The following is a 56812-nucleotide window of genomic DNA, read 5'->3' as shown; positions in this document are numbered from 1 at the left end:
AGGTCGTCCGCCCCCAGGTGTATGCGGCCACCATGGCGGGCAGCACTTTCAGGACGGAGATGGTGGGCTCGACGCGCGAGTACGAGTACCACATCACGGGCGATCAACTGCGTACTGTGACCGTGCCCCCAGCCATGGCGTTCGCGGCGGCGGCTGCGGCCCAGCGGGTGGAAACCGAAGCGGCAAGGGCGCCGTGCCCGTGAACCCGGCGGCCAACCACTGGGCGTAGGTTCGCAGAGGGGTTGAGAGTTTGCTATTAATCTAATAGCTATTGGCGCTTGCTGAATAGGCGCTGGCGGTCAAAATCATCCAGCAATCATCGGGGCCACAACGCCCACAGACGCAGGTTCTGCTTCAGGCGCCCGGCGATGTCGCCCGCTTCCGCGCCCCAGCCAGTGAAGAAGTCTGCACGCACCGCCCCCAGGATGGCGCTGCCCGTGTCCTGCGCCAGCACCATGCGATTGAGCTGCACCTGCGGGCCGCTGGAGGCCAGCCAGACGGGTGTGCCGTACGGGATGCTCTGGCGGTCCACGGCGATGGAGCGGCCGGGGGTGAGCGGTACACCCTGGGCGCCGCGCGGGCCGAAGCCTGCGTCCAGCGGGTTCAGAGGCTCCTCGCGAAAGAACACATAGCGCGGGTTGGTCCACATCAGCTCGTTGGTGCGCTGGGGGTTGGCGGCCAGCCAGGCCCGGATGCCGGGCCAGGTGGCGTCGCGGGTGTAGCCCTGGTCCAGCAGCCAGCGGCCGATGCTCTGGTAGGGCTGGTCGTTGGTGCCCGCGTAAGCCACGCGCACCAGCGACACCGCGCCGTCTGCCTCGGCGATGCGCAGGCGGCCCGAGCCCTGGATGTGCAGCACCATCGATTCCACCGGGTCGCGCAGCCAGGCGATGGCGCGGCCCGCGAGCGCGGCCTGCGCTTCCGGCAGGGTCTCGATCTGCTGGCGCGTGTACCAGGGCTTGCGGGCCCCAAGGCTGGTTGGTACGCGGTAGATGGGCACGGTAAACCCATTGCCTGGCTGGCGGGTGGCCTCCATCATCGGCTCGTAGTACGCGGTGAGCAGGCCTTCGGGGTTGCCGTCGGTTGCTTCAACGCGGTAGGGCTGCAGGCGGGCGATGAGCCACGCGCGTTGCTCGTCGGCGGTGGCAATGCTGAGCTGGCGCACTTCGCTGCACAGCGCGGTGAAGGGGGGCTGGGGGCGTTCGCAGCTCTTGATCCAGGCGTTCCAGGCCTCGTGCAACGCATCGTCGGCAAAGCCCGGCAGCTCGGCCCAGCGCACGGGAATCCAGCGGCTTTTGGGCTGAGACATCGGTGGCGGCAGCGGGCCGGTGTCGCCGGGCAGCACCACGGTGCTGGGCGGTGGTGGCGCGGGGATGGCCCCGGGGCGGGAGGGGCTTGGGGCAGGGGGCGTGGAGCAGGCGGCCAGCGTTCCTACAATCAGCGCCGTCAAAGCAACGCGCAGGAGTGTCAATTTCATGGGGCTGATTTTGCTTGAAGCGCTGCTGGCGCTGGTGTTGCTGGTGGCCATCGTCTGGTGGACGATGTTCTCGGGCCGCAAGGGTGGCGAGCTGCAGCCGCCGCCGCAGGAGCCTTTGCCTCCACCGCCAGCGGCATCCCCCGAGGCTGCTCCCCCACCACCTCCGGCGCAATGACCTTGCTCGCGTGCGGGCAGCGGGCCCAGGCGGCTTCGTCCTACAGCCAGGGTGCCGCTGTGCCGATGGTGCCCCGGCCCGGCTGCAGCCACGATGGCGATGAGCTGGGCGCACCCGATGCCTAGGCCCACCACAGGCCATGCGGCACGCGATCGGAAGTCCCGAAGCGCCCAGCTCCGTTGAATCTTTCAAGGAGCACCACCATGCGCAAACACATTCTTCTCGGCGCCACCGCCGTCATCGTTCTGGCCACTGGCTGTGCCAGCATGGACGACACCCAGCGCCGTACCGCCACCGGAGCCGGCGTGGGCGCGCTGGCAGGCGCCGTCATCGGCTCGGCCACCGGCGGCAGCGCTGGCACCGGGGCAGTGGTAGGTGCCGGTGTGGGGGCCCTGGGCACCTACATCTGGTCGCAGAACATGGAGCGCCAGAAGCGCGAGATGGAGCAGGCCACGCGAGGCACCGGCATCGGCGTGACGCAGACAGCCGACAACCAGCTCATGCTCAACATCCCCAGCGACATTTCGTTTGCCGTGGGCCGTTCGGACATCCAGCCCAATTTCGCGCCCGTGCTCGACCAGTTCGCTGCCGGGCTGCGCAACAACCCCAACACCGATGTCCGCATCGTCGGCCACACCGACAACACGGGCAGCGACGCCATCAACAACCCGCTCTCGATGGACCGCGCTGCCAGCACGCGCAGCTATCTCACGGGGCGGGGCGTGGATGGGCGCCGCATCGCCATCGATGGAATGGGGGAGCGGTATCCCATCGCCACGAACGAGTCGGCCGACGGCCGGGCGCGCAATCGGCGCGTGGAGATCTTTGTGGGCGAGCGCCCACGCGGGTAAGCAACCACGCCCGAGAGGGCGTGGGGAGGGCGCGCAGAGCCCTACTTCTCTGTGCGCAGCAGGTTGGCCAACTCCACGGCCGACTTGACCTGCATCTTGTCGAACACGCGTGAGCGGTGCACCTCCACCGTGCGCACGCTGATATCGAGCTGGTCAGCAATCAGCTTGTTGGGCAGGCCCGCCACCACGAGGTCCATCACATCGCGCTCGCGGTCCGTCAGATCGCGCAGGCGCACCCGAAGGTCGCTGCGCTCACGCAGTTGCGCCAGGCGCTCGGCCGACTTGGCCAGCGCCTGCTCCACACGGTCTACCAGCGCGTTGTCGGAAAACGGCTTTTCGCAGAAATCAAACGCGCCCCGCTTGACGGTGTCCACGGCAGTGGGCACGTCCGCGTGGCCGGTCAGGAAGATCACCGGCATGGTGGCCAGGTCACCGCGCACCGCCAGCAGGTCGAACAGCGCCAGGCCGCTCATGCCGGGCATGCGCACGTCCAGCAGCAGGCAGCAGGGCTGGCGCTGCGCGGGCCGGCTTGAGAGCATGGCGTCAAAGGCCTCGGCACTCTCAAAGGACTCGCTGAATAGCCTGCGCGAACGCAACAGCCACGCCAGCGCTTCGCGCACGCTGGCGTCGTCGTCCACGATGTACACGGTGGCGTTGGTGGTGGGCTCCATGGTTCAACTCGGTTATCTGGTGGATTGTCGGTTACGCGCAGTCGCGGCAACTGGCGCGGCCGGGGCGAAGCCGCCGCGCAAGGGCCGCCCCGCCGCGCTGGTGGCGACCCCCTTCCCGCGCGCAGCGCGAGAGAAGGGGGAAGTGACGCAGTCGCTCAGGGGGTTGCCGCTGGCAACGTGAAGGTAAACACCGTACCACGCGGTTCATGGGGCGCAAATCCGAGAAAACCGCCATGCTGCTCGATCACCGTGCGGCACATGCTCAGCCCCAGACCCATGCCCTCGGGGCGGGTGGTGAAAAACGGGGTGAAAAGCCTTTCGGCTACGTCCTGGGGAATGCCCGATCCCAGGTCGGTCACCGCAAACTCGATCCAGCCGCTGTGCTGGTTCGACGCCGCACGCCGCACCCGAATGTCCAGAATGCGCGTGGGTAGGGCGGGGTCGTCCATGGCCTGCATGGCATTGCGCGCCAGGTTGAGCAGCACCTGCTCGACCATGGTGCGGTCGCACAACACGGGGGGCAGGTGGGGCTCCAGCGAGGTGTTCACGCGCACCCCCAGCTTGCGTGCCTGCAGGCTCACCAGCGGCAGGATGGCATCGAGCAACTGCTGCGCGTACACCGCTTCGCGCGCCTGGTCGCGGCGGCGCACAAAGTCGTGGACGCTCTTGATCACTTTGCCTGCGCGTTCGGCTTGCCGCGCAATATGTTGCATGGCCATGCGCACATCCTGCAGCTGCTCGGCATGGGCAGCGGCGCCTGCGCCCTGCTCTGCCGGTGTGGGCGCCTCCAGCAGGTTGATGGAGCCGGTGGCATAGCTGGAAATGGCGGCCAGGGGCTGATTGAGTTCGTGGCTCAGCAGCGAGGCCATTTCGCCGACGGTGGCCAGGCGGGCGGTGGCCTGCAGCCGCTCTTGTGACGCCCGCGACAGCTCTTCCACCCGCCGCTGCTCGCTGATGTCGAGGAACGCGCTCATCCAGCCCGTGTGCAGGCCCTGGGCGTTGATGAGCGGGGCCTCGATGATCAGCACAGGGAAGCGGGTGCCGTCCTTGCGCATGAATTCGGACTCGAAACCCTCGCGCGGCGGCATGGTGCCCGCAAAGCGGATGGCCTGGCGCTGGCGATACTCCTCCACCCGCTCGGGGGGCCAGTAGGGCGCGGTCACGCTTTGGCCCAGCAGCTCCGGCGCGCTGAACCCCACCATGGCGCAGAAGGCCGGGTTGACATAGGTGATGCGGCCTTCCAGATCGCGGGCGCGCAGGCCTGTGACCAGCGAGTCCTCCATGGCCTTGCGAAACGCCAGCGCGTCGGCCAGGTCGCGCTCGGCGCGCAGGCGCCTGCGGTTGTCGCGCACCAGCACCACCATCACGGTGACCAGCGCAATCGACATGGCGGTGACCAGCGCGGTCAGCACGTTGGGGAACAGGCTGGGCGCGCTGTGCCAGGTGTCCATGCGCAGCACCAGGGTGCTGCCAGGTAGATCGAGCAGGTGCGTGGCCGTGAACATGCGCGAGCCGCGGCGCGCGGCGCCCAGCACGGCCAGCCGGGTGCCGTCGGCCTCGGTGAACGAGGCCTCCTGGCTGCGGGTGAGGTTGTGCGCCACCAGGTTGATCAGCACGTCCTGCAGCGAATACGTGACCACCAGGAAACCCGTGCTGCGCCCGCCCGAGGTGAGCGGCAGGCACAGCTCCATCATCTCCGAGCCCAGCCCGTCGCCGTGGGGCTGAAAGTAGCTGCTTGAATAGGCTGGGCTGCTCAGGCGGCGTGCGTTGGCGCAGGCAATGGCGGCGTCGGACTGGTTACCCTCGCGCAGCCGTGCGTCCCAGGCCACGGGTCGGTAGGGCGACTGGGCATGGGTGCGTACCCGTAGGTCGGCATCGCGCCACTCGATGCGCACGAGCTCCCGCCGGTTGCGCAGCAGCTCGGCTGCATCGACCTCCCAGGCCAGCTGGCCCGGGTCGCCCGCGTGCAGGGCCTGCAGGCTTTGCAGGTTGCGCGTAAGCGCCACGCGGATGTCGGACACCGCGTCGGCCGTGTCACGCTCCAGGCGCGACTGCACCTGACTGGCCTCGTAGCGCCCCGCAAGCCACACCATGGTGGCGAGCATGGAGATCACCAGGGCTACCAGCAGGGTCCACAGCGACCAGCGCCGCCATGCGCCGCGCCAGCGTCTGAAGAGTGTGCGCTGCTGCGGGATCTTCACAGGACGCGGTGCGACAAGGCGGGCAACTGCAGGCGAACGTCGCGCAGGCGCTGCGGGTCCACCACACCCGACACCACGCCCGCGAGCTGGTCCTGCTGGGCGAGCACGGTGCCCCAGGGGTCCACCAGCATGCTGTGGCCCCAGGTGTGCCGCCCGTTTTCGTGCACACCGCCCTGTGCGGGCGCCAGCACATACGCCAGGTTTTCTACGGCGCGGGCGCGCAGCAGCAGCTCCCAGTGCGCCTGGCCGGTGGTGTGGGTGAACGCGCTGGGCACGAGCAGCAGGTCTGCGCCTGCGCTGGCGTGGGCGCGGTACAGCTCGGGAAAGCGCAGGTCATAGCACACCGAGAGGCCCACGCGCCAGCAGTGGCCGTCGCGCGATGGCAGCTCGAACTGCACGGGGGTGTTGCCCGCTTCGATGACCCGGCCTTCGTGGAACTGCTCGCGCCCGTTGTCAAAGTAGAAAAGGTGAATCTTGTCGTAGCGTGCCACGCAGTCGCCAGCGGGGTTGAACACCAGGGTGGTGTTGCGCACCCGGTCGGGTGTGTTGGCCACCAGCGGCAAGGTGCCCCCCACAATCCACATCTGCAGCTCGCGTGCCGCGCTGGCCAGAAAGTGCTGGATACGGCCCTCGCCCGGTGCTTCGCGCAGGGCGATCTTGTCGGTGTCCTTGTGGCCCATCACGCAGAAGTATTCGGGCAGCACGGCCAGCTCGGCACCTGCGCTGGCGGCCTGCTCCAGCAGGGCGCGTGCAGCGCGCAGATTGTCGTCGAGCCGGGTGCAGGACACCATCTGGATCGCAGCAACTTTCATCATGACGGTTCTCCGGTGCGGGGTGCGCTGGGGCGTGTGGGCGTGCCGGTTGCAGGGCCTGCCTCGCGGTTGCGGCGGGCCACGCGCACCACGCGGGGGTCCGTCCAGGTGCCATCGATGCGGAACTCCTGCGTGGCCGCCTCGATCAGCGGGCCGCGCAGAAATACCTGGGCCAGGAAGCTGCCCAGCCCAATGACCGGGTTGATGGCTGTGGCCACCAGGGACGCGGTCATGGCGTTGATCTCGGGCACCACCACCACGCGCAGGTCCTGGGTTTCCTGGTCGATGTTGGCGCTGCCCTCCATCAGCACGGCGGCGTTGACGCCCTTCATCTGCAGATTGTTCGTGGTGGCCACGCCCTGCTCGATGCGCACATCGCCCCGGACAAAGTCGAACGCAAAACCCTCGCTGAACACGTCGCGGAAGTCGAGCGTCAGGCGGCGTGGCAGCGATTGCAGGCTCAGCACGCCCAGCAGCTTGGCCAGGCCCGGGTCGGCCTTGAGGAACTGGCCGGACTCCACGTTCAGGTTGATCTGCCCGGTCATGCTGCGGTAGTCAGGGCTGAACGGCGCGCCGATCCAGGCCACCTGCCCTTCCATGCGGCCCTTGCCACGCCGGACCACATTGGCCATGCCCATGCGGCCCAGCAGGTCGCCCGAGTCGCGGATGTCCAGCTTGAAGTTGAGCACCGTGCGCCGCTCCGGTGTGCGAGGCCCCACCCCTGCAGTGTTCAGCACCGCCCAGTTGCCGTTGGCAGTGAAGTTCGCCTCGGGCGCCAGGATATTGAATTTGGAGAGGCGCCATTCGCGCTGCGTGCCATCTCCGCCCCGGTTCTGCGCTTCTATCTCCACACGCCCGAGGCGTTTGCCGCGCAGTTCAAAGTCATCCACCACGATGTCCAGCGCGGGCAGGGCGCCGGGCTGCTCGTCCAGCAGGGCCTCGACCTGGGTGACGTCGCTCTGGGGCATGTTCACGCGCGAGAGCCGCGCAAACAGGCGCCCGTTGGGGTGTTCGGCGCCGCCTGGCTGGCGGTATTCCAGATAGCCGTTGAGTTCTGTGGCGTCGAGGTTGGCACGCCAGGTGGTGCCGTCCCGCAGCGCGCCGGCCACGATGTTGTGCAGGGTGCGACCCTGCAACGTGAGTTCGCGGGCGCGCAAGGCCAGTGTGGTGGGCAGGTAGTCCTGCGCCGTGCTGGGCGTTCCCGTTGAGCCTGGCGATCCGGGTGCGGTCGCGGGGCGTGCAGCGGGTTCGCTGCCGGTTGCCTGGGTCAGCACGTCTTCCCAGGCATCCACATCGAGCTTGCCCTGGCTGATGTTGGCCGCCACACCCTGCGCGGGCACCGGGGCGGATTCCCCGCCCGACAGGCCGATGCCGATGGCACCGCGCAGCACCCGGGCCTGGGGCCCGCCCAGATCCCGAATGTAAGTGGCCGAGCCCAGTGCGCCCAGGTCCAGCGTGATCTGATCGCGCAAAGGCGGGGCTTCGGAGCCATTTCCAGCCTGCGTAAGGCCCACCAGCGATTCGCGGGCCACCTGGGTTTCAAACCGCATTGGCAGGCTGCCTTCGGCCGTCTTGCCCAGCGGGGCGGGCAGCGCCAGCGCCAGCCCCTGTAGGCTGGTGGTCACCTGCACCTCCGGCACGCCACGGCGAAACGCAAGCGCCATGGAATACGCGGTGCTGCCCGTGGCGCGGCGCGCCAGCTGCGAGAGCATGCCCAGTTGTGATGCCTGCTGCAGCCCTTCGGCCGTGGCGGTGCCCTGTGCGCGAAGCTGCACGGCCGATTCGGTGGCCGGGGCATTGGAGGGCAGAGCGCGCATGCCGCCCTCCAGCCGGACAGCGCCGCCCAGTGCCTGGGCCTGCACGGTATTGAGCGAAAAACCGCCTTCGGTGAACTGTACCACGCCCCGCACCCGGCTCAGCGTCGGGGTGTCGGGGGTAATGCGCAGTTCGTTGCCCGCCAGCGTGACGCTGCCCTGGACCTTGGATTTTTCGATGTCGCTGATCGGCAAGGTCAGGCGCAACTTGAAATCTGCGTTGCCGGTGCCGCTGGCCTGCTCCAGTGCATTGCCGGTCATCCGGCCCAAAGGCGACGTGTTCATGAGCGTGAGCAGCTCGGTCAGCGGCCCCCGGGCATCGGCACTGACACCCACCACGGTATGGGAGAGGTCTGGAATCTTGGCGTCCACCTTCGACAGGCGCAGGCCCAGGCGTCCCGCAAAACTGCCACTGGCGCCGCGCACCTGCATGGAGGAGCGTTCAAAGATCAGCTCCCCCGCGAGCTCCGTCAATGCAGGCCACGGCAACGTATTGGCCGGTTGCAGCTGCGTAGGGACGTAGGCGTAGGTGACATCCTTCACGCGGGCTGCGATGCGAAATTCGCCTTGTTTGGGGTCGTCGAAAGGCAGGTGGTGCAGATCCCCTTTGACGCGGAACTGCACGTTGCTCGCGCTGCCCGCCACCACGGCGTCGCGCACATAGTGGCGCGACTCCTGGGGGATGGACAGCGGCAGGTAGCGGTGCACACGGGTCCCGTCCGCCCGGTTCAGGGTGCCTGTGAGGTCCAGCACCCCCGGAAAGCGAGAGCGGTGTGCCACCTTGCCCGCATCGCTGGTATGCCAGGTGGCCCGGGCCTCGCCCTGGGCGTCGGCATTGGCAAACTGCACGTCGGTGGCCTGCACGGCGATGCGGTCGCCATCGAGTTGCCAGCGCACATCGGCGCTGAGCCGGTCCAGCGGCAGCACCGGGTCTTCGAACACGCCGGGCAGCACCAGCGCGCCGGAGGCAATGGTCAGCGCCGCCTTGCCGCCCGCCTGGGTCATGTCGATGTCTACCGTGGCACCCCGCAGGCCCAGTTGGGTGGACGCGCTGGCGGGAGCGTCGCCTGCCAGCGCCAATCCGCGAATGCGCCCGCGTACTTGATACTGCTGCAGGTTTTCGAGAGGGCCTTTCCAGGTGGCCTGGATCTCGTCCACGAGCCCGTGGGGTGAATAGGTGCGCACGGCCTCATGTGCCGTGGCGCCCAGGGGCAGGCGGCTGGCGACCTGCGCCAGGGCAGCCAGGTCCAGGCGGTCGGCGCGGAACTCGCCTTGCGCGGGAGCCTTGCCGGCCGCTGCCGTGTGCACAAGCCGGACGTTGCCTCCGGGCCAGGTGAGACCATCGTCCGTCTTGAATTGCAGCGCCTGGGTCGAGAATTCGAACCCCCCGTTCAGTCGGCGTCCACCCAGCCGCCCCTGAATGGACGGCAGCACCAGCGCCTGTAAGCCTGCACCCAGTGTGGCATTGACATCGGCCAGCGCCAGGTCGGCTGTGCCGCCCACAATCTGCCCGCGCTGCACATCGGCCCAGGCTCGCAGCGCGCCCCGGCCCTGTGCGATATCCACGCCCACATCGGCATGGTGGCGCAGCCGCGAGACGTCCACCCGGGAAAAGTCGGCGAAGACCTGCCCATTCCAGTGTTTCCAGTTGCCGTCGCGCGCGCGCAGCAAGGGGGCGCGGAACAGCCCCGTCACCGTGAAGCGGTCTCCCCAGGCTTCGGGCGGCGTGGCATCCAGCCGCATGTGATGGTGCCAGTTGCCGTTGCGCAAGAGCAGGTCCACCTTCTCCAGCGCAAGCTCCGGGGCGCCGCGCTGCTCATCCGTCCAGCGCACCGTGCCACCCCGGATGAACACCTCGCCCTGTGAAAACAGCCAATCGGCGGCGGCGTTGTCCTCGCCCTGCTGCTGGGAGAAATCCAGACCCGCCACCTGGATGCGGCCGTCCGCAGTGCGGCGCACATCCAGCTCGGGCTCTTCGATGTACAGCTGCTCGAATCCGCCCTTGAGCAGGGAGCGCGGCGACAGCGCCACCACCACCCGTGGAAGGCGCAGGGCAGAGCGGCGGGCAGCGTCCAGCAGGGTGACATCCGAGAGTTCAATGGAAGGGATCAGGCCTTCGGTGTGCGCCGCGATGGCACCGATCTGGACAGGAACCCCCAGCGCCCGTGCGGCATGCGCCTCCAGCTGTGGGCGGAAATCACCGATTCGCGGCACAATCCAGCCATGAAGGGCCCCCCACGCGATGGTCAGCAGCAGCCAGAAGGCCAGCAGCAAGCCCAGCGACCACCGCGCGAGACCTGCCACAATTTTCAGCAGGCGGGTGGGGTGCGTGGTGGGATCGATCATGGTGGGATTGAATGTGGCAGGAATTATGACCCGCAGGCTTAGCGCGGGTTCACTACAAACCAGTGTTCTTATGTACGCAGCGTTGCGCTGCGGCTGCCATGTCGATCCCGTATCCTGAATCCCCCTGCAATCCCTCCGCGACCTTTGTTCACGGGGCCGCGCACTCGCGTTTCTATCAGCGCCTGCATCGCCGCTACGAGGCTGACCTGCTGCTCCTGCCGCCCGGTGTTCCCCGGTGGCCCAGCATGGAGCAGGCCTACGACGCGCTGCGCGCACGCGGTTGTGACACGGGCACCGCGCTCCGGGTGCTGCGCCAGCTGGTCATGGAGCGGCTGATCCAGATGGATTGCGAGGCGCAGGCTCCGCTGGCGGACATTACCAGCGCGGTCACCGAGCTGGCCGAACTGGCGCTGGACAGGGCCTGCCGGCATGCCCGCCAGGAGCTGGACGAGCGCCACGGCGCGCCGCGCGGGCCGGACGGCCAGCCCGTGCAGCTGTGGATCATCGGCATGGGCAAGCTCGGTGCCCGCGAACTGAACGTCTCCAGCGACATCGACCTGATCTACGTGTACGAGCACGATGGCGAAACGGCGGGCACGGCTGATGGCCGGGGGCGCATCTCGAACCACGAATACTTTGCACGTGCGGTCAAGGCCATCTACAGCCTGGTGGGCGACACCACCGAACACGGATTTGTGTTCCGCGTGGACCTGGCGCTGCGCCCCAATGGCAACTCCGGCCCGCCTTCGGTCTCGTTGTCGGCGCTGGAGGAATACCTGCAGCTGCATGGGCGCGAGTGGGAGCGTTTTGCCTGGCTCAAGAGCCGGGTGGTGGCACCGCGTGATTGCATTGCCAGCCCTGAGGTTCAGGCGCTGCGCGGTGTGGTGCTGCCCTTTGTGTTCCGCCGCTACCTGGACTACAGCGTGTTCGATGCGCTGCGGGTGCTGCACCGCCAGATCCGGGACCATGCCGCCAAGCGCAGCGCGGGCCACCCGGAGCGCGCCAACGACGTCAAGCTCTCGCGGGGCGGCATTCGTGAGATCGAGTTCACGGTTCAGCTGCTGCAGGTGGTGCGGGGCGGCCAGTTCCCCGAGTTGCGCCGCCGCCCCACGCTTGATGCGCTCACCCGCCTGTCCCAGGCGGGTCTGATGCCGCAGGAAACGGCTGATGCGCTCGCGCGGGCCTACGTCTTCTTGCGCCGTGTGGAGCACCGCATCCAGTACCTGGATGACCAGCAGACCCATGTGCTGCCCACGCGCGATGACGATCTTGCGTGGATCGCGCACACCCTGGGGTATCCCGATTGCTGCGCCTTCCTGCACGAGCTGGACGCGCACCGTGAACTGGTGGCCCAGGAATTCGACACCCTGCTGGGCGGGGCGGGCAAGAAGCAGTGCAATGGCGGAGGCTGTGGCGGCCCCCGCGCTGCGGCAGCAGCCCCCCCCGAATTCGACACGCTGCTGGAGCAGTTGCCGCCCGGATTTCGCGAGCGCGTTGCCGAGTGGCGCAACCACCCGCGCGTGGCGGGGCTGCGCGACGAAGCCCGTGCCCGCCTGTTCCGGCTGGTGCAGCGCACCGCACAGTGGCTCAAGGAAGGCCGCGTCACCGAGGAGGCCGCCCTGCGCCTTGCCAACTGGCTGGAGCCGCTGCTGCGCCGCGAGAGCTATCTGGCGCTGCTGCTGGAGCGCCCGTCCGTGCACGAGCAATTGCTGCACCTGCTGGGTGCGGCCAAATGGCCCGCCCGCTACCTGCTGCAGCACCCCGGCGTCATCGATGAACTGGTGGGGGATTCGCTGCTCGCCGAACGTTTTGTGGTGGCCGACTTCGAGCGCGAACTGGCAGTGCGGCTCGCGTCGCTGCAGTCCACGGGCGAGGACGATGACGAAACCTTGCTCAACCTGCTGCGCCGTGCCCAGCACGCGGAAACCTTCCGCACCCTCGCGCGCGACGTGGAGCGGCGCATCACCGTCGAGCAGGTGGCGGATGACCTGTCCGCCCTGGCTGACAGCGTGCTGCGCATCACGGCCCAATGGTGCTGGAGCCGGCTCAAGACGCGCCACCGCGAGAGCCCGCAGTTCGCCATCATTGGCTACGGCAAGCTGGGCGGCAAGGAACTGGGCTACGGCAGCGATCTGGACATCGTCTTTGTGTTCGATGACGACGACGAACGCGCCCCCGAGGTCTACGCGGCCTTTGTGCGCAAGCTCATCAACTGGCTCACCGTGAAGACGGGTGAAGGCGATCTGTACGAGATCGACACTGCGTTGCGGCCCAATGGCAGCTCAGGTCTGCTGGTCACGAGCTTCGAGGCCTACGCCAACTACCAGCAGCGCCGGGGCAGCAACACCGCGTGGACCTGGGAGCACCAGGCCATGACACGCGCGCGTTTTGTGATGGGCAGCGAGGCCTTGCAGGCGCGCTTCGATGCCGTGCGGGAGGCCGTTATCACCTCCGAACGCGACCCTGCCGCCCTGCGTGAGGAAATCGTGGCCATGCGCGAGCGTGTGCGCGCAGCGCACCCCACGCGCGACGGGCAGTTCGATGTGAAACACAGTCCGGGCGGCATGGTGGATGCGGAGTTTGCCGTTCAATACCTGGTGCTCTCGCAGTCTGCAAACCACCCGGAGCTGGTGGGCAATGTGGGCAACATCGCGCTGCTGCAGCGCGCCGAGCAGGTGCGGCTGTTGCCCCCTGGCGTGGGTGTGGCGGCTGCGGATGCGTACCGCGAACTGCGGCGCGTGCAACACGTGGCGCGCCTGGACGAGGCGCCCACCCAGGTTGCCCCCCCCGCACTGCAGGCCGAGCGCGATGCGGTGCTGGCCCTGTGGAGGTCCGTGTTCGGTTGAGTCGCACCAAGGTGTGACGTTTTGTTGCATTTTTGCGGGCTGAATTTTCCGCGTGGCATCGCTAATTCAAACGGTTGTTTGAATTCTGGTGTGTAATCCGGTGCCATGAGTTTCGGCGCCCATTTCATTCCCGCAGCCCAGCGCACCGCCCGCAGTGATGGAGAAGACACGCGCGTGCGCCTGCTGCGCGCCGCGCTGCAGCTGTTTTCCGAGCGGGGCTTTGCACAGACCTCGGTGCGTGCCATTGCCGAAGCCGCCGGCACCAACGTGGCAGCGATCGCCTACCATTTTGGCGACAAGGCGCGCCTCTACACAGCCACGTTCTACGAGCCCTTCGGCAGCGGCAGCGACCTCATCCCGGTGTTTGCCGACCCTGCGCTGACCTTGCAGCAGGCGCTGGCCGCCTACTTCGGTGGCTTTCTGGAGCCGCTCAAGCACGATGACCTTGTGACCCAGTCGCTGCGCTTGCACGTGCGCGAGCTGCTGGACCCTACCCATGTGTGGCCCGAGCTCATCGAGCGCGAGTGCCGGGCACCCCATCTGGCGCTAGTCCAAGTGCTGTGCCGCCACATGGGCGTGGCCGCAGCGGACGACGACATGCACCGCCTCGCCTTCTCGCTGGCCGGGCTGGTTATGCAGATGTGGACCCAGCGCGACCCGCTGCAGGCTATTGCACCGCAGCTGGCGGGGTCTGGGGCTGTGGACGAATGGGTGGACCGGCTGACCGGTTACGCCCTGAGCATGGTGCAGGGCGAGATCGCCAGGCGGCAGGCCGTACAACAGCCCGCGCGCCGCAGTACTTCACGGAATTCGCACAAGGAATCCAACGCATGACTTTGAGCAAGACCCGATTCTTCTGGGCCACCTGCCTGCCCCTGGCCCTGGGCGCCTGTGCCATCACAGCGCCTCCCGCCCAAGTGCCCACCACTCCACCTGTGGCGTGGCAGGCGCCCTTGCCGCACCAGGGCTCTTTGGGGGATCTGACCCGATGGTGGACGCAGCTGGGCGACCCGCTGCTCGTGGAGTTGATCGACGCGGCCCAGGCCGTCAGCCCCGGTGTGGCGCAGGCCCAATCCCGCATTGCGCAGGCCCGGGCCACGCACGTGGCCAGCCGCGCCGCGCTGCTGCCGTCGCTCGATGCGCAGGCCAGCGCCAGCCGAGGTTTCAACGAACAGCTTGCAGGCATCGCGACCACGGCGCAGGCCGGGCTGCAGGCGAGCTGGGAGATTGACCTCTTTGGTGCGAACCGCGCTACCAAGACCGCTGCCGATGAGCGGCTGGCGGGCGCACAGGCGCTGTGGCACGAGGCGCGCGTGAGCGTGGCCGCCGAGGTGGCGCAGCAGACGAGCAGCCTGCGCACCTGCCTGGAGCAGCTGCGCGTGGCCGAGCGCGATGCGCAGTCGCGTGGCGAAACCTCGCGCCTGTCAGGTCTTAGCGAACGCGCCGGCTTCACGGCGCCCGCCACGGCTGCCCTGGCCCGTGCCAGCGCCGCCGAAGCGCAGGCGCGTGCATCGCAGCAGCGCATGCAGTGCGACGTGGAGGTCAAGACCCTGGTGGCACTGACCGGGTGGGAGGAGCCGGCGCTGCGTTCGCGCCTGTCCACGCCTGCCGCCACAGCCCCCGACACCCTGTTCGCCGTCGCCACGCTACCCGCCCAGGTGCTGGCCCAGCGCCCTGATGTGTACAACGCCGAGCGCGAAGTCGCCGCTGCCAGTGCCGAAGTGGGCAGCGCCCAGGCCCAGCGTTACCCGCGCCTGTCTCTCAGCGGCTCGGTGGGCACGGCGTGGGTGCGCAGCGGTGGCGTGACCACCGACCTGAACACCTGGACCATCGGCCCGCTGGCGCTCAGCGTGCCGCTGTTCGATGGTGGCCGGCGCGGCGCGCAGGTGGACGCGGCGCAGGCGCGCTATGACGAAGCCGCCGCGCTCTACCGCGCCAAGGTGCGCCAGGCCGTGAGCGAGGTCGAACAGGCGCTGGTGCGGCTGCAGAGCACGGCCGAGCGCAGCACCAGCGCGCGAACGGCGGCTGCGGGCTATCGCACATCTTTCGATGCCACCGAAGCGCGCTGGCGCGGCGGCCTGGCGAGTCTGGTGGAGCTGGAAGACGCACGGCGCACATCCCTGGCGGCCGAGAACGCGCTGATCGCGCTGCAGCATGAACGCCAGGCCGCCTGGGTTGCGCTGTACCGCGCCGCAGGCGGTGGATGGGACGGGCAGACCACCACCACGGCAGCCTCCCCTTCTGCTGCGGCTACCGCCGCACGCTGAATGAAAAACCGGGGGGTGGGCTGATCGCTCACCCTTTCTCCTGACACCGACTGGATGAACGGATACACACAATGCAAACGCAAGGTTTCAAGATTTCTCCCACGGCCTTCGCCGTTATCGCTGCCTGCGCACTGGCCACCGGTGGCGCCCTGGTGTTCTCCAGCGCATCGCGCGCCGCCGATGAGCCCAAGGCCAGCCAGCCCCGCCCCGCGCTCACCGTGAGCACGGCCCAACCCCAGCGCACCTCGGTGCCCCTGCGCCTGGCGGCCAACGGCAATGTGGCCGCCTGGCAGGAGGCCAGCATTGGCGCCGAGAGCAACGGTCTGCGCCTGACCGACGTGCGTGTGAATGTGGGCGACGTGGTCAAGGCCGGCCAGGTGCTGGCAACTTTCTCTGCCGAAACCGTACAGGCCGATGTGGCCCAGGTCCGCGCCAGCCTGCTCGAAGCCCAGGCCAATGCGGCCGAAGCCGCTGCCAATGCCGACCGGGCCCGCTCGCTGCAGGCCACGGGCGCCTTGAGCCAGCAGCAGATCCAGCAGTACACAACGGCCGAGAAGACCGCGCAGGCTCGCGTGGAGGCGGCCAAGGCCACGCTGAACGCACAGCAGTTGCGTCTGAAGTACACCCAGGTGGTGGCGCCCGACAGCGGCGTGATCTCGGCCCGCACGGCCACCGTGGGCGCGGTGGTGGGCGCGGGCACCGAGCTGTTCCGCATGGTGCGCAAGGGGCGCCTCGAATGGCGCGCCGAAGTCACGTCCACCGAGCTGCGCCGGATTGCGCCGGGCGCCAAGGTCAGCGTGACGGCGGCCAGTGGTGCGGTGGCAGAAGGCACGGTGCGCATGATTGCGCCGACGGTGGACCCGCAGACGCGTAATGCGCTGGTGTACGTTGATCTACCCCTGAACACAGACTTCCGTGCGGGCATGTTTGCGCGGGGTGAGTTCGCGCTGGGCGCCAGCGATGCACTCACCGTGCCACAAGAGGCGCTGGTGGTGCGCGACGGCTTCTCGTACGTGTTTGTGGTGGGTGCCGAGCAGCGTGTGCAAATGCGCAAAGTGCAGACGGGCCGCCGCGTGGCAGACCGGGTCGAGGTGCTCTCGGGTCTGGACGCGAATGCCTCGGTAGCGGTGCGTGGCGCTGGCTTCCTGAACGACGGTGACCTGGTGCGGGTGGTGAGCACGCCGCCCGCCAGCAGCACCTCGCAAGCTCCGGATTTCAAGCAAAAAATGGCTCTAGCGCTTACCAATAAAGCGCAAGCAGCTATCAATTGAGGAGCATTCAGCATGAATGTATCCACCTGGTCGATCAAGAACCCCATACCGGCGCTGATGCTGTTTGTGCTGCTGACCTTCGGCGGCCTGCTGTCGTTCAACGCCATGAAGGTGCAGAACTTTCCGGACATTGACCTGCCCACGATCTCCGTGACCGTGGCGCTGCCCGGCGCCTCGCCCGCGCAGCTCGAAAACGATGTGGCGCGCAAGATTGAAAACAGCATCGCCACGCTGCAAGACCTGAAACACATCTACACCAAGGTGCAGGACGGCGGCGCCACCATCACGGCCGAGTTCCGCCTGGAAAAGCCTACGCAGGAAGCGCTCGACGACGTGCGCTCTGCCGTGGCCCGCGTGCGCGGTGACCTGCCTGGCGACGTGCGCGACCCCATCGTGACCAAGATGGACCTGGCCGCGCAGCCGGTGCTGGCGTTCACCATCGCCTCCACCCGCATGGACGACGAGGCGCTGTCCTGGTTTGTGGACGATGCCGTGGCCAAGAAGCTGCTCACGGTGCGGGGTGTGGGCGCGGTCAACCGCGTGGGCGGTGTGCAGCGTGAGGTGCATGTGTTGCTGGACCCGGTCAAGCTGCAGGCGTTGAACGCCACGGCGGCCGATGTCTCGCGCCAGCTGCGGCTGGTGCAGACCGAAAGTGCCGGTGGCCGCACCGACCTGGGCGGCAGCGAACAGCCTGTACGCACCCTGGCCACGGTGCAGTCGGCGCAGGAGCTCGCAGGGCTCACGCTGGCACTGTCAGACGGCCGCCATGTGCGGCTCGATCAGGTGGCCACGGTGACAGACACGATTGCAGAGCCGCGCGCCCTGGCCCTGCTCAACGGCAAGCCCGTGGTGGGCTTCGAGGTTGCGCGCAGCAAGGGCGCGAGCGAGGTGGAAGTCGGCTCTGCGGTGCAGGCGGCCCTCAAGGAAATTCGCGCTCAGCACCCCGATCTGGAGATCACCGAAGCTTTCAACTTTGTGCAGCCTGTGCAGGAGGAGTACGACGGCTCCATGCACCTGCTGTACGAAGGCGCGTTGCTGGCCGTGCTGGTGGTGTGGCTCTTTTTGCGCGACTGGCGCGCCACGTTCGTGTCGGCTGTGGCACTGCCGCTGTCGGTGATCCCGGCGTTCATCGGCATGCACTGGCTGGGCTTCTCGATCAACGTGATCACGCTGCTGGCGCTGTCGCTGGTGGTGGGCATTTTGGTGGATGACGCCATCGTGGAAGTGGAGAACATCGTGCGCCACCTGCGCATGGGCAAGACGCCCTACCAGGCGGCCATGGAGGCGGCCGACGAAATTGGCCTGGCCGTGGTGGCCACCACGTTCACACTGATTGCGGTGTTTTTGCCCACCGCGTTCATGAGCGGCATTGCGGGCAAGTTCTTCAAGCAGTTCGGCTGGACGGCGTCGCTGGCGGTCTTTGCCAGCCTGGTGGTGGCGCGGGTACTGACACCCATGATGGCGGCCTACATCCTCAAACCCATCGTGGACACGCACAAGGACCCGCGCTGGATGACGGTGTACCTGCGCTGGGCGGCTTGGTGCATCAAACACCGCTGGATGACCTTCATTGCCACGGCAGCGTTTTTCATCGGTTCTCTGGCGCTGATCCCGCTGCTGCCCACGGGCTTCATTCCGGCCGATGACAACTCGCAGACCCAGGTCTACCTGGAGCTGCCACCTGGCGCCACGCTGGCCCAGACCCGCGCCGTGGCCGAGGATGCGCGCCAGCGCATCGCCAAGGTGGACCATGTGCAAAGCGTGTACACCACCATCGGTGGGGGCTCGGCCGGTGGCGATCCGTTCATGGGCAGCGCCAATGCCGAAACGCGCAAGGCCACGCTCACCATCTTGCTGGCCGAGCGCGGCGACCGGCCGCGCAAGCAGGGCATCGAGAACCAGATCCGTGCAGCGCTGGAGACGCTGCCGGGCGTGCGCAGCAAGGTGGGCCTGGGGGGCTCTGGCGAGAAGTACGTGCTGGTGCTCTCGGGCGACGACCCGCAGGCGCTGACCTCGGCCGCGCTGGCGGTCGAGAAGGACCTGCGCACCATCCCGGGCCTGGGCAGCATCTCTTCCACCGCCAGCCTGGTGCGCTCCGAGATCGCGGTGCGCCCGGACTTTGCGCGCGCCGCCGACCTGGGGGTGACCAGCAGCGCCATTGCCGAAACGCTGCGCATTGCGACCGTGGGCGACTACGACGTGTCGCTGCCCAAGCTCAACCTGGCCTCGCGCCAGGTGCCGATCGTGGTCAAGCTGCAGGATGACGCGCGCAAGGACCTGTCGCTGCTGGAGCGCCTGTCGGTGCCGGGCAGCAAAGGCCCGGTGATGCTGGGCCAGGTGGCCACGCTGGAGTTCAGCGGCGGACCGGCCGTGGTGGACCGGTATGACCGCGCGCGCAATGTCAACTTTGAGATCGAGTTGTCAGGCCAGCCGCTGGGCGACGTGACGAAGGCGGTCGAAGCGCTGCCCTCCATCCAGAACTTGCCGCCGGGCGTGCGCCAGATCACCATTGGCGATGCCGAGATGATGGGCGAGCTGTTCGCGAGCTTCGGCCTGGCCATGCTGACCGGGGTGTTGTGCATCTACATCGTGCTGGTGCTGCTGTTCAAGGACTTCCTCCACCCGGTGACCATCCTGGCGGCGCTGCCGCTGTCGCTGGGCGGGGCGTTCGTGGGCCTGCTGATCGCGCAGAAGAGCTTCTCGATGCCCTCGCTCATCGGGCTGATCATGCTCATGGGCATTGCCACCAAGAACTCCATCCTGCTGGTGGAATACGCCATCCTGGCGCGGCGCGAGCATGGCATGACGCGCTTTGAGGCACTGATCGACGCTTGCCACAAGCGCGCACGGCCCATCATCATGACCACGCTGGCCATGGGTGCGGGGATGATGCCGATTGCGCTGGGCATTGGTGCGGCGGATGCCAGCTTTCGCTCGCCCATGGCGGTGGCGGTGATTGGCGGGCTGATCACGTCCACGCTGCTGAGCCTGCTGGTCATCCCCGCCGTGTTCACGGGGGTGGATGATCTGGGGCAGTGGTTTGGTCGCATGCTGCGGCGCTTGCGAGGTGCCCACCCCGTGCCCGCGCCAGAGGCGCCCGCTACACCCCCAGCGGGATGATGGAGACCGGTGGTTGCTTGAAAAAGCAGGCAATCCCCGGGGTTGCCCCGGCTTAGCCGGGCGTGTGGCCGTTAGATAATGTAACGACCACCATGAACCTCGTCAGCCTGAACATCGAATCCATCCAGCTGGGCCACCCTTTGCCGTTTGTGCTGCGGGGTGCTGATGGCGTGTTGCTGGCGCAAAAAGGCTATGTCATCCGTACTCGGGAAGAGCTGGCCAAGATGGTGGGCCGGGGGCGGCAGCTGTGTGTGGATACCGATGAGTCCGGTGACAGCCACCGGGCCTACCTCGCGCAATTGCAGCGCATGCTGATCGCCGACACCAACCTTGGCGAAATTGCCGCGATGAAGATGACGGCGGCCGACGACGCAGGAGGGCGGGGCCGCACTGGCAAGACGCTGCCTGACTGGCCCGAACTGCAGTTGCGTGCCACGCAGTTGCTGCGTGCACCTTCGCCCGCTGATTTTGGCGGGCGCTTCCAGACGCTGCACGACGAGCTGGCCCGCCACTGCGAGCAGACGCCCGACGCGACGCTGCTGGGCCTGATTTACCTGTCTGCGCAGGAAACGCGCATGTACAGCGCCACGCATTCGATGCTGGTGTGCTGTGTGTGCATGGTGGTGGCGCGCGAGATGCTGCGCTGGCCCGCCTCCCGCGTGCAGCAGCTGGGCCACGCGGCGCTCTCCATGAACATAGCCATGTCCGAGCTGCAGGACCAGCTGGCCCAGCAGACCCATCCGCTCACCGCCCAGCAGATTGCGGCGGTCGAGAGTCATGCGGAGCGTTCCGAGGCGCTGCTGCGCACGCTCGGCGTGGCCGACCCGGTGTGGCTGGAGGCGGTGCGCTGCCACCACCACCGCACCCCCGGCCCGCTGGCCAAGAAGACGGAACCCCAGCAAATGGCCCGCCTGCTGCAGCGTGCCGACATTTTTGGCGCCCGCATGGCACCTCGCGCGGCCCGGTTGCCCATGCCCGTCACGGCGGCCATGCAGGCCAGCTACTACGACGAAGAGCACCAGGTGGACGAGGCTGGTGCCGCGCTCGTCAAGACCCTGGGTGTATACCCGCCCGGGGCCTTCGTGCGGCTGGCCAGCCAGGAGGTGGGCGTGGTCGTTCGCCGGGGCACCACGGCCACCACGCCCAAGGTGGCGGTGGTGACCAACCGTGACGGCATGCCCACGGGCGAGCCCATTCCGCGTGACACCGGCATGCCCCCCTGGAAGGTCACGGGCGTGGTGGCTTTCAAGGACGTGAGAGTCAAGCTCTCGCTGGACCGCCTGCTCAACCTGGTCTGACCCCGCGCCGGGCTGCGGGCGCATCCCCCCACCTGCAGCGGGAGGGCTGGCGCAGGCCCACGCCACCCAACGGCGCCCAGCGCCACTGGCGGGCAGCTTGTGCCCAGAATTCTCCCTCTCTTGCCACTACGACGGCAAACCTTCAGCCATGCGACACCTGTCGCCCCGTTCCCGTGCGCGCCCGCTTTACCCCTTTCTTTTGCAGGACTTTGAATCCGAGCGGTTCGCATTCCCGTAAACCAATCAGTCCAAATAAAAACTCATGTGGACAAAAAATGATGGAATGGTTAAATTGCCCATACCCCCTGCGATCCCAAGTCCTATGAACACCTCTAACAGACGCTTTCTTTCGGCCGCCAGCCTTTTGTTGCTGGTTGCGGTGGCGGTCGGCTATGCCCCCCCGGTCCGCGCGGCGGGTTCCGAAAGCTGCCCGGCCACGCTGCAGCACACGTTTGCGAGGTTGCAGGACGAAAAGCCTCAGTCGCTGTGCCAGTACAGCGGCAAAGTGGTGCTGGTGGTGAACACGGCCAGCTTCTGTGGCTTTACGGGCCAGTACAAGGGGTTGGAGGATCTGTACGCCCGCTACAAAGGCAAGGGCCTGGTGGTGCTGGGCTTCCCGTCCAACGACTTTGCCCAGGAAAAAGGCAGCAACAAGGAGATTGCTGACTTCTGCGAAAACACGTTCGGCGTGAAATTTCCGATGTTTGCCAAGAGCAGCGTGAAGGGCCCCGAGGCTTCGCCGTTGTTCCAGCAACTGGCGCAGCTGTCGGGCACAGCGCCGCGCTGGAACTTCCACAAATACCTGCTGGGCCGCGACGGCAAGCTGGTGGACAGCTACTCCAGCCTGACCGCCCCAGATAACAAGGGCCTGGTGCGGGCCATCGAACAACAGCTGAACCAGCCTGTGCCTCGGTGACCGCCATGACTTCTTTACATTTCTTGAAAAAAAATACAGTGAGCCTCTGGAACTTCGCCAGCGTGACCCCACTCTATCCATTGCGCAAGACGATTGCGCAGCGTACAGTTTTAACGTTGCGAAGCCTTTCGGGCCCCCGGGTTCCGACTGACCTCCTGGAGCGCTTCTCCTCCCTCCCTCTCTTATTCGTTTCGGGACGCTTCGCAACCTTTTTATTCCGTGCACCGGCCAGAGGGAGCCGGTCATGAAAATCGCCATCATCGGCTCCGGCATCTCGGGGCTCTCGGTCGCGCACCAGCTGCGCGGCCAGGCGGACATCACACTGTTTGAGGCAGGCGACTACTTCGGCGGGCACACCCACACCGTCGATGTCACGCTACCCGATGCCTCGGGTACCCCCGTCACCCACGGGGTGGACACCGGCTTTCTGGTGTTCAACGAGCGCACCTACCCCCACCTGATCCGCCTGTTGGCCGAGCTGGGCGTGGAGACCGCCAAGTCGGACATGTCGTTCTCGGTGCGGGTGCCGGGCGCCCTGAGCGGCCCTGGTGGTGGCCGCGCGCTGGAATGGAGCGGCACCAACCTCAGCACCGTGTTTGCCCAGCGCTCCAACCTGGTCAACCCGCGCTTTCTGGGCATGCTGCGCGACCTGCTGCGCTTCAACAAGCTGTGCACGCGCATTGCAGAGAAACAGGCCGAGGCCGCGCTGATGCAGCCGCTGGGCGATTTCTTGCGCGAGCACCGCTTTGGCGACGCCTTCCGTGACTGGTACTTCTTGCCCATGCTGGGCTGCATCTGGAGCTGCCCCACCGACCAGATGCTGAAGTTCCCCGTGGCCACCATGATCCGGTTCTGCCACAACCACGGCCTCATCCAGGTGAGCAATCGCCCGCAGTGGTGGACGGTGTCTGGCGGTGCTCGCCACTACGTGGACAAGATCGTGGCGGGCATCGCCGACAAGCGCCTGAACACCCCCGTGCGCCGCATCGAGCGTGACGCCGCCGGTGTGCGCGTGGTGACGGCTGGCCACACCGAACACTTTGACAAGGTGGTGCTGGCTACCCATTCCGACCAGTCCCTGGCGCTGCTGGCCCAGCCCACGCCGCACGAGCGCGCGGTGCTGGGTTCCATTCGCTACCAGGCCAACCGCGCCGTGCTGCACACCGATACGTCCGTACTGCCCGAGCGCCGCGCTGCCTGGGCCGCGTGGAACTACGAACGTGCCCCGCAGCGCAGCCGCGAGTCGGCCCGCGTGTGCCTGCACTACCTCATCAACCAGCTGCAGCCCGTGCCCTTTGCGCAGCCCGTGGTGGTGTCGCTGAACCCGGTGCGCGACATAGCGCCCGAACACGTGATCGGCAGCTACGAATACGCCCATCCGGTGTTCGACATGGCCGCCATCCGCGCGCAACAGCAGGTGGGCAAGCTGCAGGGGCAGCAGCACACCTGGTTCTGCGGCGCCTGGACGGGCTATGGCTTTCATGAGGATGGCCTCAAATCCGGCCTGGCCGTGGCCGAGCAACTGCTGGCGGCCCTGCCAGCGCCCCTGGCGGAGGCTGCGTGAGCCACGCGCCGGCCCCCACCGCAGCGCCCCTCATCGGCTTCGGCCAGGTGCGCCACACGCGGCTGCGGCCCCGGCGGCATGCGTTTGCCTACCCCACGTTTTTCCTCATGCTGCCCATGCGCAGCCTGAGCGGCACGCACACACCGCTGGCGGTGAACCGCAGCGGCGCCATCAGCTTCCATGACGTGGACCACGGCGACGGCCGCAGTGCCGCGCAGGGTGGTGCGCTGGCCTGGCTGGACGAGCTGCTGCGTACCGAAGGCATCACCGACGCCACGGGCGAGGTCTGGCTGCACTGCTATCCGCGCGTGCTGGGCTACACCTTCAAGCCCGTGAGCTTCTGGTACTGCCACCGCGCCGACGGCCACCTGCGTGCCATCGTGGTGGAGGTCAACAACACCTTTGGCGAGCGTCACTGCTACCTGCTGGATGCGCCGCAGTACGGCGTGGAGCAGCAGGCGCGCAAGGTGTTCCACGTCTCGCCGTTTTGTGAGGTGAACGGGGGCTACCGCTTTCGCTTCATGCGTACCGAGGCGGGGGCACAGGACGCGGGCCGCACTGTGGTGCGCATCGACCACGACGACGACACCGGCCCACTCATCCAGACCAGCGTGAGCGGCACCTTGCAGGCCATCACCCCGCAGACCCTGCGCCAGGCGCTTTGGGGCTACCCCGCGATGACGTTGGCCATCATTGCCCGCATTCACTGGCACGCGCTGCAGCTGTGGCTCAAGCGCGTGCGTTTCCACCGCAAGCCCGAGGCGCCTGCATCCATCGTGACCCGCTGAATTCCATGACGAACGAGAACGCCGCCATGAACTCCACCACCGCCCCCCGCACCGCCCTGGCCCTGCCCGCTGGCACCCCGGCTGCCGCCCGCACGGCGCTTAAGCTGCTGCAGCGCCTGCAGCATGGCCACCTCACGGTGCAGCTGCCCGACGGCACGCTGCAGCACTTCGGCCACGGTGATGGCCCCTCGGCGGCCATCACGCTCAAGAACTGGAACGTGTGCAGTGCCGCACTCCGGTCGGGCGACATCGGCTTTGCCGAGAGCTACATCGCGGGCGACTGGACCACGCCGCACCTGACCGACCTGCTCAAGCTCTTCATCGCCAACCGCCAGCAGGTGGAAGGCGTGATCTACGGCACCTGGGCCGGGCGTCTGCTATATCGCATAAAGCACCTGCTCAACCGCAACACCCGCGCCAACAGCCAGAAGAACATCCATGCCCACTACGACCTGGGCAACGCGTTCTACGAACTCTGGCTGGACGACACGATGAACTATTCGTCCGCCTGGTTCGAGGGCGATGCAGGCGGCGACATGCGCAAAGCCCAGCACGCCAAGGTGCGCCGCGCGCTGCGCATGGCGGGGGTGCAGCCAAATTCTCGAGTGCTGGAAATTGGCTGTGGCTGGGGTGCGCTGGCCGAGATGGCGACCGTGGAATTCGGCGCCCACCTGACGGGAGTGACACTCTCCACCGAGCAGCTCGCATTCGCGCAAAAGCGCATGGCACAGCAGGGGGTGGCCGAGCACGCCGACCTGCGCCTGCAGGACTACCGTGACATCCAGGACGGCCCGTACGACGCCATCTGCTCCATCGAGATGGTCGAGGCCGTGGGCCGCGAATACTGGCCCACCTATTTCCAGTCGGTGAACCGCCTGCTCAAGCCCGGTGGCAAGGCCTGCATCCAGAGCATCGTGATCGACGACAGCCTGTTCGAGCGCTACATCAGTTCCACGGATTTCATCCAGCAGTACATCTTCCCCGGAGGCTGCCTGCCCTGCCCGCGCGAGTTCCGCCGTGAGGCCGAGGCGGCAGGCCTGCGCGTGGTGGACGAGTTCGCGTTTGGCCAGGACTACGCCGAAACCCTCAAGCGCTGGCGCGAGCGCTTTCTGGCGCAGCGCACGCAAATCCTGCAGCTGGGGTTTGACCAGCGCTTCCTGCACATCTGGGAGTTCTACCTGGCGTACTGCGAAGCGGCATTTGCGATGAGCAACATCGACCTGGTGCAGTACACGCTGGTGAAGGATTGAATGCTATGAAAAACATAGCTACTACCGCTTTATGGATAAGCGCTGGAGCCTTTTTTTATTCAAATTCCGCTATCGCGCAGGCCGTGCCGATGGCCCAGGCGGCAGAGTCGGCCACCGCCACGCCCCTGTCAGGCGTGCGCCTGGCGGGCCAGGGCGTGCTCCGGTTTTTGGGCTTCGAGATCTACCGCGCCCGCCTGTGGGTGCAGCCCGGCTTTGACGCAGACAACTACGGCGCCCAGCCGCTGGCGCTGGAGCTGACCTACCACCGCGACTTCACGGCCGAGGCCATCGCCAAACGCTCACTGGAAGAGATGCGCCGCGTGGGCAGCTTCACGCCCCAACAGGCCACGCGCTGGCAGCAGGCGCTGCAGGCCGCGTTGCCGGATGTGAAGTCGGGCGATCGCCTGCTGGGCATTCACCAGCCGGGCGTGGGTGCGGTGTTCAAGATGGCGGGGCGTGTCGTCGGTGAGGTGCCGGACGCCGAGTTCTCGCGCCTGTTCTTTGGCATCTGGCTGTCTCCGCAGACCTCCGAACCCGGGCTGCGCCAGGAGTTGCTGGCCGCCACCCGCACTGCAGGCCAACCATGACCTCCACGCAGCCCATCCGCGCCAGCGCAGGCCTGGCCTATGGGCTGCTGGGTCTGCCGCTGGCGTTTGTGGCGCTGCCGCTGTATGTGCTGCTGCCCAACCACTATGCGCGCGAATTTGGCATGCCCCTGGCCACGCTGGGCTCGGTGCTGCTGGCAGCGCGGCTGTTTGATGCGTTCACCGACCCGCTGCTGGGCCGCCTGTCTGACTACCTCTTCGGCCGCTCGGTGCGCGCCGTGCTGGCGGTGGGCGCGGTGTCGGCGGCGGTGCTGGCACTGGGGCTGACCAGCCTGTTCTTTCCCTTGGTGCGCGGGGCCGATGCGCTGGTCGCCTGGGCGCTGGTGGCATTGCTCATCACTTACACCGCCTACAGCCAGCTCAGCATCGCACACCAGTCCTGGGGCGCACGCCTGGGCGGTGACGAGCTGCAGCGTGGCCGCATCGTGGCCTGGCGCGAGGGTGCTGCACTGGTCGGCGTGGTGCTGGCATCGGTGCTGCCCGCGCTGCTGGGCCTGCCGGTGATGCTCAGTGTGTTTGCCATCACCCTGCTGCTAGGCTGGTGGGCCTGGACCAGAGCCCCGCGCCCCGCAGCGCATGCGGGTGTCGCCGTGGCCGGTGTGTACCGCCCCCCGCAGCGCGCCAGCCTGTGGCGGCCCTGGGGCCGCCCTGCCTTCCGCCGCCTGCTGGCGGTGTTCATGCTCAACGGCATTGCCAGCGCCATACCGGCCACGCTGGTGCTGTTTTTTATTCAGGACCGGCTGCAGGCCCCGCCCGCGCAGGAGCCCATGTTCCTCGCGGCCTATTTCGTGTGCGCTGCGCTGTCCATCCCGCTGTGGCTGCGTGCCGTGGCGCGCTGGGGCCTGGCGCGCACCTGGTTGGCGGGCATGCTGCTGGCGATTGCCGTGTTTGTGTGGACTGCGTTTCTGGGCGCGGGTGATGTGGTGCCGTTCCTCGTCGTCTGTGCGCTGTCCGGCGTGGCCCTGGGCACCGACCTGGCCCTGCCCAGCGCCTTGCTGGCTGGCGTGATTGCCGCCGAGGGCGACAGTGGCCAGCACGAGGGCGCGTACTTTGGCTGGTGGAACTTTGCCACCAAGCTCAACCTGGCACTGGCGGCAGGCCTGGCGCTGCCCCTGCTGGGATGGCTGGGCTACAGCCCCGGAATGCGAAGCGATGACGGTTTGCAGACCCTCGGCCTGGCCTATGCGGTGCTGCCCTGCGTGCTCAAGTTCACCGCTGCGGCCGCGCTCTATCTCCTCATTCTGCGGCGCCCGCGTGGCGCGGCGATTGTCTGAATTCGAACCGACCAAGGCCCACCACCATGATGCAAAGACGTCTCCTCCTTTCGGCCGCTGTGGCCGCACCCGTGGTGCTGTCTGGCTGCGCCAGCCAGAACCTCGATGGCTACGCCAGCGAAAAACCGGTGCTGGACCTGGCCCAGTATTTCAACGGCAAGATCGACGCCTACGGCATCTTCCAGGACCGCAGCGGCCAGATCGTCAAGCGCTTCACCGTGGTCATGGACTGCAGCTGGAAAGGCAACGAGGGCGTGCTCGACGAAGCCTTCACCTACTCCGACGGCACCACGCAACGCCGCATCTGGCGGCTGACGAAGCATGCCGACGGCCGCTACACCGGCACCGCCGACGATGTGGTGGGTACGGCCAACGGCCAGACGCGTGGCAATGCCTTCCGCTGGAACTACACGCTGGCCCTGCCTGTGGATGGCAAGGTCTACAACGTGGACCTGGACGACTGGATGTACCTCATCGATGACCGTGTGATGCTCAACCGCGCCACCATGAGTAAGTTCGGATTTCGCCTGGGCGAGATCACCCTGTCCTTCACCAAACGCGCACCATGAGCCTCAATCCTCCCCTGCGCGACTGGCATGGCCGCCGGGCCTGGCTCATCGGGGCTAGCAGCGGCATTGGCCGGGCCACAGCGGCTGCGCTGCATGCGCGCGGCGCGCAGGTCATCGTGTCGGCGCGCAGTGGTGATGCGCTGAACGCCTTTGCCCGGCAGCACCCCGGCAGCACGGCGCTGGCTTTTGACACCGCCGAACCGGCACAGGTGCAGGCCGCCGCCGCGCAGGTGCTGGCGGGTGGTGTTCCCGACATGGTGTGCTATTGCGCGGGCTACTACCGCGACATGCGCGCCACCGACTTCGACCTGGACGTGATGCTGCGCCACGAGCAGATCAACTACAACGGCGTGCTGCATGTGCTGGCTGGTGTGTTGCCCGCCATGCTGACCGCAGCGCAGGCCGGGCGCCCGGGCCATGTGAGCCTGATCAGCAGCGTGGCGGGCTTTCGGGGGCTGCCCAAGAGCCTGGCCTATGGCCCCACCAAGGCCGCGCTCATCAACTTGGCCGAGGCGCTCTACCTGGACCTGCATGACCTGGGTATGGGCGTGAGCGTGATCAACCCGGGCTTTGTGGCCACGCCGCTCACGGCGGGCAACGACTTCACCATGCCGGCCCTCATCTCACCCGAAGCAGCGGCGGCGGCCATCGTGCAGGGCTGGGAGCGGGGGCATTTCGACATCCACTTTCCCAAGCGCTTCACCCGGGTGATGAAACTGCTGCGCGTGCTGCCGTATCGGTGGTACTTTCCGGCGGTTCGCAAATTCACAGGTCTTTGAACGGTATGCACCCACCGGAAACCACGATCGCTACGGAAGAAGCCGTCACGCGCGTCATTGCGTTCTTTGAAAACCTGTCGCCCGCCGATGTGGCGACCATCGGCCAGTTCTATGGGCCTCAGGCGCGCTTCAAGGATCCGTTCAACGAGGTGGTGGGCGTGCCTGCCATCCAGGGCATCTTTGCCCACATGTTCGAGGCACTGGAGCAGCCGCGTTTTGTGGTCACCGGACGCGTGGTGCAGGGGCAGCAATGTTTTCTGACCTGGGACTTCCTGTTCGCCTTCAAGGACTTCCACAAGGGCGTGACGCAGACGGTGCGCGGTGCCTCGCACCTGGTGCTGGACGAACAAGGCCTCGTGACCTTGCACCGCGACTATTGGGACGCTGCCGAAGAACTGTACGAAAAGCTGCCCGTGGTGGGCGCACTGATGCGCTGGCTCAAGAAGCGCGCCAACAGCTGATCGTTGGCCGCTGCCGCTTTGACGCGTTGGTCACGCCAGGGTCTTGATGCGCGGGTGTCCGGGCAGCGGCACGGCGCGCTGCAGCACCCCCTCCGCCAGCCACAGCGCACTGTTCCACGCGCGTTGCGCCACATAAGGCAGCGGCAGCTGCTGGTAGTCGTCGTTGAAAACCTCGAAGCTGTAGTCGCCCTGGTAGCCCATGCCATCCAGCGTGCGCACCAGCTCGGCCAGGGCCTGGCTGTGCACGCCCTCGCCAGGGAACACGCGAAAGTGCCGCGCGGTCTCGATGCGCTCCTGCACCGTGCGGGTCTCCTGCCACATGAAGTCCGAAAGCTGCACCAGATAGATCTTGGCGGGGTCCACGTCTTCCAGGGCCGAGAGCGGCGTACTGGTGGCGAACTGGTGGTACGAGTCGATGGCCAGACCGAGGTTGGGGCAATCGGCCTGCTCGACCGCCGCCCACGCCTGGTGCACCTCGTTGATGTGCCGTCCCCACGAGAGTCCTTCAAACGCCACGCGGATGCCGTGTGGCAGCGCCAGCAGCGCAAGCTTGCGCAGGTCGCGTGCAATGGCCTCGGCATCCGCCGTGGCGTGCGATGACGTGGAGCTGCAGGCCAGCAACACTGGCGCGCCCAGGTCGCGCGCCATCAGGATCATCTGCTTGGCAATGTCCACCTTGTAGCTGTGCAGGTGGCCCGACAGGCCCTCGAAGTCGCGCAGCACCTGGAAACCCGTCACGCGCAGGCCGCTGTTGCGCACCGCGTGCACAGCGGCTTCGATGCCCTCAGGATGGCCCACGATGTCGCGCGCGGCCAGCATGATCTGGCCGAAGCCGGCGGCTTTCACGGCGGCCAGCTTGGCCTCCAGTGGGCCCGCCAGGCTGATGGTGTCCATGCCGAAATCGGCGATGTTGCGTTGCATGGTGGATTGGCGCATGGGCGGTCTCCAGGCTCAGCGGGCGTCGAGCACCAGCTCGAAGCTGGGCGATGCGGTGTCGGCGCGCGTGAGGGCACCGCGCGTGCCGGTGTGCACGCCCGTGGGCGACTCGACAAACTCCACACCGCGCGCACGCAGCGCTTGCACCGTGGCCAGCACGTCGGGTGTGCCAAAGGCCACGCGCTGCAGCAGCTCCTCGGGGTCGGCATCCAGCGCATCGACCAGCGGTTCAATCAGCTGCCAGTGCAGCGTGCCGCAGGGGCTGGCCAGGATGCGGCCATGGGTGAGCACGCCAAACGACTGGTCGGGTGCCAGCTCGGCAAAGCCGAACAGCTCGCTGTAGAAATGGATCCAGTCCGCCGCGCGGCCCAGGCCGATGTATTGCACCACGCCGAACAGGTGCAGGCCTTGCAGCGCAGGCGGGCGCGGGCTGACGGTGGGGATGGGCACAAAGTCCACGTCGTAGATCGAGAACTCCTTCCAGCGGTCCACAAAGTAGATGCGGCTCGCGCCCACGCCGTGGATGGCGGGGATGTTCAGCTCCATCACCTCGACCTCGGTGTGCACCGCCCACGCGCCGAGTTCCAGCACGCGGCGAAATGCTGCGGCCGCATTGCCCACGCGGAAGGCGATGGCGGCCAGCACGGGTGTTTCGGTGAGTGTAGGGGGCGCATGCACGCCGGTGCGTTCGGTGTCCTGGTGCGCGTTGACGATGATGTTCATGTCGCCCTGGCGGTACAGCAGCACCTCGCGCGAGCGGTGGCGTGCCACGGGCTGAAAACCCATGCGCTCCAGCGCCTGGCCCAGCGCCTGGGGGCGGCTGGTGGCGTATTCGATGAACTCGATGCCCTGCAGGCCCAGGGGGTTGGGCATGTCGCCCAGCGCTTCGCGGGTGGCCACCATCGGGGTGCTCATGGGTTCAGCTCCTTGTGTTGTCGTGCGCGGAAGGGGTCAGCGGGCGCTGCTGACCAGGCGGCGGAAATGTGCGTCCATGCGGGCGGCGTCAGGGGCCTCGCCGGTGAACAGCTCAAACGCTCCCACGGCCTGGCCCACGGCCATGCCGCCGCCGTCCGATACCCGGCAGCCCAGCGCGCGCGCGGCCTGCACCAGAGCGGTGTCGAGCGGGAAATACACGACTTCGGACACCCACATGGCGGGGCGCAGCAGGCCCACATCCAGCGGCAGGCCGGGCAGCTTGTCCATGCCCGTGGGCGTGGCGTGGATCAGCCCGGTGGCGTGGGCCATGGCCGAGCGGATTTCACCGGCCTCGGCGCGTGCGCCATAGAGCGCATTCACGTCGGCTGCCAGTTGTGCTGCGCGTTCGGGTTGTGCATCCACGATGCTCAGGTGCTGTGCCCCCAGGCGCAGCACGGCGTGTGCAATGGCAGCGCCTGCGCCGCCCGCGCCCAGCAGTACCACGCGGCGCAGGTCAGCGCCGGGCAACGCGCGGGTAAAGCCCCAGGCCCAGCCCGATCCGTCGGTGTTGTGTCCCACCAGTTTTCCATCGCGGATAACCACGGTGTTCACGGCGCCCATGGCGCGCGCTTCTTCCGACAGGCTGTCGAGGTGCGGGATCACGGCCTGCTTGCAGGGGTAGGTCACATTGCAGCCTGCGTAGCCCATGATGCGCGCGGCCGACAGCAGCGTGGGCAGTTGTTCGGGTGATGACGCCGAGCGGTCCAGGTCGATGAGCTGGTAGTGCAGGCGCATGCCGTGGTGGCGCGCCTCTTCCTCGTGCAGGGCCGGCGACAGCGACTTCTGGATGCCGGCGCCGATCAGCCCGATCAGCACCTTGCGGGGGCTAGTGGAAGACATGGTGGACGTGGTGGGGATGACCGGGGGATCGAGGAGCTGGAGGCTCATGGGGCGGGCGGAATGCGGGGTGAGCGCGCTGCCGGGGTGGTGGTGTGTTCACCGCACGGCAGCGCAGGGGTTGCAGCGGTTGCTTACTTGCCGCCGCGCAGTTTGGCCAGCGTGGAATAGACCTCTTGCACGGTCTCGGCGCCCACCTTCTCGCTGTGTTTTTCAACGACGGGTTTCACCTTGGCGCGCAGCTTGTCCAGCTCGGCGGGCGAGAACTCGGACACCTGCATGCCCGCCTTCTTGAGGTCTTCGAGCGCCACGTTGGCCTGCACGCGCGACACGCCGCGCTGGAAGGTCGTGGCTTCGGCCATCGCGTCGTTCAGCGCCTTCTGGTCAGCGGGGTTCAGGCTGTCCCAGAACTTCTTGCTCACGATCACGGCCTGGGGGTTGTACATGTGGCGCGTGACGGTGAGGTACTTCTGCACCTCGGCAAACTTGGACGACAGGATGGTGGAGAACGGGTTCTCCTGGCCGTCCACAGCCTTTTGCTCCATGGCGGTGTACAGCTCGGGGAAGGGCATGGGCACGGCGTTGGCGCCCAGCGCGTTGAAGAGGTCGATGTAGATCGGCGACTGGATCACGCGGATCTTGAGTCCCGCAATGTCCTCGGCTTTGGTGATGGGCTTCTTGCTGTTGGTGAGGTTGCGGAAACCCAGCTCCCAGTAGCCCAGACCGACCAGGTTTTTGGCTTGCAGCTTGTCGAGCAGTTTCTTGCCGAAGGGGCCGTCGGTCACGGCATCGGCCTCTTGGGGCGTGGCGAACAGGAACGGGAAGTCGTAGATGCCGAATTCCTTGGCCTGGGCCGACAAGATGCCCGCGTTGAGTACGGTCATCTCCACCGTGCCGCCCTGCAGGGCCGACACGGTCTGCAGGTCACCGCCCAGCGTGCCGCCGGGGAAGAGCTTGACGGCAATGCGGCCGTTGGTCTTGGCCGCCACGAGGTCCGCAAACTTTTGCGCGCCCTGAGCTTGCGGGTGGTCCTTCTGGTTCTGGAAAGCGAACTTGATGGTGCGTTCCTGGGCATGCGCGGCGGACAGCAGCGACGCGGCAACCAGGGCGGTGGCGAGCAGGGTTTTGAGCAGCTTCATGGAAATGTCTCCTTGGGTTTTTAGGCGGGGCAGAAACGGAGCGGAAAGAAAAGGGCCGGGGCGCAGATGGGGGTCAACCACTCAACCAGCGCAGCGGCACCATGACGATGGAGGGGAACAGCACCAGCAGGAACATCACGGCCAACTGGGCCAGCATGAAGGGCGTGACGCCGCGTGTGACCTGCGACATGGACATGCGCCCCACCCCGGCCACCACGTTGAGCACCGTGCCCACCGGTGGGGTGATGAGCCCGATGGCGTTGTTGATGATGAAGAGCACGCCGAAGTACACCGGGTCGATGCCTGCGGCCTTGACCACCGGCATCAGCACGGGCGTGAGGATAAGGATGGTGGGCGTCATGTCCATGGCCGTGCCCACCACCATGACCAGCAGCATGATGGCGATCAGCAGCAGCGTTGGGTTACCCATGAAGGGCTCCAGCATGCCGATGACCTTGGAGGGCAGGTCGGCCACGGTGATCAGCCAGGCGGACACCATGGCGGCAGCCACCAGGAACATCACCACTGCGCTGGTGCGGGCCGAGGCGCGGAAGATGTCGGCCAGCTGGCGCCAGCTCAGCTCGCGGTAGACCACCATCGACACAAACAGCGCATACACGGCGGCCACCACGGCGGCTTCGGTGGGGGTGAAGACACCCATGCGCAGCCCCACCAGGATGATGATGGGCAGGCCCAGCGCCCACACGGCTTCGCGCAGGGCCACGGCCAGTTCGGCACGGGTGGCCCGCTTTGGGGGCGCCACATCTTCGCGCCGCACGAGCCACCACCAGGTGAGGGCCAGCGCCACCCCCAGCAGGATGCCCGGCACGATGCCTGCCAGAAACAGCTTGCTGATAGACACGTTGGCCGCCACGCCAAAGATCACGAAACCGATGGACGGCGGGATCACCGGGGCGATGATGCCGGCCGACGCAATGAGCCCGGCCGAGCGTTCCTTGTTGTGGCCCGCAGCCACCATCATGGGCAGCAGCAGGGAGGCCAGCGCTGCAGCATCGGCCACGGCCGAGCCCGATACGGCGGCCAGGATCACCGCCGCCATGATGGCCACATAACCCAAGCCGCCGGGCACATGGCCGACCAGCGTGAGCGCCAGCTTCACGATGCGCTTGGACAGGCCGCCCACATTCATGATCTCGCCCGCCAGCATGAAGAAGGGCACGGCCAGCAGCGGAAAGCTGTCGGCGCCGTTGATCACGTTCTGCGCCAGGATCTGCGCGTCGAACAGGTCCAAATGCCACATCAGCGCCACGCCGCTGATGAGCAGCGCAAACGCGATGGGAATGCCGATCGCCATGGCGAGCAGCAGGGAGCCGAGGAAGATGGTGACGGTCATGGTGGAGAGCCTGTGCGGAGGGTTCAGGGGCGGTGGCTGCCGGGCGCTTCGTGGGATGCATCGGTGCCCGCAGGGCGGTGCGCCAGGGCCGCCAGTTCTTCGCTCTCCTGCACCATGACCAGCTCGTGCTCAGCCAGCGGAACGAACAGCGTGCGCAGCAGGTCGTGCAGCAGGATGGCAATCCCCGATCCGCCCATCAGCACGCCACTGGCGTAGAAGATGCCCACCGAGGCGCCGGTGACCGGGGCTTCGGTCTCCCAGTTGATAAGCATCTGGGCCCAGCTGCCACTGAGCAGCAACCACGATACGTACAGCATGGCGATCTGCGCCAGCACCAGGCAGGCTTTCTTGCCCACAGCGGGCAGGCGCGACACCAGCGCATCCGTGCCCAGGTGGCCGTGTTCGCGCAGGGCCACCACGGCCCCCATGAAGGTCAGCCACACAAACAGCCAGCGCGAGAGTTCTTCCGACACGGTGATGCCGGAGTTCAGGGTGTAGCGCAGCACCACATTGCCAAACACCAGCACCACCATCACCGCCAAGCACAGGCCGGACAGTGCATCCAGCACGCGGGTGTATCCCCGCAGCACGCGGTCGGCCAGTGCAAACATGGTGTCTCCAGTCGTTGTATTGAAACGCTGGAAGAATTTTGTACGAACTGGTTAGTATTTGATCTAGGTGCAAACCCTGCATCGTTTGTCATGGCAGCACGCAGCCATGCACGGCGCGCGCGCAGGGTGCTGATGAGGAGCTTTTTGACGCGGGCCGGTGTGCGCGCCAGGGCCGGGAAGGTCAGGGCCGCAGAAAGCGCACGATCATCTCGATGATCGATTCACGGCGTTGCGCCGTGGCGGCAGGGGTGTCGAGGGAGCGCTTGAAAATTGCGCCAAAGGTGTGGCGGTTGGCCTCGTTGAAGAAACACAGGGCCGAGATGGACATGTGCAGGTCCACCGGGTCCACGTCCGGTCGGAACACGCCCGCCGCCACACCACGCTGGTACACATCGCGCACGGCATGGATGACGGGGATGTTCAGTTCCTGGATCGTGGCCGACTTGCTGATGAACTCGCCCCGGTGCATGTTCTCGTTCATCACCAGGCGGATGAAGTCGGGGTTGGCGAGCTGGTAGTCCACCGTGAACCCCACCAGCGTGCGCAGGGCCTGCTCGGGTGCCAGGTCTTCCAGGTGCAGTTCCGATTCGATGCGCCGGATGCGCCGGTAGGCCTCCTCCAGCACCGCCACATACAGACCTTCCTTGCTACCGAAGTAGTAATAGATCATGCGCTTGCTGGTGCTGGTCAGTGCCGCGATCTCGTCAATGCGTGCGCCCGCCAGGCCCTTGTCCGCAAACTCTGCCGTGGCTACCTGCAGGATGTTGGCCATCGTGCGGTCGGGGTCGTTGACGCGCACCCGGTCCGCTCCGGGCGTGGTGGCGGCCTCGCGCGCCGCGCGCTGGCGGGTGGCCCGCACATCGCCGGGTTTCGGAGGGGTTTGAACCATTTCGTTCATAAGCGCCCAAGCATACGGCAAGCCCGGCGCAGGGGGTTCAAAAAACCAACGCCAGCTCTCGCTGGCCGCTCAGGACGGCTTGGTATCGGCGAAGCTCGGGCGCAGCATCAGCTTGTCGAGCAGCTTGCCCAGGTTGGGGTACTCGCTGCGCCAGGCGATGTCCGGAAAGCGGAATTCCAGCCAGCCCAGCGCGCAGCCCACGGCGATGTCGGACAGGCTGAGGTGGATGCCGCTGCAATACGGCTTGTCGCCCAGGCCCTGGCTCATGGACTTGAGGCCGTCGTTCACCTTGATCAGCTGGCGGTCGATCCAGGCCTGGCTGCGCTCGCTGTCCTTGCGGTGGGCCCAGGTGGCCTCCAGGCGGGCCAGGATGGCGGCATCCATCACACCATCTGCCAGTGCCTCCCAGGTCTTGACCTCGGCGCGTTCGCGGCCTTGCGACGGGATCAGCTTGCCCACGGGCGACAGGGTGTCGAGGTATTCGACGATCACGCGGGAGTCAAAAACGGCCTCGCCGCCTTCCATTACCAGGCAGGGCACTTTGCCCAAGGGGTTGGAGGTGGAAATATGGGTGTCGTCTGCCCAGACGTTTTCTTGCACGAACTGGTAGTCGAGCTTTTTCTCGGCCATCACGATACGTACCTTGCGTACGTAGGGGCTGGCGGTGGCTCCGATCAATTTCATGGTGTGTCTTCCAGGGCGCGGGATAGGCTGAACGATTCGAGATTGATTCTATCGGCAGCTGCCCGCCCGCAAGCTGACGGCTGCGTGGCGCTTACACACCACGCCTACAATGGCGCGCCATGAGCCTGTCCACCATTACCGCCCTGTCGCCGCTTGACGGCCGTTACGCCAGCAAACTTGCCGCCCTGCGCCCCATCATGAGCGAACACGGCTACATGCACCGCCGTGTGCAGGTGGAAGTGGCCTGGTTCATTGCCCTGTCGGATGCCGGTTTTGCCGAGTTCAAGCCCCTGACCACGGGCGCCCGCGCCTATCTGCTCGGCCTGATCAAGAACTTCTCCGAAGCTGACGCCGCCGCCATCAAAGAGATCGAAAAAACAACAAACCACGACGTCAAAGCCGTCGAATACTGGATCAAGAGCAAGTTCGAGGCGCGCCCCGAGCTGGAAAAGGCCTCCGAATTTGTGCACTTTGCCTGCACCAGCGAAGACATCAACAACACCAGCCACGCGCTGCAGCTGCGTTCAGGTCGCGACCAGGTCATCCTGCCGGGCCTGGACCGCATCGTGCTCAAGCTGCGCGAAATGTCGCACGCCTTTGCCGACGTGCCCATGCTCAGCCGCACCCACGGCCAGACCGCCAGCCCCACCACCGTGGGCAAGGAAATGGCCAACGTGGTGATGCGCCTGCAAACGGCCTGCGAGAAGATCGCCGCCGTCAAGATCATGGGCAAGATGAACGGCGCCGTGGGCAACTACAACGCCCACCTGTCCGCCTGGCCTGAGTTTGACTGGGAAGCCTTCAGCAAGAAGGTCATCGAAACGCCCGAACCGCTGGGCCTGGGCCTGACCTTCCAGCCCTACTCGATCCAGATCGAGCCGCACGACTACATGGCCGAGCTGTTCGATGCCGTGGCCCGCGCCAACACCATCCTGATCGACCTGTCGCGCGACATCTGGGGCTACGTGAGCCTGGGCTACTTCAAGCAGCGCCTGAAGGCGGGCGAGATTGGTTCCAGCACCATGCCGCACAAGGTCAACCCGATTGACTTTGAAAACGCCGAAGGCAATCTGGGCCTGGCCAACGCGCTGCTCAAGCACCTGTCTGAAAAGCTGCCCATCAGCCGCTGGCAGCGGGATCTGACCGACAGCACCGTGCTGCGCAACATGGGCGTGGCCCTGGGCTACGCGGCGCTGGCCTATGCCTCGCTGTTGACCGGCCTGAACAAGCTGGAGCTGAACGAAGAAGCGCTGGCCGAAGATCTGGATGCTTCGTGGGAAGTGCTGGCCGAGCCCATCCAGACGGTGATGCGACGCTTTGGTGTGCAGGGCGCTTACGAAAAGCTCAAGGAAGTGACCCGTGGCAAGACCGTGACCGCCGAGGCGCTGCACGGCCTGATCGCCTCGCTGGAAATCCCCCAGGCCGAAAAAGACCGTCTTCTGGCCATGACGCCCGGCAGCTATGTGGGCAAAGCCGCCGAACTCGCACGGCGCGTCTAGCCTGCAGATTTATAGCCTTTCTGGCCTCCAGCGCTTGTAGATAAAGCGCTGGCAGCTATCTATTTAGTAGTGAGGCTGCATGGCCATCAAATCCACCATCTTCAAGGCGAACCTCCAGATCGCCGACATCGACCACGGCTACTACGCTGACCACGCCCTCACGCTGGCGCGCCACCCCAGCGAGACCGACGAGCGCATGATGGTCCGGCTGGCTGCTTTGGCCATCCAGGCGCACCAGCTCAACGACCTCTGCAACGGCGACGCCACGCTGGCATTTGGTGCGGGGCTGTCGGACCCGGATGACCCGGATGCCTCGCTCACCGACTTCACCGGCCGCAAGCGCGTGTGGATTGAGGTGGGCCAGCCCGAAGACAAGCCGCTCACCAAGGCCTGCAGCAAGGCCGATTCTGTGATCGTCTACTGCTTCAACCACGCCGCAGAGATCTGGTGGAAAGGCATCGAGACCAAACTGTCACGCCTGGAAAAGCTGCAGGTCTGGCGCATCCCCACGGAGGCATCCCAGGCACTGGCGCAGCTGGCCGAGCGCAGCATGCAACTGCAGGCTACGGTGCAGGAAGGCGCGATCACCCTGAGCAGCACGCAGGGCAGTGTGCATGTGGAGCCCGTGCGCTGGAAGTGACTGGAATACTGGTCAAAATGGCCTCTGGCGATTGATGGATAAGCGCTAACAGCTATCAATTTGGTAGTTTCTGGCTCAGTCTCGTGGCATGAGCGCGCCACACTGCCAGCACTGCTCGAATCCGCCTTCGACCGTCTCGCCGCACTGGCATGCCCAGCGGCGCTGTGGCAAATCCTGAAGCTCCTGCAGCAGCGCGCGTGCTCGGGTGGCGTGTTCGTCGTAGTCCAGCCAGATTTCGGGCAGGCACTGGTCCGGCGGCAGGTGCCCCGCAGCGGCACCCAGATACTGGCGCTGCACGGAGGCCGTCATGCCCGCTTCGCACAACAAGTCCGCCCACAGCGTGGCGATGGCGATGTTCGGGGCTTGGGTGAGGCGCAGCATGGGCCCACCATAGCCGTTTGACTGCCGGGCGTACAGCCCCCGCGTGTTTGCAGCTTGCGAGGCGGGGCGATGCGTTGAAAAGAAAATGGGCGGGTCACGCCGCGCCCGCTGGCGCCGGCGCTTTGGATACCCCTTCGGCCGCCCGTTCTGCATAGCGGTTGAACCGCCACGCAGAGTGCTCCAGCGTGATGCGTCGCCACACCGCGCGTTTTTCGGCAGGGCCCATCGCGGGCCAGAACTGCACTTCGTCAAACGTGCGCCCGCACCCCTTGCACAGGTCGTCGCCCTGGCTGGTGGAGCAGATGGCGATACAGGGCGTGTCGGGCGTGGTGCCGTACCAGGCATGCCAGGCATCCAGGGCATCCGGGGGCAGGCGGTCTTCTTCCACCACGTCCTCGCGCCGGAACACCATCTGCGCATAGACCTCTGCCAGCGCGCGGATCTCCGGGGCCAGGGAGACTCCGTCGGGCGAAGGCACCCGGCTGCGCCAGTGGTTGATGGCAGCTTCGATGTCGGTGATGTGGATGGCGGCCATGGAGGTTTCAGCGAAGGGGCTGGATCATAGCCGCGTGGACAAGGCAACCCTGGCAAAGGTGTTTTGCAGGGAGCTTCGGCCCCTTTTTGGCAGCCTTAGAGGGGCGTGTACGCAATAACCACAATCGTGCTGCCCTTGCGCGACCGTGCGGGCGATGTTCCAATCGACGCTTCGAAGGGGAGTAGCTCCCGACTTGCATTCCGGCATTGCCAAATTTTGGTGCGTGGGGGCGCGAGGCATCGGAACCGTCGTCAGTACGAAGCGAAACATCGCTTCCGGCGGTCCGGGTTCAGCGCATACCGCAAGGGCGCCGGGCTGAGCAAGACCTTTGATGGGCCCGCTGGGGCTGATCAAGGCCGTCCTTTCGTTGCTTGCCCTGTCAGGGCAGTCCTTGATCCCCCGACCGCAGGCCCTTTATCCCATGGGTGGACTCGGCGCTACAGTGGCGGCGAACTCCCCCTTCGCGTGTATTGATACTGAGGAATTTATGGACTTTTTGGCTTCGCCCGAATTCTGGCTCGCACTCGGCCAGATCATCATCATCGACATCTTGCTGGGCGGCGACAACGCGGTGGTCATCGCGCTGGCCTGCCGCAAGCTGCCTCCGGCCCAGCGTACCAAGGGCATCATCTGGGGCACTGCCGGGGCCATTGTTCTGCGTGTGATCCTGATCGCCTTTGCGATGACCCTGCTGGCGCTGCCGTTCCTCAAGTTCGTGGGCGCGCTGTTGCTGGTGTGGATTGGCGTCAAACTGCTGGCTCCCGATGAAGAGGGCCACGGCGACGTGCAAGGCAGCGACAAGCTGCTGGCCGCCATCAAGACCATCATCGTGGCCGACCTGGTGATGAGCGTGGACAACGTGATCGCCATTGCGGGCGCTGCGCAGAATGCGGGCGAGCACCAGTTCCTGCTGGTCGTGCTGGGCCTTCTGATCTCTATCCCGATCATCGTCTGGGGCAGCCAGCTGGTCATCAAGCTCATGGAGCGTTTCCCGATGATCATCACGGCGGGCGGCATGCTGCTGGGCTGGATCGCTGGCGGCATGCTGGTGACGGACCCTGCTTTCTCGAACCCCGACAAGTGGCAGTGGATGCTGAAACTGCCACAGACAGACATGATCAAGTACGGTGCCAGCGTGGCGGGTGCGCTGCTGGTTCTGCTGGCTGGCAAGATCATCGTTGCGCGCCGCGCGGCGGCGGCACCTGCCGAGCAGCAGGGCTAAAGGCAGGCATACGGAACCGACCATTACAAAAGGGGGCTCTATGCCCCCTTTTGTCCTTGGTCCTCAATGGGAGTCGGTATGGACAGAGTCATCGTGTATGTAGACGACGCGGTTTATGCGCAGCAGGTGCTGGCACCTTTGTTCGCGCGCGACGCGGCCGCCAGAACACAATGGGTGCTGGTGGCCTGCGCGCCCCGGATGACCCACCGCATCAGCAAGTGGGTGAGCCACAGCGCCCGTGAAAACTGGCGCGCCAAGTGGGCTGACAAGCTGTTTGCCCAGATCCTTCCCGCGTTGCGGGTGCCCACAGACAGAGTGACCACCGTACTGGCCAAGGGGCCGCTGGCGGAGCTGACCGATCAGCTGCAGGCTGCAGGCGCCTCCGCGGCCCAGGTGGTAGATGCGCGCCGGCCCAAGACGAATATGGCACAAGAGCCTGCGCCTGTGCGCCCGGACAAAGGCTGGTCGCCAATGCCAGGAACGCTGGGCAGCCTGCTCACGGGTTGCGGAGCGTTGTGGATGCTGGCTTTCGAATAAGCAGTCAGCGCAGGGGCAGATTGCCAGGGGCTTGGCTCCCGCTTTGCGCATTTCTTGGTTCCCCCGGCCGGTGCTATTCTCCGGCCATGAAACTCCTCCTGAAATGGCTTCTCAGCGCTGCATCGCTGCTGTTTGTGGCCTATGTCTACAGCGGTGTGGAAGTGCAGAGCTTCACCTCCGCGCTGATCGCGGCCTTTGTCATTGGCCTGTTCAACGTGGTGTTGCGGCCCGTGCTGGTGGTGCTGACGCTGCCGGTCACCATCGTCACCGTCGGCCTTTTTCTCTTCGTCATCAACGCGCTCATGTTCTGGGCCGCCGCCAGCGTACTGGACGGGTTCCACGTCAATGGCTTCGGCGCGGCGCTGCTCGGGTCGCTGATCTATTCGCTGCTGGGTGTGCTGATTGAATCAGCGCTCGGCGGCCTGTTCGCGAAGAAGTGACTCCACCGCGCGCAGCCGGGTGTCGATGATGGACGCCTCAATGTGGTCCACCTGCGGTCCACCCCGCCGTGCCAGATCTTGGCCCGCCTTGAAGCGGTCTACCGCAGCCGCATAGTCATAGCGCGCGGCGTGGGCCTCTGCCTCGGCGCGCACTGCGCGCAGTGCCTGGCCTTGGGCCTGCCAGGTGGACGCCAAAAGCTGCCACGCCGTCGCATCCCGGGGGTGCGTGGCCACCCAGGTCTGCAGGGCGCTGGTTCCTTCACCAGCGCGCCCGGCGCGCAGCAAGGCCTGTGTGCGCAAAACCAGTTCAGGGCGCCGGTTGTTGCTGCTGGTGGTGTTGGTCGCATCGGCAGCCAGTGCGTTGACTGCGGCGGCAGCGTCGCCAGCGGCCAGTTCGATCTCGGCGGCGAGCAGCTTTGCCAGTCGGTGGGCAGCGGCATCATTGCGCACCAGGTCCTCCAGCTTCTTTGCGGCAGCGCGTGCACCTGCAGCGTCTCGAAGCTGGTTGCTGCCCAGCGCAGCCGCGTACAGCACGCCCACGCGCCGGGAGGCGGGCAGGGCTGCAAAACCGGAACCTTGCGGCTCGGCAATCCACTGGCGCAAGGTGTCCACGCCGGGGTTGGCCAATACCCGGGCACGCGCTGCAACCATGGCGTGTTCCAAGGTCGATGGCACTGTGGCCGCTGCGGCGGCCTCTCCGGGCGGAAGGCGCGAATGCATGTCTGCCATGCGCTCGGTGGTCAGCGGGTGGCTGCGCAGATATGGCCACGAACCGTTGTCGTTGAGCCGGTTGGCCTGCTGGAGCTTGTCGAACATGCTGACAAAGCCCTGCGGTGCAAACCCAGCGGGGGCCATCAGGCCATAGCCAATACGGTCCGCCTCGCGCTCCATGTCGCGCGAAAAGTTCAGCTGGTTCTGCATGGCCAGCGCCTGCCCCCCCACCACCAGCGCCTGCGTAGCGCCCGGATTCTTGCTGGCCGCCAGCGCGCCCAGAATCATCGCCCCCAGCAGCAGGGGCGTCTGCTTGCTTTGCTGGGTGATGAGGCGCGAGATGTGGCGCTGGGTGACGTGGCTGAGCTCGTGGGCCAGCACCGAGGCCAGCTCGTCGCGGGTGGTAACGACCCCGATCAGGCCAAGGTGTACGCCCAGATAGCCGCCCGGCAACGCAAACGCGTTCACCGTGCGGTCGCGCCCCAGCAGGATCTCCCACGCGAAGCGCTCATCCAGCTCTGGCGAGAGCTCCCCACGCGCCTTGGCGGCAGCCATCAAAGGGCGCCAGGTACCTTGCACATAGTCGGCAATGACGGGGTCGTCGATGTAGTCGGGGTCTCTGTAGAGTTCGCGGATGATGCGGTCACCCAGGCGGCGCTCGGCGCTGGTGGTGAGGTCGCTGGGGTCGCCGAGGGTGGGCAAGGCCGTCTGGGCACTCGCCACTGGTGCGTACAAAATGCTGTTTGCTATAAAAATTATAGCTGTTAGCGCTTTCTGAACAAGCGCTACAAGCCATTTTTGTTGAAATTTTTGCACGAAGGTCCTTTGTCCACCCTCAGGGCCATGCACATGCGTTGCCCGGTACGGCTAACGCCTTATGATGCCTTCGCCCCAAAAACGTTTCGCTCCATTGTCCATGTCCACCCCCGCCTCACCCCTCACCCACTTCGATGCCCAAGGCCAAGCCCACATGGTGGACGTTGGCGCCAAGGCCGCCACCCACCGCGTGGCCGTCGCCACCGGCCGCATCGAGATGCAGCCGGAAACCTTGGCCTTGATCGAATCTGGGACTGCCAAAAAAGGCGACGTGCTGGGAATTGCACGCATTGCAGGAATCATGGCGGCCAAAAGGACGAGTGATTTGATTCCGTTGTGTCATCCGTTGGCGCTGACGCGGGTTGCGCTGGAGTTCGAAACGGCCAGCGCTCGAAACCAAGGCGCTTGCGGCATCTTTTGTTCTGCGACAGTAGAAACTTTCGGGCAGACTGGCGTGGAAATGGAAGCCCTTACCGCTGTCCAAATCGCCTTGCTCACAATTTATGACATGTGCAAGGCGGTGGATAGGCAGATGGTGGTGACTAGCGTCCGGGTTGAGGAGAAGCATGGAGGCAAGAGCGGGACTTGGCGAGGCCCGCTGTGAACAATTGCTTTGCCTAGAAAGAGTCCAAGGGCAGATAGCCAATGATTTCGAGGTCGTCTGCTTTCATTACCACAGTCCAGACCGACTTTCGTGCAGCTAGCGGTAGATACACCAAAGAGTCCACCGAGCGCTTTTCCTTGTCCAACCAAGCATCGATAACAGATCCATCAGCGCTGGATCTTCTGGACAGGTCCGCTAGCGGTCGTGCGCGGTTACGGATAGCTTGGATATTGGAATCACTGAGTGCTTGCCAAAACTGCGGACGCAAAGACTTGTCTTTGCCTGCCATCGCTAGTTGCAGAGATTCCAGTGGATCTTCACCTAGTGTTGCCTCCCTCAATCCTAACAGCTGAACTCCCATGAAGGGCAGTTTCTGAAACGCTGGTTGGGCTTTGATCAAATCATTAGGTTCGATATCTGCAGCGGTCACAGCTACAAATCGATCCACCTCATGAACTAAGTAGACGGGACGGGACTGATATACAGAGAGCAATCCATAGATCAATGCGCTCAACTGGACCAACGAGATAAGTGCTATGTCTTTTACTAACTCAAATCGTGGCTTCTTGATATTGAAGACAACGAAAGTTAGACATGGGCCCAACACCACATCGACGCCAACCAGGAGTAAAAAAAGATTTTGCCCCCCTGAAATAATGCGATATGGATAAGGAAACCAACAGAAAAAAACCAGCCAGAAAGCAATCCCTCCCAACACAAGTGAAGCGATGAGGTGAATGGCCGAAGCACGTAGCCGTTGCAGCAGCGCCGAAGAGTAACGTGACGACAGACTATGATCCATAATTTTGCACCGATTTTCAGTTTGCTGGGCTGAGGGTCCGAGCGGAAAATGTCATTGAAACAAAAAAAGCCCCCGAAGGGGCTCCTTTTGACGTGTCGATGTGTTCATCGACACCTGAAGTATCGATGATACTTAGAACGGTTACCGGCAATCGCTCGGTGCAAAGCGGGCTGGCAAAGTACCCACGGCAGATGCGGGCAGGCCACGGGCTGTGCCAACCGTGTTGGTCGCAGAGGCACAGCCCCAATCAACCTGGCCGGTAACGCCAGCACCGAAACTTGCACCAAGCTGTACAACCTGTAGCGCTCCGGCAGCATTGGTACCGGCGATATAGGGTGTCAATCGCATGCTGGAGCCTGCGGGAATGCTACCGATATTTGCGGGGTTGTAGGTAATCGTGACTTCACCCGTGGCTCGGTTGATCAAAACGCTGGCAACGTACTTGGTGACCGCACCGAGATTGCCTGCCTGTGCGTTCCAAGTGTCTGCCGCAGCGTTGAGCTCAGGCAGGGTAGCAGAACTGTCACCGATCAGCGTCTTGGCTCCGCCAGCAACAGTCAGTCCTTCCGTCACGCGTGAGCGAATGGTGTAGTCTTGGTAAGCAGGCAGAGCAACGGCAGCCAAAATACCGATAATCGCCACAACGATCATCAGTTCGATCAGGGTAAAACCTTTTTGCAGAGTACGCTTCATGAAATTCTCCTCGGGGTCAGTTTGCAAGTTAGCACCTGTCGAACAGCTCTCCAGGTTAAGCAACAACCAGCACATTGCGTGCCAACTTGACTCGGGCTTCGCCACCAGAAGCCGTGTCGCTACGGATAGCGTATTTGCTGGATAGTTGTCGCATATGTCGCTTTTTGTGACATTTTTGTCCAACTGTCCTTGTCGCCAAAAATCCGTTACAGCTCAAACACTTGCCCTGCTTCCAGCCACCGAATGTCGTGGACTTGGAGACGATCCGTTGATGGGTTGGCATCAAAGTGCCGGATTTCATCCATGATCAGTGCCGTTTCTGACGGTTTTGTGTGGGTGATGTAGATGGGAAAGCTGCGGCTCGTGTGGAGTTGTGCGAGTTCCATCGCGAGCGAGTTCGGAGAAAGGTGGAGACTTCTGACGGCCAGTTCATGCTCTCGATTGCTAAACGCCGTTTCCATAATCAATTGACTGACCGGCATGGCGTTGACCCAGGCCCAGAAAGCTGGGTTTCTCTCAGTGTCTCCACTGAAAACCCACCAGCCCGTATCTCCGCGCAAGGCATACCCTACCGCAGGCACTGTGTGCACAGCCGGTAGTACCTCCAGGGTGCGATTGCCAATCGCTATTTGCTGGCCGACCAAGATGGGGGCGTACTGAAGAAAGGGCTTTTCTATCGTCGGTATCGCGCTGAAGTTCGGCCAGATTATGTTGTTAAACACATGGGTTTGCAGGGCTGCGACGGTTTCTGGCAATGCATAGATCATCACAGGTGTAATGCGCAGCGACGACACCGCATCCAACATCAGCGGCAGCGCAGCAATATGGTCCAGGTGCGAATGGGTAAGAAATACATGGTCGATCTTTCGCATTTCGTCCAGTGTCAGGTCGCCCACGCCTGTACCCGCATCGACCAGAATGTTATCGTCGATGAGGAAGGACGTAGTCCGGCAATCTTTAGCGATGGCTCCGGAGCAGCCCAGCACACGAACCTTCATGGGCCAACCTGTCTATTTGGTGTCGAAATTGGTGGCGCCGTCCCATCCGGGGTTAACGCTCTGCCCTTGCAAGGTTTGTACTCGGGCGGCATACAGTTCGTAGAGGGTGGAGGGCGCGGTAGTTTGCTGTAAGTTCACCAGCAGTTTGCCGCATTGTGCCCAGTCCTGGGCGCGATAGGCGTCCAGGAAGTGTTTCCATATGGACAATTCCTCCACTTTGCGCGGCATTCCGGTCTGCAGCGGGGCAACTGGCGAATAGATAGCCACAGCCTGGGCTTTGCCCTTGACGCGCACCAGGTCCAGCTCTTGCCAGATGAAATCCGGTGCCTGGGCATGGGTGGATTCACTCACCACGGTGCGCACGCCATAGTGTTTGGACAAGCCTTCCAGGCGTGATCCCAAGTTGACCGCGTCACCAATGACCGTGTAACTGCGTCGGATGTCCGAACCCATGTCGCCCACGCACATGGTGCCGGTATTCAGGCCAATCCCGATACCAATCTCGGGGAGCCCGCGCTCTCGGTGCAACAGGTTGATCTGCTCTACCGCACGCTCCATGTCCAGCGCTGCCTGCACTGCCAGTTGCGCGTGTTCTGCGGTGGGCACCGGCGCTCCCCAAAACGCCATGACGCAGTCCCCCATGTACTTGTCGATGGTGCCTCTGTGGCTGCGAATGATGTGGGTCAACTGGCTGAACACGTCGTTGAGCAGGGCTTGCAGCTGCAGGGGCTCCATCTGCTCTGACATGGCGGTGAACCCCCGCATGTCGCAGAACATGACGGTCAGTTCGCGGCTGGTGGCCTGCATGCTGTAGTTTTCGGGCTGCTTGACCATCTCGTCCACCAACTCGGGTGGCACGTAAGTGCCAAACAGTGCAGCCAGTTCCCGCTTGGATCGGCTTTCCACAAAGTAGCCGTAGACCATGTTGAGCGCGAATGCCAGTACCGCCATCACGATTACCGTCGCCAGTGGCATTGCCAAGCCTTGGGCGAGATAAAGCCACAGGTTGAGGCCTGCCAGCGCTGCAACCACCCCCAGGCTGAGAAGCACCGCGTAGGTGGCTGACAGCGCGGGCAGGGCGAGGGCCAGCAAAACACCTGCGCAGAGCAGTTGTGCAGCGTCAAAGCCTACCGCGTAGTCCGGTCGCACGATACTTTTGCCATCGAGAAAGGCGGACAGCATGTTGGCGTGGGTTTCCACGCCGGGATAGGTTCGGCCTACGGGGGTTACGCGCAGGTCGAGCAGACCGGGGGTTGTTGAGCCCACCAGAATCAGTTGGCCTTGCAGGTTGTTGGCAGGCAGTTTGCCCTCTAGTACATCCGACGCGGAAACATAGCGGAATGACCCTCCGCTCACGTCGCCGGGGCCGCGAAAGGGTATGAGTGTTGCTAGCCGGTCGTCTACAGGCAGCGCAAGTTCGCGGCCATCCTGGCGCAGCACGATGCTGTGCAAGGTGTCGTGGGTGCCTTGGGGGGCGGCGCTGACATAGTTGGGATGTACTTCCGGCAAGCCAAGCAGCGTGCGAAACATCGCAAGCGCCAAGGATTCGTAGTACTTTCCCTGGTGCTCCGCAAGGAGAGGAAGGGAACGGACAACGCCATCGTCATCGGTAACCGAGTTGAAAAAACCCGCAGCAGGCACAGCATTGGCCAGTTTTTCAATGTTGCTGCCGTATCCACCCCAGGAGGTGGCCCGCAATGCGAGACCACGAAGTCTTTCAGTGGGCAAGGCAGGAGGGGGTAGAACGCCTTTTGTTCTACCGTCCCGGTCACTGGTGAAGTAGTACCCAAGAACCGCCGGTCGGCCTTGCAGAGCGTGGGCAAAGAGTGCGTCGTAGTCCAGAGCGGGAGCCAGGCGCGCCAGTTGTTCCTTGAAGCCTGTCTGCGCCCGCAAAGGCCCTTTGGCCAACCGCTCCAGGTTTGCGAGGCCTGAGCTTCCGTCTGCTTCGGCGAAGAGGACGTCGAACCCCACCAGCGCGACCTGTTGCCGTTCAAACAGCTCTTGCGTCAAAGCAGCAAGCTTGTCCCGTCCCCAAGGCCAATGCCCCACCCTATCAAGGCTTTTTTCGTCAATATCGACGATGACGATACGCTCATCCAGCGTCCGCGGCATGGTCGCACGCAGCCGGGTGTCGTAAATGATGTTTTCGAGCCGCTCCAGCACCTGGAGATGAAGGGCGCCTGAAATGTGCAGCAGTGCAAACGCTAACGGAATCAGGGTGACTGCCGTGCGGCGAGCGTGCCGTCGGAACAGATGCAAAAGTCTGGATTGCATGGGTTCCGGCGACAAGGTCGGCAGATAAATTGCCAGATGGGGCGCGAGGCCCGGATGCGGCCGTCAGCTTTGTTCGAACTGCATCTCCGTACCTGCCAACTCCAGCCGATCACCGTGTTTGAGAGGTACAGGAGATGTGCCGATGGAAGCACCATTGAGCAGAGGCATGTCGGGGCCCTCGACATGGGCCAGCACAAAGCCCTGATGCCGCTTAGTAATGGAGGCCACGGCAACGCCAGGTTTGCCGATGGTGGTAACCACCTTTTGCAGCGACACTTCCCGCCCCGCAGCGGCACCAGACATCACACGGATGACCCCTGAGATGGGCGGGGCAGCGGCAGCACCCAGCGGGGCAGGCCGGGAGGCCGTGCCCAACGGAGGCACCATTCCCGGTTTGAAGATCATGGTCTTCTCGAAGTTTTGCCCTTCAGCCTCGTGCAGGAAACGGATCTTGTACTTGCCCACCTCAACGGTATCGCCATTGCGCAGTTCTTGGCGCTTGACAGCCTTGGCGTTGACGTAGGTGCCGTTGGTGCTCCCCAGGTCTTCAATTTCCACATCCTGGCCTGCCATGTGAATGACGGCATGTTCGCCGCTCACGGCGAGGTTATCGATCACGATGTCGTTGTAAGGGCGGCGGCCGAGCGTAGTGCGCTCTTTGGTCAGTTGCACTTCCTTGATGACAACCCCGTCGATTGAAACGATCATTCTGGGCATGATCCACTCCTGATGTGATGAGTAATTGTTGTAGTCGGCGCCACTTACGCGGCCCCTAGCAATCGGGACATAAGGCCGCGTTTCTTGCCCCCCGCAGCCGCTTGCACCAGCAGTACGCTGACGTTATCACGCCCACCGTTCGCATTGGCGGTGTCGATGAGCAATGTGGCTTTTTCCTCCAAAGGCAGTGGTGTTCGCACCAGCTCCGCCAAGTCTGAGTCAGCGACCATGTCCGTGAGGCCGTCTGAACACATTAGGAACAAGTCATTGGGGGCCACCTGAAACTCGTTGACTTCCATCATGACATTGGGCTCTACGCCCAGCGCACGGGTAACGAGATTGCGATTGGACGACAGCGCGGCTTGCTGCGCTGTAAGCAGGCCGGCATCAACCTGTTCCTGGAGCCAGGAGTGGTCGCGTGTGATCTGTTGCAGGGTGCCATCGCGCAGGCGATAGCAGCGGGAGTCGCCAATATGTCCGAGGATGAGGCGGCTGCCGTGGAAAACCCCGACCACCAGCGTGGTGCCCATTCCCGCATATTGGGGGTTGGAAAGCGAGGCACCCAGAATGGCATGGTTGGCGTTCTCGACGCAGATCTCCAGGGCTCGCCGCACGTCGGTCGATTGGGGAGTGCTGCCGGCCTGCCCCAACCAGCGGGCCATCTCGGTGCGGATGAAAGTGGTGGCCATGCCGCTTGCCACTTCACCAGCGTTGTATCCGCCCATGCCATCAGCGAGGATGGCGACCTGAGCATCCCGGTCGACCGCCACCGCATCTTCGTTGTTGGTGCGCACGCGGCCTTTGTCGGTGCGTGCGAAAAATTCGTAGGTCATGGATGTTGGGGCGAGCGTCATCGGGCGCCTGAAATCGGCGGGGATGCCGCGCCCCGCCCAGCGGGTTGCTCCATCACGGTTCTCTGAAAATCCGCCATTTCATGCCCTGTTGCATCGCGGTCCGCATCATAGACGACTGCTCCCGGCTCCGGCGATCCCGCCTGTCCGGCTGCCACGCCCGCCTGCCGCAGGTCGGCGGCAAATTGCCGGCCAGTCTGGTACCGGGCCTCCGGGCGTTTCTGAAGGGCCTGGGCCACCACGCGCGCCACGGCGGGGGAAAGCTCGGGACGCAGCTGCCGAATGTCGGGCGCCTCCGTGTTGGCGATTTTGTGCATCAGCTCCGTCATTGACTCCCCGCGCAGCGGCAGCGAGCCCGTCAGCAGCTGAAACAACGTGACACCCAATGAGTAGAGGTCTGACCGGCCATCTACCTTCTTGCCTGCGAGTTGTTCCGGTGACATGAAACTCGGGGTTCCCAGAACCAGTCCTGTGCGTGTCTTGCTGGAATCCGTGATGCGTGCAATGCCAAAATCCGTCACCTTCACGGCATCCGTGGCGGCGTCGAACATGATGTTGGCAGGCTTGATGTCGCGGTGCACCACGTTGTGTGCGTGGGCGTAGTCCAGCGCCTCGGCAACGCGTGCTCCGATGGAAAGCACCGTGGCCACCGGTAGAAGATGCCCAGCATGGCAGGCCCGCGCCAGGTCTGCGCCCTTGAGGAACTCCATGGCGATGTAGGCCAGATCGTGTTCCTCGCCAGCATCAAAGATCGTCACGATGCAGGGGTGCTGCAGGCGCCCCGCTGTTTCTGCCTCGCGAAAGAACCGGGCTCTGGCATCGACGAGTGCGTCGCCCTCGAACTCTTCGCCGAGCGCCAGGGTCTTGATGGCAACCACGCGTCCAATCTTTGGGTCTCTTCCCAGGTAGACCACGCCCATCGCCCCTTTGCCAATCTCCCTGTCTATCTGATAGCGGCCCAGCATCGGTATGCCGGTTGCGGCATCACCTGGCAGGCGCGGCGCTGGGGTGGGGGGAATCGATGCGGGTGTGCTGGACGGGGCGCCAGTTTCCTTCTGCAAGTGCGCCCGCACACGCTTGTACCGTGCATGGGCATCCTTGTATCCCTTGTTGTGCTGCAGGATGTGCTTGTAGACGGACTTGGCCTTGGCAAAGTTGCGCTTGCGCTCAAAGTCCTGAGCCAGGTGGTACAGGTTGTCCATCAGGGCATCGCTGGGCGGCACTCGGCGCAAGCGCTCGAAGGCCATGTCCAATTGGCCCTGTCCTTGCAGCGCAAGCCCCATCATGCGATCGGTTTCGGCGGTTTCCGCTGATGGGGGTGTACCTCTTGCGCTGAGCTTGCCCAGCACGGCAAAGGCTGTGATGCCTCCCAACAAAGCCAGCACGCCGGGCGCCAAAGGAATCCAGAGCCCTGCGTAACGCAGCAGGCCCCACTCAGTGGCGGCGAGCAGGAGCAGGAGCCCTGCGCCCAGCACTCCACCGGCTGGACGAGAGAGTCTCGGAAGGGCCAGCGCAACAAAGAGCAATGCTCCCATTACACTGCCCCAGGACACCGTCCATACCCACTCAGGCCGTTGCACCCCGAGGCCCAGCCGTATGGCCGACAGCGTTTGCGCCAGCATCTCCACGGGATACATCGTGCGCGCGCTGGACTGGACCCACGGGGTGACCAGCGCGTTGCTTGTCTCACCCACGAGTACCACTTTGTCCTTGAAGTCCTGCGGCGGAATCTTGCCGCTGGATACCTGGGCAAAAGACACCACAGGGAATGCGGAGGCACCGTCCGGCGCCGCGTGAAATCGCGGATGCATCACCGCCGAACCGTCGGTCATAACGTGCAGCCCACCCATGCGAATGCCCTGAGGCTCCGTCTGAACCCGCAGTTCGTTTTGGCCCAGATGCAGACTGTGCCTCGCCGCGAGCAAGGCCAAGGAGGGCACGCCGACGTCGTCGTACCGCAGCAGGAGGGGAATGCCGCGAAGGTGACCATCTTCGTCCAGGGCGACCGAAAGATGACCAACGCCTGCCGCCACCGAACCGATCCCGGCTACCGGGTTTTGCGCCGATGTGGCGGGGATCGCAAAGCTCGCAGGGTTCGGCAAAACGCTGCGGTGCGCATAGGCGGGCAGCGGCGTGCGGGCACCGCCCGCCAGGGTGTAGCGCGAAGCCAGGAATACGTTGCCGGCCCGTTGGATGCTGGCGGCCAGGCGCGCGTCAGAATCCAGAGCCTTCTCCGCCTCGTCTACGGTGCGGCTCAACTCCGTCGCCAGCGGGGATGTGTCCCCCGCCCGCGCCATCGTGTCCCGCATTTTGCGAAGGTAGGCAAGGCCACGGTCGGACTGGGGTTCGGCAAAAGACGGGGTCAGGACAATAGTCTTGGCGCCAGCCGCCGAAAGCTGGTCGATCAACTTGGCGTAGACATCCCGAGACCAGGGGCCGTTGCCCAAGCTTTCAAGGGTGGCATCGTCGATGCCAATGATGGCAATTTCAGGTAGCGGGGCTGGCGTGTGGATGCTGGTCGCAGCGTCATACACGCGGTACTCCAGCCACTGGAACAGACCCGTGGCTGCGCACAGTGCAACCAGCACCGCCGCAGCCAATGCGCCCCGCAAACCATCGGTACGCCACATGCCAAGCCACCGCCCCGAGGTTGTTCGTCCCACTGCTGATATTCCACTCTCTGTATTGAGAGCTGTTCAAAGCAATATTTAAGCCGGGGCGCCAGGGGGCTTGGTGTGACCCCCAACCGCGTGCGACGGGTGGTTCATCGAGGATTCGATGGCGGTTCTTGTCGGGGCAGGCAGGATGCGTGAATCGGGTGTGCCATTTTTGTCACCCTAACGCGACGAGCCACCCAGGCACACTTTGGTCTTCCCATGCAAAAAGCGCCCGGAACGTTGGTTCTGGGCGCTTTTTTTGGAATTCGCCTTCCTCTGCGAGCCCTCAAGCCCGAGGTGTCCGCGGTGACGCGGACCGGCGCAGCGAGATTTACTTCAGCTGGGCCTTGAGCAGCTTGCCCAGTTCCGAAGGATTGCGGGTGATGATGAAGCCCGACTCTTCCATGATGGCCAGCTTGGCGTCGGCCGTGTCGGCACCGCCAGAGATCAGCGCGCCAGCGTGGCCCATGCGCTTGCCGGGAGGGGCCGTCACGCCAGCGATGAAGCCCACGATAGGCTTCTTCATGTTGGCCTTGCACCACTGGGCGGCTTCGGCTTCGTCAGGACCGCCGATTTCGCCAATCATGATCACGGCGTCGGTGTCTGGATCGTCGTTGAAAGCCTTCATCACGTCGATGTGCTTGAGGCCGTTGATGGGGTCGCCACCAATGCCCACGGCGCTCGATTGACCCAGACCGACTTCGGTCAACATGGCCACGGCTTCGTACGTCAGCGTGCCCGAGCGGGACACCACACCGATACGGCCCTTACGGTGGATGTGACCGGGCATGATGCCGATCTTGATTTCGTCAGGCGTGATCAGGCCAGGGCAGTTGGGGCCCAGCAGCAGCGTCTTCTTGCCGCCTGCGGCTTCCTTGGCCTTCATCTTGTTGCGCACCATCAGCATATCCTTGACCGGAATGCCTTCGGTGATGCAGATGGCCATGTCCAGGTCGGCTTCGACAGCTTCCCAGATCGCGTCCGCAGCGCCTGCGGGCGGCACATAGATCACCGACACGGTGGCACCGGTCTGCTGGGCGGCTTCCTTGACGGAGGCGTAGATCGGGATGTTGAAGATCGACTCGCCCGCCTTCTTGGGGTTCACGCCCGCCACGAAGCAGTTCTTGCCGTTCGCGTATTCCTGGCACTTTTCGGTGTGGAACTGGCCAGTCTTGCCCGTGATGCCCTGGGTGATGACCTTGGTGTCTTTGTTGATGTAGATCGACATGTGTGTTCTCCGGGCTTACTTGACGGCAGCAACGATCTTGGTCGCAGCTTCGGCCATGGTGTCTGCAGCGATGATGGGCAGGCCGGACTCGGCCAGCATCTTCTTGCCCAGCTCTTCGTTCGTGCCCTTCATGCGCACGACCAGCGGCACGTTCAGGTTCACGGCCTTGCAAGCGGTGATCACGCCGGTGGCGATGGTGTCGCACTTCATGATGCCGCCGAAGATGTTGACCAAAATGCCTTCGACCTTGGGGTTCTTGAGCATGATCTTGAAGGCTTCGGTGACCTTCTCGGGGGTGGCACCGCCGCCCACGTCCAGGAAGTTGGCGGGCTCGCCGCCGAACAGCTTGATGGTGTCCATGGTGGCCATGGCCAGGCCAGCGCCGTTCACCAGGCAGCCGATGTTGCCGTCCAGGCTGATGTAGGCCAGGTCGAACTTGGAGGCTTCGACTTCGGCTGGATCTTCTTCGTCCAGATCGCGGAAGGCCACGATTTCGGGGTGACGGAACAGCGCGTTGGCGTCAAAGTTGAACTTCGCGTCCAGGGCCATCAGGTTGCCCTTGGAGTCGCAGTTCAGCGGGTTGATTTCCACCAGCGACGCATCGGTGTCCATGTAGCACTTGTAGATCTTGGCGAAGATGTCCACGGCCTGGTCGATGGAAGCGCCGGTCAGGCCGATGGCTGCTGCCACCTTGCGGCTCTGCGCTTCGGTGATGCCGGTCAGCGGGTCGATCATCTCGGTGATGATCTTCTCGGGCGTGGAGTGGGCCACTTCCTCGATGTCCATGCCGCCTTCGCTCGAAGCGATCAGGGCGACCTTTTGCGTGGCGCGGTCGGTGACCAGCGACACATACAGTTCGTTCTTGATGTCGGCGCCGTCTTCGATGTACAGGCGGCGGACCTTCTGGCCTTCGGGGCCGGTCTGGTGCGTAACCAGCTGCATGCCCAGGATGTCGCTGGCGCGTGCCTTCACATCGTCAATGGTCTTGGCAACCTTCACGCCGCCGCCCTTGCCACGGCCACCGGCGTGGATCTGGGCCTTGACCACCCACACGGGGCCGCCGAGCTTCTGGGCTGCTTCAACGGCTTCTTGCACCGTGAATGCGGGAATGCCACGCGGAACGGGCACACCAAAATTGCGCAAGATTTCCTTGCCTTGGTATTCGTGAATCTTCATGAGGTCTCTCTCAGGGAAGGGTGGTAGTTACCCGTTTACCATGAACAGATGTCTGGCCGCGGGCTTGGGACATGGCAACCCGCGACTGTATCATGTTGCAACGCACCATCCTTGTGCCTAACTTACACCCTGGGCTGGGCTGGTAGCCTTTCCATCCCCCCTTTTTCTCTTTTCTATTCCGGCAGCCGCTGCCGCCTTTTTGCAGGAGCACCTCCATGTCCAAAGTCTTTATCGATGGCGAAGCCGGTACCACGGGCCTGCAGATCCGCGAGCGCCTGCAGGCCATGCCGCAGATCGAGCTGGTCAGCATTGCGCCCGAGTTGCGCAAAGACCCGGCCGCCAAGCGCGACCTGATCGCGGGGGTCGACCTGGTGGTGCTGTGCCTGCACGACGATGCAGCGCGCGACACCGTGGCCATGGTGGACGAGATCGAGCGCAGCTCGGGCCGCAAGGTCAAGGTGATCGACGCCAGCACGGCCCACCGCACGGCCGATGGCTGGGTGTACGGGTTTCCAGAACTCGCTGCATCGCAGGCGCAGGCGGTGCGCGACGCCACCCGTGTCTCCAACCCCGGCTGCTACGCCACGGGCGCGATTGCCATGCTGCGCCCGCTGGTGGACACCGGCCTGATCCCTGCGGACTACCCTTTGAGCCTGCCTTCGGTGTCGGGCTATTCCGGCGGCGGCCGCACCATGATCGAAGCGTACGAGGCAGGCACTGCAGCGCCGTATGAGGCCTACGCCCTGGGCCTGACGCACAAGCACATCCCCGAGATCCTGCGCTACACCGGCCTCACACGCCGCCCGGTGTTCATCCCCGCCGTGGGCAACTTCCGCCAGGGCATGCTGGTGCAGTTGCCGCTGCATCTGGACCTGCTGCCCGGCGCCCCCAAGGCCAGCGACCTGCACGACGCGCTGGCCGGTCACTACCGCCGCACCAACACGCCCGAGCAGTGGGTCAGCGTACTGCCGCCCACCGATGATTTGAAGCTCGCCGCCGACACGCTGACCGACACCAACAAGCTGGAGCTGCGCGTGTTTGCCAACGAGCAATACCGGCAGGCCGTGGTCATCGCGCGCCTGGACAACCTGGGCAAAGGTGCCAGCGGCGCCGCAGTGCAGAACCTGCAGCTGATGCTCGGTCTCTGAACCGCTACGGGTTTCCCCACCCTCCTGTCTGCCCAGCAGGTTTTCGACGCGCCAGACCTGGCGCGTTTTTTCTGTGGGCGTCCCTGGCGGAATGGTT

The 56812-nt window shown here is 64.9% G+C and carries 51 protein-coding genes (1 of these 51 cut by a window edge); 26 read left to right on the top strand and 25 right to left on the bottom strand.

All coding sequences use genetic code 11. The features are described 5' to 3' along the window. Positions 1-203, top strand: partial view of a hypothetical protein gene (locus ACSQ22_RS02835; RefSeq protein WP_436129365.1) — the 3' portion only. 130 nt of this gene lie to the left of the window's left edge; 203 of the gene's 333 nt are visible here — the last part of the coding sequence; its start codon lies beyond the left edge, outside the window; it ends in the stop codon at positions 201-203. Positions 204-316: 113 nt separating this feature from the next. Here ACSQ22_RS02835 and mltA read toward each other — a convergent pair whose 3' ends face one another. Further along, complete coding sequence (gene mltA / locus ACSQ22_RS02830; RefSeq protein ID WP_436129635.1) at positions 317-1540, bottom strand: murein transglycosylase A; 1224 nt, start codon at positions 1538-1540, stop codon at positions 317-319. Here mltA and ACSQ22_RS02825 point away from each other — a divergent pair. The 3 genes from ACSQ22_RS02825 (at position 1473) to ACSQ22_RS02815 (ending at position 2500) form a co-directional block, all read left to right on the top strand. Next, on the top strand, positions 1473-1649 hold the full coding sequence (locus ACSQ22_RS02825; RefSeq protein ID WP_176885330.1) for a hypothetical protein: 177 nt from the start codon (positions 1473-1475) through the stop codon (positions 1647-1649). The genes mltA and ACSQ22_RS02825 overlap by 68 nt on opposite strands. After that, on the top strand, positions 1646-1774 hold the full coding sequence (locus tag ACSQ22_RS02820) for a hypothetical protein (RefSeq protein ID WP_436129364.1): 129 nt from the start codon (positions 1646-1648) through the stop codon (positions 1772-1774). Before ACSQ22_RS02825 ends, ACSQ22_RS02820 begins: the two co-directional genes overlap by 4 nt. A gap of 78 nt (positions 1775-1852) precedes the next feature. Further along, positions 1853-2500, top strand: a complete 648-nt coding sequence (locus ACSQ22_RS02815; RefSeq protein ID WP_055394716.1) for an OmpA family protein — start codon at positions 1853-1855, stop codon at positions 2498-2500. 41 nt (positions 2501-2541) lie between these two features. Here ACSQ22_RS02815 and ACSQ22_RS02810 read toward each other — a convergent pair whose 3' ends face one another. The 4 genes from ACSQ22_RS02810 to ACSQ22_RS02795 form a co-directional block, all read right to left on the bottom strand. Beyond that, a complete protein-coding gene (locus ACSQ22_RS02810; protein WP_436129363.1) occupies positions 2542-3171 on the bottom strand; it encodes a response regulator transcription factor in 630 nt (209 codons plus the stop codon). A gap of 155 nt (positions 3172-3326) precedes the next feature. Further along, positions 3327-5372, bottom strand: coding sequence for a two-component system sensor histidine kinase NtrB (locus ACSQ22_RS02805; protein WP_436129362.1), 2046 nt, complete (start codon positions 5370-5372; stop codon positions 3327-3329). Continuing rightward, a complete protein-coding gene (locus ACSQ22_RS02800) occupies positions 5369-6184 on the bottom strand; it encodes a carbon-nitrogen hydrolase family protein (RefSeq protein ID WP_436129634.1) in 816 nt (271 codons plus the stop codon). The genes ACSQ22_RS02805 and ACSQ22_RS02800 overlap by 4 nt, the downstream gene beginning before the upstream one ends. Then, the gene (locus tag ACSQ22_RS02795; RefSeq protein WP_436129361.1) at positions 6184-10344 is read right to left on the bottom strand and encodes a YhdP family protein; all 4161 of its coding nucleotides are present in this window, start codon (positions 10342-10344) and stop codon (positions 6184-6186) included. Before ACSQ22_RS02795 ends, ACSQ22_RS02800 begins: the two co-directional genes overlap by 1 nt. Positions 10345-10442: 98 nt before the next feature. Between ACSQ22_RS02795 and glnE the strand changes: the two genes are divergently transcribed. The 15 genes from glnE to ACSQ22_RS02720 all read left to right on the top strand — a co-directional run bounded on the left by glnE (position 10443) and on the right by ACSQ22_RS02720 (position 29352). Next, positions 10443-13190, top strand: a complete 2748-nt coding sequence (gene glnE / locus ACSQ22_RS02790) for a bifunctional [glutamate--ammonia ligase]-adenylyl-L-tyrosine phosphorylase/[glutamate--ammonia-ligase] adenylyltransferase (RefSeq protein ID WP_436129360.1) — start codon at positions 10443-10445, stop codon at positions 13188-13190. A 105-nt stretch (positions 13191-13295) separates the two neighbouring features. Next, the gene (locus tag ACSQ22_RS02785; RefSeq protein ID WP_176887534.1) at positions 13296-14024 is read left to right on the top strand and encodes a TetR/AcrR family transcriptional regulator; all 729 of its coding nucleotides are present in this window, start codon (positions 13296-13298) and stop codon (positions 14022-14024) included. Further along, positions 14021-15457, top strand: a complete 1437-nt coding sequence (locus ACSQ22_RS02780; protein ID WP_436129359.1) for an efflux transporter outer membrane subunit — start codon at positions 14021-14023, stop codon at positions 15455-15457. The genes ACSQ22_RS02785 and ACSQ22_RS02780 overlap by 4 nt, the downstream gene beginning before the upstream one ends. 71 nt (positions 15458-15528) lie before the next feature. After that, positions 15529-16728 (top strand): efflux RND transporter periplasmic adaptor subunit, encoded by a 1200-nt coding sequence (locus tag ACSQ22_RS02775; RefSeq protein ID WP_436129358.1) that lies wholly within the window; start codon positions 15529-15531, stop codon positions 16726-16728. Between the two features lie 12 nt (positions 16729-16740). Then, complete coding sequence (locus ACSQ22_RS02770; RefSeq protein ID WP_228897179.1) at positions 16741-19848, top strand: efflux RND transporter permease subunit; 3108 nt, start codon at positions 16741-16743, stop codon at positions 19846-19848. A gap of 92 nt (positions 19849-19940) precedes the next feature. Further along, positions 19941-21146 (top strand): HD-GYP domain-containing protein, encoded by a 1206-nt coding sequence (locus ACSQ22_RS02765; RefSeq protein WP_176887530.1) that lies wholly within the window; start codon positions 19941-19943, stop codon positions 21144-21146. Between the two features lie 322 nt (positions 21147-21468). After that, on the top strand, positions 21469-22062 hold the full coding sequence (locus ACSQ22_RS02760) for a glutathione peroxidase (protein ID WP_436129357.1): 594 nt from the start codon (positions 21469-21471) through the stop codon (positions 22060-22062). Positions 22063-22306: 244 nt separating this feature from the next. Further along, on the top strand, positions 22307-23626 hold the full coding sequence (locus ACSQ22_RS02755; protein WP_121508176.1) for an NAD(P)/FAD-dependent oxidoreductase: 1320 nt from the start codon (positions 22307-22309) through the stop codon (positions 23624-23626). Then, the gene (locus tag ACSQ22_RS02750) at positions 23623-24414 is read left to right on the top strand and encodes a DUF1365 domain-containing protein (protein WP_436129356.1); all 792 of its coding nucleotides are present in this window, start codon (positions 23623-23625) and stop codon (positions 24412-24414) included. Before ACSQ22_RS02755 ends, ACSQ22_RS02750 begins: the two co-directional genes overlap by 4 nt. A gap of 26 nt (positions 24415-24440) precedes the next feature. Continuing rightward, complete coding sequence (locus tag ACSQ22_RS02745; RefSeq protein ID WP_436129633.1) at positions 24441-25664, top strand: SAM-dependent methyltransferase; 1224 nt, start codon at positions 24441-24443, stop codon at positions 25662-25664. 89 nt (positions 25665-25753) lie between these two features. Then, positions 25754-26251, top strand: a complete 498-nt coding sequence (locus tag ACSQ22_RS02740; protein WP_121421602.1) for a chalcone isomerase family protein — start codon at positions 25754-25756, stop codon at positions 26249-26251. Then, entirely contained in the window at positions 26248-27543 is a 1296-nt protein-coding gene (locus ACSQ22_RS02735; protein ID WP_436129355.1) for an MFS transporter, read from the top strand. The genes ACSQ22_RS02740 and ACSQ22_RS02735 overlap by 4 nt, the downstream gene beginning before the upstream one ends. 26 nt (positions 27544-27569) lie before the next feature. Further along, the gene (locus ACSQ22_RS02730; RefSeq protein WP_121421600.1) at positions 27570-28112 is read left to right on the top strand and encodes a DUF3833 domain-containing protein; all 543 of its coding nucleotides are present in this window, start codon (positions 27570-27572) and stop codon (positions 28110-28112) included. After that, on the top strand, positions 28109-28891 hold the full coding sequence (locus ACSQ22_RS02725; RefSeq protein ID WP_121508179.1) for an SDR family NAD(P)-dependent oxidoreductase: 783 nt from the start codon (positions 28109-28111) through the stop codon (positions 28889-28891). Before ACSQ22_RS02730 ends, ACSQ22_RS02725 begins: the two co-directional genes overlap by 4 nt. Before the next feature lie 5 nt (positions 28892-28896). Beyond that, positions 28897-29352, top strand: a complete 456-nt coding sequence (locus ACSQ22_RS02720; protein WP_436129354.1) for a nuclear transport factor 2 family protein — start codon at positions 28897-28899, stop codon at positions 29350-29352. A 30-nt stretch (positions 29353-29382) separates the two neighbouring features. Here the strand turns inward: ACSQ22_RS02720 and ACSQ22_RS02715 are convergent, their stop codons facing one another. From ACSQ22_RS02715 to ACSQ22_RS02680, 8 genes are all read right to left on the bottom strand, one after another. Beyond that, positions 29383-30288, bottom strand: a complete 906-nt coding sequence (locus ACSQ22_RS02715) for a sugar phosphate isomerase/epimerase family protein (RefSeq protein WP_436129353.1) — start codon at positions 30286-30288, stop codon at positions 29383-29385. A gap of 15 nt (positions 30289-30303) precedes the next feature. Further along, entirely contained in the window at positions 30304-31203 is a 900-nt protein-coding gene (locus tag ACSQ22_RS02710; RefSeq protein ID WP_436129352.1) for a VOC family protein, read from the bottom strand. Positions 31204-31239: 36 nt separating this feature from the next. Beyond that, positions 31240-32151 (bottom strand): shikimate dehydrogenase, encoded by a 912-nt coding sequence (locus ACSQ22_RS02705; protein ID WP_436129351.1) that lies wholly within the window; start codon positions 32149-32151, stop codon positions 31240-31242. Between the two features lie 83 nt (positions 32152-32234). Further along, on the bottom strand, positions 32235-33239 hold the full coding sequence (locus tag ACSQ22_RS02700) for a TRAP transporter substrate-binding protein (protein WP_436129350.1): 1005 nt from the start codon (positions 33237-33239) through the stop codon (positions 32235-32237). A 73-nt stretch (positions 33240-33312) separates the two neighbouring features. Next, positions 33313-34593, bottom strand: coding sequence for a TRAP transporter large permease subunit (locus ACSQ22_RS02695; protein WP_436129349.1), 1281 nt, complete (start codon positions 34591-34593; stop codon positions 33313-33315). 23 nt (positions 34594-34616) lie between these two features. Then, the gene (locus ACSQ22_RS02690; RefSeq protein WP_121508185.1) at positions 34617-35204 is read right to left on the bottom strand and encodes a TRAP transporter small permease; all 588 of its coding nucleotides are present in this window, start codon (positions 35202-35204) and stop codon (positions 34617-34619) included. Positions 35205-35385: 181 nt separating this feature from the next. After that, complete coding sequence (locus ACSQ22_RS02685; RefSeq protein WP_436129348.1) at positions 35386-36102, bottom strand: TetR/AcrR family transcriptional regulator; 717 nt, start codon at positions 36100-36102, stop codon at positions 35386-35388. Positions 36103-36171: 69 nt separating this feature from the next. Continuing rightward, entirely contained in the window at positions 36172-36786 is a 615-nt protein-coding gene (locus tag ACSQ22_RS02680) for a glutathione S-transferase N-terminal domain-containing protein (RefSeq protein ID WP_055394547.1), read from the bottom strand. Positions 36787-36905: 119 nt separating this feature from the next. On the opposite strand from ACSQ22_RS02680, the gene purB reads away from it, so the two are divergent. Further along, entirely contained in the window at positions 36906-38285 is a 1380-nt protein-coding gene (gene purB / locus ACSQ22_RS02675) for an adenylosuccinate lyase (protein WP_121421591.1), read from the top strand. Between the two features lie 79 nt (positions 38286-38364). Continuing rightward, positions 38365-38925, top strand: a complete 561-nt coding sequence (locus ACSQ22_RS02670) for a YaeQ family protein (RefSeq protein ID WP_008903834.1) — start codon at positions 38365-38367, stop codon at positions 38923-38925. 75 nt (positions 38926-39000) lie between these two features. On the opposite strand, the gene ACSQ22_RS02665 is transcribed toward ACSQ22_RS02670, so the two are convergent. Together ACSQ22_RS02665 and ACSQ22_RS02660 are read right to left on the bottom strand one after the other, a co-directional pair. Then, positions 39001-39306, bottom strand: a complete 306-nt coding sequence (locus ACSQ22_RS02665; protein WP_055394551.1) for a hypothetical protein — start codon at positions 39304-39306, stop codon at positions 39001-39003. A 94-nt stretch (positions 39307-39400) separates the two neighbouring features. Next, on the bottom strand, positions 39401-39841 hold the full coding sequence (locus tag ACSQ22_RS02660) for a DUF3717 domain-containing protein (protein ID WP_055394553.1): 441 nt from the start codon (positions 39839-39841) through the stop codon (positions 39401-39403). A gap of 487 nt (positions 39842-40328) precedes the next feature. On the opposite strand from ACSQ22_RS02660, the gene ACSQ22_RS02655 reads away from it, so the two are divergent. The 3 genes from ACSQ22_RS02655 to ACSQ22_RS02645 all read left to right on the top strand — a co-directional run bounded on the left by ACSQ22_RS02655 (position 40329) and on the right by ACSQ22_RS02645 (position 42040). Further along, positions 40329-41063, top strand: a complete 735-nt coding sequence (locus ACSQ22_RS02655) for a TerC family protein (RefSeq protein ID WP_055394555.1) — start codon at positions 40329-40331, stop codon at positions 41061-41063. A gap of 78 nt (positions 41064-41141) precedes the next feature. Continuing rightward, complete coding sequence (locus tag ACSQ22_RS02650; protein WP_436129347.1) at positions 41142-41600, top strand: hypothetical protein; 459 nt, start codon at positions 41142-41144, stop codon at positions 41598-41600. 86 nt (positions 41601-41686) lie between these two features. Continuing rightward, on the top strand, positions 41687-42040 hold the full coding sequence (locus ACSQ22_RS02645; protein WP_055394559.1) for a phage holin family protein: 354 nt from the start codon (positions 41687-41689) through the stop codon (positions 42038-42040). Here the strand turns inward: ACSQ22_RS02645 and ACSQ22_RS02640 are convergent. Then, positions 42008-43567: a M48 family metalloprotease gene (locus ACSQ22_RS02640; protein WP_436129346.1), complete on the bottom strand. Its 1560-nt coding sequence runs from the start codon at positions 43565-43567 to the stop codon at positions 42008-42010. The genes ACSQ22_RS02645 and ACSQ22_RS02640 overlap by 33 nt on opposite strands. Before the next feature lie 100 nt (positions 43568-43667). On the opposite strand from ACSQ22_RS02640, the gene moaC reads away from it, so the two are divergent. Beyond that, positions 43668-44171, top strand: a complete 504-nt coding sequence (gene moaC / locus ACSQ22_RS02635; RefSeq protein ID WP_436129345.1) for a cyclic pyranopterin monophosphate synthase MoaC — start codon at positions 43668-43670, stop codon at positions 44169-44171. 13 nt (positions 44172-44184) lie between these two features. Here moaC and tfpZ read toward each other — a convergent pair whose 3' ends face one another. From tfpZ to sucC, 9 genes are all read right to left on the bottom strand, one after another. After that, positions 44185-44973 (bottom strand): TfpX/TfpZ family type IV pilin accessory protein, encoded by a 789-nt coding sequence (tfpZ, locus tag ACSQ22_RS02630; RefSeq protein WP_436129344.1) that lies wholly within the window; start codon positions 44971-44973, stop codon positions 44185-44187. A gap of 141 nt (positions 44974-45114) precedes the next feature. Then, positions 45115-45666: a pilin gene (locus ACSQ22_RS02625; protein ID WP_436129343.1), complete on the bottom strand. Its 552-nt coding sequence runs from the start codon at positions 45664-45666 to the stop codon at positions 45115-45117. Positions 45667-45872: 206 nt separating this feature from the next. Further along, positions 45873-46664, bottom strand: coding sequence for a 3',5'-cyclic-nucleotide phosphodiesterase (locus tag ACSQ22_RS02620; protein WP_436129342.1), 792 nt, complete (start codon positions 46662-46664; stop codon positions 45873-45875). A gap of 12 nt (positions 46665-46676) precedes the next feature. Continuing rightward, positions 46677-48938, bottom strand: coding sequence for a CHASE2 domain-containing protein (locus ACSQ22_RS02615; protein WP_436129341.1), 2262 nt, complete (start codon positions 48936-48938; stop codon positions 46677-46679). A gap of 63 nt (positions 48939-49001) precedes the next feature. Continuing rightward, entirely contained in the window at positions 49002-49655 is a 654-nt protein-coding gene (locus tag ACSQ22_RS02610; RefSeq protein ID WP_436129340.1) for an FHA domain-containing protein, read from the bottom strand. Between the two features lie 44 nt (positions 49656-49699). Beyond that, the gene (locus ACSQ22_RS02605; RefSeq protein ID WP_121421578.1) at positions 49700-50488 is read right to left on the bottom strand and encodes a Stp1/IreP family PP2C-type Ser/Thr phosphatase; all 789 of its coding nucleotides are present in this window, start codon (positions 50486-50488) and stop codon (positions 49700-49702) included. Between the two features lie 17 nt (positions 50489-50505). Then, positions 50506-53136, bottom strand: coding sequence for a CHASE2 domain-containing serine/threonine-protein kinase (locus ACSQ22_RS02600; RefSeq protein WP_436129339.1), 2631 nt, complete (start codon positions 53134-53136; stop codon positions 50506-50508). A gap of 358 nt (positions 53137-53494) precedes the next feature. Then, positions 53495-54391 (bottom strand): succinate--CoA ligase subunit alpha, encoded by an 897-nt coding sequence (sucD, locus tag ACSQ22_RS02595; RefSeq protein WP_056056609.1) that lies wholly within the window; start codon positions 54389-54391, stop codon positions 53495-53497. 15 nt (positions 54392-54406) lie between these two features. After that, on the bottom strand, positions 54407-55567 hold the full coding sequence (gene sucC, locus ACSQ22_RS02590) for an ADP-forming succinate--CoA ligase subunit beta (RefSeq protein WP_436129338.1): 1161 nt from the start codon (positions 55565-55567) through the stop codon (positions 54407-54409). 215 nt (positions 55568-55782) lie between these two features. Here sucC and argC point away from each other — a divergent pair, with 215 nt between their 5' ends. Continuing rightward, positions 55783-56715: an N-acetyl-gamma-glutamyl-phosphate reductase gene (gene argC / locus ACSQ22_RS02585; protein WP_436129337.1), complete on the top strand. Its 933-nt coding sequence runs from the start codon at positions 55783-55785 to the stop codon at positions 56713-56715. The last annotated feature ends 97 nt before the right edge of the window (positions 56716-56812 follow it).

It is taken from the genome of Acidovorax sp. LjRoot38 (genome assembly GCF_964252975.1).
Lineage (GTDB): Bacteria > Pseudomonadota > Gammaproteobacteria > Burkholderiales > Burkholderiaceae_C > Acidovorax > Acidovorax facilis.
The sequence above is the reverse complement of the archived record's forward strand: the minus strand, read 5'-3'. Positions and strand labels throughout refer to the sequence as shown.

Coding starts and splice junctions, on each gene's coding strand:
- ACSQ22_RS02825 (WP_176885330.1), top strand. CDS start 1,473: ATGGGGCTGATTTTGCTTGAAGCGCTGCTGGCGCTGGTGTTGCTGGTG.
- ACSQ22_RS02820 (WP_436129364.1), top strand. CDS start 1,646: ATGACCTTGCTCGCGTGCGGGCAGCGGGCCCAGGCGGCTTCGTCCTAC.
- ACSQ22_RS02815 (WP_055394716.1), top strand. CDS start 1,853: ATGCGCAAACACATTCTTCTCGGCGCCACCGCCGTCATCGTTCTGGCC.
- ACSQ22_RS02810 (WP_436129363.1), bottom strand. CDS start 3,171: ATGGAGCCCACCACCAACGCCACCGTGTACATCGTGGACGACGACGCC.
- ACSQ22_RS02800 (WP_436129634.1), bottom strand. CDS start 6,184: ATGAAAGTTGCTGCGATCCAGATGGTGTCCTGCACCCGGCTCGACGAC.
- ACSQ22_RS02795 (WP_436129361.1), bottom strand. CDS start 10,344: ATGATCGATCCCACCACGCACCCCACCCGCCTGCTGAAAATTGTGGCA.
- glnE (WP_436129360.1), top strand. CDS start 10,443: ATGTCGATCCCGTATCCTGAATCCCCCTGCAATCCCTCCGCGACCTTT.
- ACSQ22_RS02785 (WP_176887534.1), top strand. CDS start 13,296: ATGAGTTTCGGCGCCCATTTCATTCCCGCAGCCCAGCGCACCGCCCGC.
- ACSQ22_RS02780 (WP_436129359.1), top strand. CDS start 14,021: ATGACTTTGAGCAAGACCCGATTCTTCTGGGCCACCTGCCTGCCCCTG.
- ACSQ22_RS02775 (WP_436129358.1), top strand. CDS start 15,529: ATGCAAACGCAAGGTTTCAAGATTTCTCCCACGGCCTTCGCCGTTATC.
- ACSQ22_RS02770 (WP_228897179.1), top strand. CDS start 16,741: ATGAATGTATCCACCTGGTCGATCAAGAACCCCATACCGGCGCTGATG.
- ACSQ22_RS02765 (WP_176887530.1), top strand. CDS start 19,941: ATGAACCTCGTCAGCCTGAACATCGAATCCATCCAGCTGGGCCACCCT.
- ACSQ22_RS02760 (WP_436129357.1), top strand. CDS start 21,469: ATGAACACCTCTAACAGACGCTTTCTTTCGGCCGCCAGCCTTTTGTTG.
- ACSQ22_RS02755 (WP_121508176.1), top strand. CDS start 22,307: ATGAAAATCGCCATCATCGGCTCCGGCATCTCGGGGCTCTCGGTCGCG.
- ACSQ22_RS02745 (WP_436129633.1), top strand. CDS start 24,441: ATGAACTCCACCACCGCCCCCCGCACCGCCCTGGCCCTGCCCGCTGGC.
- ACSQ22_RS02740 (WP_121421602.1), top strand. CDS start 25,754: ATGGCCCAGGCGGCAGAGTCGGCCACCGCCACGCCCCTGTCAGGCGTG.
- ACSQ22_RS02735 (WP_436129355.1), top strand. CDS start 26,248: ATGACCTCCACGCAGCCCATCCGCGCCAGCGCAGGCCTGGCCTATGGG.
- ACSQ22_RS02730 (WP_121421600.1), top strand. CDS start 27,570: ATGATGCAAAGACGTCTCCTCCTTTCGGCCGCTGTGGCCGCACCCGTG.
- ACSQ22_RS02725 (WP_121508179.1), top strand. CDS start 28,109: ATGAGCCTCAATCCTCCCCTGCGCGACTGGCATGGCCGCCGGGCCTGG.
- ACSQ22_RS02720 (WP_436129354.1), top strand. CDS start 28,897: ATGCACCCACCGGAAACCACGATCGCTACGGAAGAAGCCGTCACGCGC.
- ACSQ22_RS02715 (WP_436129353.1), bottom strand. CDS start 30,288: ATGCGCCAATCCACCATGCAACGCAACATCGCCGATTTCGGCATGGAC.
- ACSQ22_RS02710 (WP_436129352.1), bottom strand. CDS start 31,203: ATGAGCACCCCGATGGTGGCCACCCGCGAAGCGCTGGGCGACATGCCC.
- ACSQ22_RS02705 (WP_436129351.1), bottom strand. CDS start 32,151: ATGAGCCTCCAGCTCCTCGATCCCCCGGTCATCCCCACCACGTCCACC.
- ACSQ22_RS02700 (WP_436129350.1), bottom strand. CDS start 33,239: ATGAAGCTGCTCAAAACCCTGCTCGCCACCGCCCTGGTTGCCGCGTCG.
- ACSQ22_RS02695 (WP_436129349.1), bottom strand. CDS start 34,593: ATGACCGTCACCATCTTCCTCGGCTCCCTGCTGCTCGCCATGGCGATC.
- ACSQ22_RS02690 (WP_121508185.1), bottom strand. CDS start 35,204: ATGTTTGCACTGGCCGACCGCGTGCTGCGGGGATACACCCGCGTGCTG.
- ACSQ22_RS02685 (WP_436129348.1), bottom strand. CDS start 36,102: ATGAACGAAATGGTTCAAACCCCTCCGAAACCCGGCGATGTGCGGGCC.
- ACSQ22_RS02680 (WP_055394547.1), bottom strand. CDS start 36,786: ATGAAATTGATCGGAGCCACCGCCAGCCCCTACGTACGCAAGGTACGT.
- purB (WP_121421591.1), top strand. CDS start 36,906: ATGAGCCTGTCCACCATTACCGCCCTGTCGCCGCTTGACGGCCGTTAC.
- ACSQ22_RS02670 (WP_008903834.1), top strand. CDS start 38,365: ATGGCCATCAAATCCACCATCTTCAAGGCGAACCTCCAGATCGCCGAC.
- ACSQ22_RS02665 (WP_055394551.1), bottom strand. CDS start 39,306: ATGCTGCGCCTCACCCAAGCCCCGAACATCGCCATCGCCACGCTGTGG.
- ACSQ22_RS02660 (WP_055394553.1), bottom strand. CDS start 39,841: ATGGCCGCCATCCACATCACCGACATCGAAGCTGCCATCAACCACTGG.
- ACSQ22_RS02655 (WP_055394555.1), top strand. CDS start 40,329: ATGGACTTTTTGGCTTCGCCCGAATTCTGGCTCGCACTCGGCCAGATC.
- ACSQ22_RS02650 (WP_436129347.1), top strand. CDS start 41,142: ATGGACAGAGTCATCGTGTATGTAGACGACGCGGTTTATGCGCAGCAG.
- ACSQ22_RS02645 (WP_055394559.1), top strand. CDS start 41,687: ATGAAACTCCTCCTGAAATGGCTTCTCAGCGCTGCATCGCTGCTGTTT.
- moaC (WP_436129345.1), top strand. CDS start 43,668: ATGTCCACCCCCGCCTCACCCCTCACCCACTTCGATGCCCAAGGCCAA.
- tfpZ (WP_436129344.1), bottom strand. CDS start 44,973: ATGGATCATAGTCTGTCGTCACGTTACTCTTCGGCGCTGCTGCAACGG.
- ACSQ22_RS02625 (WP_436129343.1), bottom strand. CDS start 45,666: ATGAAGCGTACTCTGCAAAAAGGTTTTACCCTGATCGAACTGATGATC.
- ACSQ22_RS02620 (WP_436129342.1), bottom strand. CDS start 46,664: ATGAAGGTTCGTGTGCTGGGCTGCTCCGGAGCCATCGCTAAAGATTGC.
- ACSQ22_RS02615 (WP_436129341.1), bottom strand. CDS start 48,938: ATGCAATCCAGACTTTTGCATCTGTTCCGACGGCACGCTCGCCGCACG.
- ACSQ22_RS02610 (WP_436129340.1), bottom strand. CDS start 49,655: ATGCCCAGAATGATCGTTTCAATCGACGGGGTTGTCATCAAGGAAGTG.
- ACSQ22_RS02605 (WP_121421578.1), bottom strand. CDS start 50,488: ATGACCTACGAATTTTTCGCACGCACCGACAAAGGCCGCGTGCGCACC.
- ACSQ22_RS02600 (WP_436129339.1), bottom strand. CDS start 53,136: ATGTGGCGTACCGATGGTTTGCGGGGCGCATTGGCTGCGGCGGTGCTG.
- sucD (WP_056056609.1), bottom strand. CDS start 54,391: ATGTCGATCTACATCAACAAAGACACCAAGGTCATCACCCAGGGCATC.
- sucC (WP_436129338.1), bottom strand. CDS start 55,567: ATGAAGATTCACGAATACCAAGGCAAGGAAATCTTGCGCAATTTTGGT.
- argC (WP_436129337.1), top strand. CDS start 55,783: ATGTCCAAAGTCTTTATCGATGGCGAAGCCGGTACCACGGGCCTGCAG.